General features: G+C 71.1%; 48 protein-coding genes (2 of these 48 cut by a window edge). 28 read left to right on the top strand and 20 right to left on the bottom strand.

Annotated features, from left to right (window positions below; genetic code table 11):
• Nucleotides 1-1,332: the 5' end (the start) of an ATP-binding protein gene (locus tag SRB17_RS07485; protein WP_153536104.1), read on the bottom strand. 1,353 nt of this gene lie to the left of the window's left edge; only the first 1,332 of its 2,685 coding nucleotides appear in the window; the start codon lies at nucleotides 1,330-1,332; its stop codon lies beyond the left edge, outside the window.
• A gap of 197 nt (nucleotides 1,333-1,529) precedes the next feature.
• On the opposite strand from SRB17_RS07485, the gene SRB17_RS07480 reads away from it, so the two are divergent.
• Together SRB17_RS07480 and SRB17_RS07475 are read left to right on the top strand one after the other, a co-directional pair.
• Nucleotides 1,530-1,709 carry a hypothetical protein gene (locus SRB17_RS07480; protein ID WP_153536102.1) on the top strand — a complete coding sequence of 60 codons (180 nt, stop codon included), beginning with the start codon at nucleotides 1,530-1,532 and terminating at the stop codon, nucleotides 1,707-1,709.
• 109 nt (nucleotides 1,710-1,818) lie between these two features.
• Nucleotides 1,819-2,880 carry a DUF2510 domain-containing protein gene (locus SRB17_RS07475; RefSeq protein ID WP_153536100.1) on the top strand — a complete coding sequence of 354 codons (1,062 nt, stop codon included), beginning with the start codon at nucleotides 1,819-1,821 and terminating at the stop codon, nucleotides 2,878-2,880.
• 150 nt (nucleotides 2,881-3,030) lie between these two features.
• On the opposite strand, the gene SRB17_RS07470 is transcribed toward SRB17_RS07475, so the two are convergent.
• Nucleotides 3,031-3,654: a TetR/AcrR family transcriptional regulator gene (locus SRB17_RS07470; protein WP_153536098.1), complete on the bottom strand. Its 624-nt coding sequence runs from the start codon at nucleotides 3,652-3,654 to the stop codon at nucleotides 3,031-3,033.
• Nucleotides 3,655-3,909: 255 nt separating this feature from the next.
• On the opposite strand from SRB17_RS07470, the gene SRB17_RS07465 reads away from it, so the two are divergent.
• Nucleotides 3,910-4,713, top strand: coding sequence for a phosphatase PAP2 family protein (locus SRB17_RS07465; RefSeq protein ID WP_153536096.1), 804 nt, complete (start codon nucleotides 3,910-3,912; stop codon nucleotides 4,711-4,713).
• A complete protein-coding gene (locus tag SRB17_RS07460; protein WP_153536094.1) occupies nucleotides 4,710-5,657 on the top strand; it encodes a hypothetical protein in 948 nt (315 codons plus the stop codon). The genes SRB17_RS07465 and SRB17_RS07460 overlap by 4 nt, the downstream gene beginning before the upstream one ends.
• Nucleotides 5,658-5,758: 101 nt before the next feature.
• Here SRB17_RS07460 and SRB17_RS07455 read toward each other — a convergent pair whose 3' ends face one another.
• Nucleotides 5,759-6,607, bottom strand: a complete 849-nt coding sequence (locus SRB17_RS07455) for a phospholipid scramblase-related protein (RefSeq protein ID WP_323375145.1) — start codon at nucleotides 6,605-6,607, stop codon at nucleotides 5,759-5,761.
• 66 nt (nucleotides 6,608-6,673) lie between these two features.
• The gene (locus tag SRB17_RS07450; protein WP_153536092.1) at nucleotides 6,674-8,722 is read right to left on the bottom strand and encodes a phosphocholine-specific phospholipase C; all 2,049 of its coding nucleotides are present in this window, start codon (nucleotides 8,720-8,722) and stop codon (nucleotides 6,674-6,676) included.
• 244 nt (nucleotides 8,723-8,966) lie between these two features.
• Between SRB17_RS07450 and SRB17_RS07445 the strand changes: the two genes are divergently transcribed.
• The 3 genes from SRB17_RS07445 to SRB17_RS07440 are packed head-to-tail and all read left to right on the top strand — an operon-like array spanning nucleotide 8,967 to nucleotide 11,124.
• The gene (locus SRB17_RS07445) at nucleotides 8,967-10,031 is read left to right on the top strand and encodes an aromatic ring-hydroxylating dioxygenase subunit alpha (RefSeq protein WP_153536090.1); all 1,065 of its coding nucleotides are present in this window, start codon (nucleotides 8,967-8,969) and stop codon (nucleotides 10,029-10,031) included.
• Nucleotides 10,028-10,198 (top strand): hypothetical protein, encoded by a 171-nt coding sequence (locus SRB17_RS46025; RefSeq protein WP_228396063.1) that lies wholly within the window; start codon nucleotides 10,028-10,030, stop codon nucleotides 10,196-10,198. The genes SRB17_RS07445 and SRB17_RS46025 overlap by 4 nt, the downstream gene beginning before the upstream one ends.
• On the top strand, nucleotides 10,195-11,124 hold the full coding sequence (locus tag SRB17_RS07440; RefSeq protein WP_323375144.1) for a PDR/VanB family oxidoreductase: 930 nt from the start codon (nucleotides 10,195-10,197) through the stop codon (nucleotides 11,122-11,124). The genes SRB17_RS46025 and SRB17_RS07440 overlap by 4 nt, the downstream gene beginning before the upstream one ends.
• A gap of 27 nt (nucleotides 11,125-11,151) precedes the next feature.
• Here the strand turns inward: SRB17_RS07440 and SRB17_RS07435 are convergent, their stop codons facing one another.
• The 7 genes from SRB17_RS07435 to SRB17_RS07405 all read right to left on the bottom strand — a co-directional run bounded on the left by SRB17_RS07435 (nucleotide 11,152) and on the right by SRB17_RS07405 (nucleotide 20,191).
• Entirely contained in the window at nucleotides 11,152-13,329 is a 2,178-nt protein-coding gene (locus SRB17_RS07435; protein ID WP_153536086.1) for a discoidin domain-containing protein, read from the bottom strand.
• A gap of 88 nt (nucleotides 13,330-13,417) precedes the next feature.
• Complete coding sequence (locus tag SRB17_RS07430) at nucleotides 13,418-15,025, bottom strand: glycoside hydrolase family 13 protein (RefSeq protein WP_323375143.1); 1,608 nt, start codon at nucleotides 15,023-15,025, stop codon at nucleotides 13,418-13,420.
• Between the two features lie 35 nt (nucleotides 15,026-15,060).
• Nucleotides 15,061-15,936 carry a carbohydrate ABC transporter permease gene (locus tag SRB17_RS07425; RefSeq protein WP_153536084.1) on the bottom strand — a complete coding sequence of 292 codons (876 nt, stop codon included), beginning with the start codon at nucleotides 15,934-15,936 and terminating at the stop codon, nucleotides 15,061-15,063.
• Nucleotides 15,933-16,889: a carbohydrate ABC transporter permease gene (locus SRB17_RS07420; RefSeq protein ID WP_153536082.1), complete on the bottom strand. Its 957-nt coding sequence runs from the start codon at nucleotides 16,887-16,889 to the stop codon at nucleotides 15,933-15,935. Before SRB17_RS07420 ends, SRB17_RS07425 begins: the two co-directional genes overlap by 4 nt.
• Nucleotides 16,890-16,894: 5 nt before the next feature.
• Nucleotides 16,895-18,247, bottom strand: a complete 1,353-nt coding sequence (locus tag SRB17_RS07415) for an ABC transporter substrate-binding protein (protein WP_153536080.1) — start codon at nucleotides 18,245-18,247, stop codon at nucleotides 16,895-16,897.
• Nucleotides 18,248-18,389: 142 nt separating this feature from the next.
• Complete coding sequence (locus tag SRB17_RS07410) at nucleotides 18,390-19,388, bottom strand: LacI family DNA-binding transcriptional regulator (RefSeq protein WP_153536078.1); 999 nt, start codon at nucleotides 19,386-19,388, stop codon at nucleotides 18,390-18,392.
• Between the two features lie 131 nt (nucleotides 19,389-19,519).
• On the bottom strand, nucleotides 19,520-20,191 hold the full coding sequence (locus SRB17_RS07405; RefSeq protein WP_153536076.1) for a hypothetical protein: 672 nt from the start codon (nucleotides 20,189-20,191) through the stop codon (nucleotides 19,520-19,522).
• Between the two features lie 240 nt (nucleotides 20,192-20,431).
• Between SRB17_RS07405 and SRB17_RS07400 the strand changes: the two genes are divergently transcribed.
• The 3 genes from SRB17_RS07400 (at nucleotide 20,432) to SRB17_RS07390 (ending at nucleotide 22,119) form a co-directional block, all read left to right on the top strand.
• Nucleotides 20,432-21,088 carry a helix-turn-helix transcriptional regulator gene (locus tag SRB17_RS07400; protein WP_323375142.1) on the top strand — a complete coding sequence of 219 codons (657 nt, stop codon included), beginning with the start codon at nucleotides 20,432-20,434 and terminating at the stop codon, nucleotides 21,086-21,088.
• Nucleotides 21,089-21,120: 32 nt separating this feature from the next.
• Nucleotides 21,121-21,660, top strand: coding sequence for a toxin-antitoxin system, toxin component (locus SRB17_RS07395; protein ID WP_153537992.1), 540 nt, complete (start codon nucleotides 21,121-21,123; stop codon nucleotides 21,658-21,660).
• Between the two features lie 231 nt (nucleotides 21,661-21,891).
• Nucleotides 21,892-22,119 (top strand): hypothetical protein, encoded by a 228-nt coding sequence (locus tag SRB17_RS07390; RefSeq protein ID WP_153536071.1) that lies wholly within the window; start codon nucleotides 21,892-21,894, stop codon nucleotides 22,117-22,119.
• A gap of 39 nt (nucleotides 22,120-22,158) precedes the next feature.
• On the opposite strand, the gene SRB17_RS07385 is transcribed toward SRB17_RS07390, so the two are convergent.
• Complete coding sequence (locus tag SRB17_RS07385; RefSeq protein WP_323375141.1) at nucleotides 22,159-22,839, bottom strand: 4'-phosphopantetheinyl transferase family protein; 681 nt, start codon at nucleotides 22,837-22,839, stop codon at nucleotides 22,159-22,161.
• The gene (locus SRB17_RS07380) at nucleotides 22,787-23,692 is read right to left on the bottom strand and encodes a metallophosphoesterase (protein ID WP_323375140.1); all 906 of its coding nucleotides are present in this window, start codon (nucleotides 23,690-23,692) and stop codon (nucleotides 22,787-22,789) included. The genes SRB17_RS07385 and SRB17_RS07380 overlap by 53 nt, the downstream gene beginning before the upstream one ends.
• Before the next feature lie 320 nt (nucleotides 23,693-24,012).
• Between SRB17_RS07380 and SRB17_RS07375 the strand changes: the two genes are divergently transcribed.
• Both SRB17_RS07375 and SRB17_RS07370 read left to right on the top strand, forming a co-directional pair.
• Nucleotides 24,013-25,128 carry an ATP-grasp domain-containing protein gene (locus tag SRB17_RS07375; protein WP_153536067.1) on the top strand — a complete coding sequence of 372 codons (1,116 nt, stop codon included), beginning with the start codon at nucleotides 24,013-24,015 and terminating at the stop codon, nucleotides 25,126-25,128.
• Between the two features lie 220 nt (nucleotides 25,129-25,348).
• Nucleotides 25,349-27,034, top strand: coding sequence for a carbohydrate binding domain-containing protein (locus SRB17_RS07370; RefSeq protein WP_323375139.1), 1,686 nt, complete (start codon nucleotides 25,349-25,351; stop codon nucleotides 27,032-27,034).
• Between the two features lie 79 nt (nucleotides 27,035-27,113).
• On the opposite strand, the gene SRB17_RS07365 is transcribed toward SRB17_RS07370, so the two are convergent.
• From SRB17_RS07365 to SRB17_RS07350, 4 genes are read right to left on the bottom strand one after another with little or no spacing between them, the layout of a single operon-like run.
• The gene (locus SRB17_RS07365) at nucleotides 27,114-28,364 is read right to left on the bottom strand and encodes an alpha-L-fucosidase (protein ID WP_153536064.1); all 1,251 of its coding nucleotides are present in this window, start codon (nucleotides 28,362-28,364) and stop codon (nucleotides 27,114-27,116) included.
• A 3-nt stretch (nucleotides 28,365-28,367) separates the two neighbouring features.
• Entirely contained in the window at nucleotides 28,368-31,409 is a 3,042-nt protein-coding gene (locus SRB17_RS07360; RefSeq protein WP_153536062.1) for an alpha-mannosidase, read from the bottom strand.
• A 55-nt stretch (nucleotides 31,410-31,464) separates the two neighbouring features.
• A complete protein-coding gene (locus SRB17_RS07355; protein ID WP_323375138.1) occupies nucleotides 31,465-32,802 on the bottom strand; it encodes a 6-phospho-beta-glucosidase in 1,338 nt (445 codons plus the stop codon).
• The gene (locus SRB17_RS07350) at nucleotides 32,799-33,563 is read right to left on the bottom strand and encodes a DeoR/GlpR family DNA-binding transcription regulator (RefSeq protein WP_323375137.1); all 765 of its coding nucleotides are present in this window, start codon (nucleotides 33,561-33,563) and stop codon (nucleotides 32,799-32,801) included. The genes SRB17_RS07355 and SRB17_RS07350 overlap by 4 nt, the downstream gene beginning before the upstream one ends.
• Nucleotides 33,564-33,690: 127 nt before the next feature.
• Between SRB17_RS07350 and SRB17_RS07345 the strand changes: the two genes are divergently transcribed.
• The 9 genes from SRB17_RS07345 (at nucleotide 33,691) to SRB17_RS07310 (ending at nucleotide 45,250) form a co-directional block, all read left to right on the top strand.
• On the top strand, nucleotides 33,691-34,710 hold the full coding sequence (locus SRB17_RS07345; RefSeq protein WP_323375136.1) for a carbohydrate kinase family protein: 1,020 nt from the start codon (nucleotides 33,691-33,693) through the stop codon (nucleotides 34,708-34,710).
• A 54-nt stretch (nucleotides 34,711-34,764) separates the two neighbouring features.
• Nucleotides 34,765-36,051: an ABC transporter substrate-binding protein gene (locus tag SRB17_RS07340; protein ID WP_323375135.1), complete on the top strand. Its 1,287-nt coding sequence runs from the start codon at nucleotides 34,765-34,767 to the stop codon at nucleotides 36,049-36,051.
• Nucleotides 36,051-37,007, top strand: coding sequence for a carbohydrate ABC transporter permease (locus SRB17_RS07335; protein ID WP_153536054.1), 957 nt, complete (start codon nucleotides 36,051-36,053; stop codon nucleotides 37,005-37,007). Before SRB17_RS07340 ends, SRB17_RS07335 begins: the two co-directional genes overlap by 1 nt.
• 14 nt (nucleotides 37,008-37,021) lie before the next feature.
• The gene (locus SRB17_RS07330; protein ID WP_153536052.1) at nucleotides 37,022-37,858 is read left to right on the top strand and encodes a carbohydrate ABC transporter permease; all 837 of its coding nucleotides are present in this window, start codon (nucleotides 37,022-37,024) and stop codon (nucleotides 37,856-37,858) included.
• The gene (locus SRB17_RS07325) at nucleotides 37,858-40,773 is read left to right on the top strand and encodes a glycoside hydrolase family 2 TIM barrel-domain containing protein (protein ID WP_153536050.1); all 2,916 of its coding nucleotides are present in this window, start codon (nucleotides 37,858-37,860) and stop codon (nucleotides 40,771-40,773) included. Before SRB17_RS07330 ends, SRB17_RS07325 begins: the two co-directional genes overlap by 1 nt.
• Nucleotides 40,774-40,817: 44 nt before the next feature.
• Complete coding sequence (locus SRB17_RS07320) at nucleotides 40,818-42,659, top strand: LamG-like jellyroll fold domain-containing protein (RefSeq protein ID WP_323375134.1); 1,842 nt, start codon at nucleotides 40,818-40,820, stop codon at nucleotides 42,657-42,659.
• Nucleotides 42,660-42,750: 91 nt separating this feature from the next.
• Entirely contained in the window at nucleotides 42,751-43,503 is a 753-nt protein-coding gene (locus SRB17_RS07315) for an IclR family transcriptional regulator (protein ID WP_323375133.1), read from the top strand.
• Nucleotides 43,504-43,562: 59 nt separating this feature from the next.
• Entirely contained in the window at nucleotides 43,563-43,694 is a 132-nt protein-coding gene (locus SRB17_RS47500; RefSeq protein WP_267133415.1) for a hypothetical protein, read from the top strand.
• 155 nt (nucleotides 43,695-43,849) lie between these two features.
• Nucleotides 43,850-45,250 (top strand): glycoside hydrolase family 16 protein, encoded by a 1,401-nt coding sequence (locus SRB17_RS07310; protein WP_153536047.1) that lies wholly within the window; start codon nucleotides 43,850-43,852, stop codon nucleotides 45,248-45,250.
• Nucleotides 45,251-45,435: 185 nt separating this feature from the next.
• Here the strand turns inward: SRB17_RS07310 and SRB17_RS07305 are convergent, their stop codons facing one another.
• Complete coding sequence (locus SRB17_RS07305; RefSeq protein ID WP_153536045.1) at nucleotides 45,436-45,681, bottom strand: hypothetical protein; 246 nt, start codon at nucleotides 45,679-45,681, stop codon at nucleotides 45,436-45,438.
• Between the two features lie 510 nt (nucleotides 45,682-46,191).
• A complete protein-coding gene (locus SRB17_RS07300; protein ID WP_153536043.1) occupies nucleotides 46,192-47,097 on the bottom strand; it encodes a helix-turn-helix domain-containing protein in 906 nt (301 codons plus the stop codon).
• Nucleotides 47,098-47,243: 146 nt separating this feature from the next.
• Between SRB17_RS07300 and tkt the strand changes: the two genes are divergently transcribed.
• From tkt to SRB17_RS07265, 7 genes are read left to right on the top strand one after another with little or no spacing between them, the layout of a single operon-like run.
• Nucleotides 47,244-49,319 carry a transketolase gene (tkt, locus tag SRB17_RS07295; RefSeq protein ID WP_153536041.1) on the top strand — a complete coding sequence of 692 codons (2,076 nt, stop codon included), beginning with the start codon at nucleotides 47,244-47,246 and terminating at the stop codon, nucleotides 49,317-49,319.
• A gap of 31 nt (nucleotides 49,320-49,350) precedes the next feature.
• On the top strand, nucleotides 49,351-50,496 hold the full coding sequence (tal, locus tag SRB17_RS07290; RefSeq protein WP_153536039.1) for a transaldolase: 1,146 nt from the start codon (nucleotides 49,351-49,353) through the stop codon (nucleotides 50,494-50,496).
• A complete protein-coding gene (zwf, locus tag SRB17_RS07285) occupies nucleotides 50,493-52,115 on the top strand; it encodes a glucose-6-phosphate dehydrogenase (RefSeq protein ID WP_194293940.1) in 1,623 nt (540 codons plus the stop codon). Before tal ends, zwf begins: the two co-directional genes overlap by 4 nt.
• Nucleotides 52,112-53,038, top strand: a complete 927-nt coding sequence (opcA, locus tag SRB17_RS07280; RefSeq protein ID WP_153536037.1) for a glucose-6-phosphate dehydrogenase assembly protein OpcA — start codon at nucleotides 52,112-52,114, stop codon at nucleotides 53,036-53,038. Before zwf ends, opcA begins: the two co-directional genes overlap by 4 nt.
• A 1-nt stretch (nucleotide 53,039) precedes the next feature.
• Nucleotides 53,040-54,701, top strand: coding sequence for a glucose-6-phosphate isomerase (pgi, locus tag SRB17_RS07275; RefSeq protein WP_153536034.1), 1,662 nt, complete (start codon nucleotides 53,040-53,042; stop codon nucleotides 54,699-54,701).
• A 1-nt stretch (nucleotide 54,702) separates the two neighbouring features.
• Entirely contained in the window at nucleotides 54,703-55,581 is an 879-nt protein-coding gene (gene gnd / locus SRB17_RS07270) for a phosphogluconate dehydrogenase (NAD(+)-dependent, decarboxylating) (protein ID WP_153536032.1), read from the top strand.
• A gap of 6 nt (nucleotides 55,582-55,587) precedes the next feature.
• Nucleotides 55,588-56,175, top strand: a complete 588-nt coding sequence (locus tag SRB17_RS07265; protein ID WP_323375132.1) for a histidine phosphatase family protein — start codon at nucleotides 55,588-55,590, stop codon at nucleotides 56,173-56,175.
• Between the two features lie 23 nt (nucleotides 56,176-56,198).
• Here SRB17_RS07265 and SRB17_RS07260 read toward each other — a convergent pair whose 3' ends face one another.
• Nucleotides 56,199-57,671, bottom strand: partial view of an ArnT family glycosyltransferase gene (locus tag SRB17_RS07260; protein ID WP_153536030.1) — the 3' portion only. It continues 636 nt past the right edge of the window; the window shows 1,473 of its 2,109 coding nt (coding positions 637-2,109); its start codon lies off the right edge, out of view — the gene reads right to left on this strand; its stop codon occupies nucleotides 56,199-56,201.

Raw genomic sequence — 57,671 nt, 5'->3', positions numbered from 1 at the left:
TGGCTCCCGCAGCGCGCGTTCCAGGCAGGTGCGGGCCGCGTCCGGTGCGCCGACGGCCAGGTGTTCCCGGGCGGCCTCGCGCAGCTGCTCGACGAGTTCCTCGTCGCCGTCCGGGTGCACCTTCAGCAGGTGCCGGGCGGCCTGGGCGGCGCCGCGTCCCAGCTCGGTGATGATCTGGGCGGCGACGCCGTGCATGGCGGTGCACACCCCGGAGGGGATGGAGTTGTAGACGGCGCTGGCGATGAGCGGGTGGACGAACTCCAGCTCTCCGTCGACGCGGTCGCCGCCGTCCGCGGGGTCGGGTTCGGTGAGGATGCGGGCGGAGCAGAGCAGTTCGGCGCAGTGCCCGGCGACGGCCTCGTCCATGGTGGCGAGGCGGGCGACCATGTCGACGGTGATGCCGGTGCCGAGGATGGCGGCGGCCCAGGCGAACTGGGTGGCCTCCAGGCCGAGCCCCTTGAGCCGGTCGACCAGTCCGCCGCCGCGGGCGGCACGGTTGAGGGCGCGCAGTTCGCCGGCCCTCGCCTCGACCGGCTGCAGTTCGCTGTCCTGCACCTTGGCGAGGAGTTCGGTGGTCTCGTAGGGGTTGCCCGCGGTCACGGCCCAGACCTCGCGGCAGAACGCGTCGTCGGCGTACCGGCCGAGGGTGGCGCGGGTGAGTCCGGCGGCGGCCTCCGGGGTGAGCGCCCTGAGGTTGTTGACCGGGCGGCCCGCGGCGGCGGCCACCGCGTCGAGGTGGCGGGCGCTGTCGCCGCTGACCTCGCCGGGGCGGCGGGCGACCACGACGAGGACGGAGAGATCGTCCAGGCGTTCGGCGAACGCGGCGAGCCAGCGCAGGGTCTCGTGGTCGGCCCAGTGCGCGTCGTCGATCAGCAGCACCAGGGGCCACTCGCGGCGGGCGAGCCGGCGTACGGCGGCGACGAGTCCGTCGCACACGTACTGCGGGTCGGCGGTGGCCTCCTGCGGGTCCGCTATCCCGAGGGCGGGTCCGGCGATGTCGTACCAGTCGCCGAGGTACTCGCGGGCCTCCTCGGGCAGTAACGACAGCAGCGCGGGCTGGAGCAACTGCCGTACCACGTTGAACGGGACGGACTTCAGGGTCTCCGCGCCGCGCGCGGACCACACGTTGCAGCCGCGGCGTTCGGCTACGCGGCGTGTCTCGGCCAGCAGCGCGGTCTTGCCGAATCCCGCCTCGCCGCGGATGACCAGCAGACTGCCCGCGGACGACTGGTCGGCGCACAGGAGGTCGAGTGCCTGTACGACGGTGGCGATCTCCGCGTCCCGCTCCCACAGGGAAGCCGAGGCGACCACGGGCGGCCGTCCCTCCGTCATCCCGTTACCTCCCCAGGTCGCCCGAATGACGTACAGACCCTGAGCGTAGCCGTCCGGTCGGATGCGTGGTGGCCGGTCGGGGCAGCTGTTGCCCTGGCGGGTGAAAGTGGGTGCGGGCGGGCGACGCGCACCCGGCCCGATCAGCCGGTCAGCAGCGGACGGCGCGTCAACCATGCCTGGGGCGAGGTCGGTTGTGGGTGCCGACCACGGTGCCGGAGCGTTTCCTCGCTCCGGCGGACGGCGGCACCGCCGGGGCGCTGGGCCACCCGTACGCCTCGTTCGGGCCGGCCTTCTCCTTCCCGGCCGCCCGGCGCGATGCCGCTCGGCGGCGGTACCAGGTGCGGCGGGTGGTGGAGGGGGGCGGAACCGGGCGGTGAGCAGGAGGAGGGGGTGAGAAAAAAAATCCCGGTGCCGAAATGTCCGGTCCGGTCGATTGGCGGCAGATCCTCTCATCACACTTTCACTGTCGCCTCATACGGTGGGGTCATGACGCAGGTGACTCCCCCCGGGTGGTACCCCGACCCCGGGCAGACGAACGACGGTCCGCCCACCGAGCGCTGGTGGGACGGCAAGGCCTGGACGGACCAGACCCGCCCCGCCGGGACGGCCGCCACGTGGGGTCCCCCGACACAGCCGCCGCCGGCCGGCGGCCCGCAGCCGGCGCACCCGGCGGCGCCCGCAGCTCCCCCCGGCTACAGCGCGCAGCCCGGGTATCCGGCGTATCCGGGCTACCCCGCGCTGCCGCCGGCCGGGCCCCGGCGCGGTGTGCGCACGGGCATCGCCGTCGCGGTGGCGACCGCGGTCCTGGCGAGCATCGCGGTCGGCGTGTGGGCCCTGACCACGGACACCGGCGGCGGCAGCGCCGACCGGGCCGGGTCCGGGCAGGGCGCGTCGGGCGGACCCGACGGCGGTCAGGGCGGGCCGGGCGGCGGCTTCGGCGGCCAGGGCGGCTCCGGGGGTTCGGGCGGGTCCGGGGGCTCCTCGCCGTCACCGAACCAGTCCGAGGCACCCAAGATCAAGGGCGGGGGCACGGTGCCGGACCCGGTCAACGGCATCAGCCTGCCGGTGCCGGACGGCTGGACCGGGCAGACGATCAGCGTCGGCGCCCAGGTGACCTCCGACGACTCCTACAAGTGCCCGGGCAACTCCACCCAGACCTGCACCTCGGGCGGCGTCTACTCGGCTCCGGCCCAGGCGCTGAACATCGAGGGCGACACGGCCGAGGAGGTCGCCAAGGCGGACATCGCGGCCAACGCCAAGCAGTCCTACGGCGGCACCACCTACGGCAGCATCACCTCGCACCAGGTGCTGGGCTCCGGGGCGGTGACGGTGGCCGGGCAGAAGGGGTACATGGTGCGCTGGAAGGCGGTCACCAGCAAGGGCGCCGACGGCTATGTCGAGTCGGTCGCGTTCCCCTCCCCCGACGACGCCAAGCAGATCGTGGTGCTGCGCTTCGGCATCGACGTCGGGCACAAGACGTCGGTCATCGACGAGATCCTCAAGGGGATCAAGGTGTCGTCCGGCGGCGGGAACGGCCAGGACGTCTGATCCGTGGCCGCGGGAACGTGATGCGGCCGGGTGGGGTACCTCTCCGCTCAAGAGGAGCCCCACCCGGCCGGGGGTGCGCGCCGCCCCCGTCCCCACGGTGCGGCGCGGGCAGGTCACCGTTCAGTCATCCCGTGAACGGCGGCCTGAGTCTCATGTCACGTCGGTCAGTCCGAGCGCGGGCAGCACGATGGCCTCCACGAAACCGGTGAGATAGTCGCCGTCGGCGTACTGGCCGCAGAGCACCGGCCGGATGCGCAGCACGCCGAACATCATGGCGGGGAGGTAGTCCAGCGCCGGATGGTCCGCCCGGACCTCGCCCCGGGCCACGCCCCGGGCGAGCATCTCCTGCAGCGCCGCGGTCTCCGGAAACACCAGCGCCTCGCGCAGCGCCTGGGCCAGCTCGTGGTCCGCCGTCACCGCGGGCCCGAGCGCCTGCAGCAGCTTGGTGTCCTTGCCGGACCACTCCCCCGCGGTCCGCGCCGCCTGGCGCAGGTCCTCGGCGAGTGATCCGGTGTCGATGCCGGCGAACCGCACCCGGCGGTTGGCGCGCAGCGCGGCGGCGACGAACTGGGGCTTGGTCTTCCACTGCCGGTAGAGCGTGGATTTGCTGCACCGGGTGCTCGCGGCGACGCCCTCCATGGTGACGGACTCGTAACCGCTTTCGCGGATCTGGTCCAGCACGGCGTCGAAGAACTCCCGCTCACGCTCGGCCGTGATCTTGGAGCGGCGCGAGGCGACGACCGTGTCCGGTCCGTCCGCGGCCTGCGACGTCATGCGGTGCTTCCCTTCACTCGTGTCCTGCGCTCGTGCCCTGCGGTCGTTGCCGCATGGCCCGCTGAAGCACGTTCTGAGCCGGGCTCCCGACTCCGTCTCCAGTGTGTCGCACATCAACCGATACGCAAGTGTACCGGTACTCGACCGTATCGGTACACTGACGTATCGGTACGATGACGTATCGATGAGCTTCGCCCGGGGGACGGGGCTCGACCGCACCACCACACGCACCACCGTCAGCGAAGGGGCCGGGGGATGAATGCCCGAACCGAGCCTGCAGAGGCAGCAGCGGAGCCGCCGGACGCGACCGCGCGCCCGGCACTCATACGTGAGCTTCTGCTGGTCGCGGGGCTCTTCCTCGTCTACAAGCTCGGCAGGCAACTGGCCACCGGCCACACCGCGAACGCCTACCGCAACGCCCACCGCGTCTGGGACCTGGAGAGGGCGCTGCACCTCCCCCACGAGAACGCCGTGCAGTCCGCACTGCTGCACGGCGACACCTTCGCCCACCTAGCGAACACCTACTACGCCACCGTCCACTTCCCGGCGACGCTGGCCTTCCTGGTCTGGCTGTACCTCCGGCGGCCGGCGCACTACGTATGGGCCCGCCGGGTGCTCGCGGCCGTCACCACGGCCGCGCTGGTGCTGCCGTTCACGTTCCCGCTGGCCCCGCCGCGGATGCTGACCGGCACCGGTCTGGTGGACACCGCGCGGGTCTACGGCCCGGACGTGTACGGCCCACCGTCCAGCGACCATCTGTCCAACCAGTTCGCGGCGATGCCGTCGCTGCACTTCGGCTGGGCGCTGATGGTGGCGATCGGCCTGATCGCGGCCACCCGGTCCCGGTGGCGCCGGCTGTGGCTGCTGCACCCGCTGATCACCCTGCTGGTGATCGTGGGAACGGCGAACCACTACTGGCTCGACGCGATCGTCGCGACGGCCATGCTCGGCATCGCCCTCGCCGTGATCCACCCGCCGCACCGGACCGCCGGCACGGCGGGACACAACGTCGGCCGGCTCGCGCCGCGCGAGCCCGTCCTGGCGGGAGCGGGCCGATGAGCGCCGCCGCCCTGATCGCCGTCGGCCTCTCCCTCGTCTCGGCCGTCGCCTACGCGCTGGCCGCCGTCGCCCAGGAACGCCTCGCCGCCCGCACCCATGGCACCGGCCTGCTGCGGCTGCTCGGCACCGGCGCCTGGTGGTCGGCGGTCGGTCTGAACGCGGCCGCGGCCCTGCTGCACGTCGTCGCCCTCAAGTACGGCCCGCTCACTCTGGTCCAGCCGCTCGGCGCACTCACCCTGGTCGCGGCCGTACCGCTGGGCGCGCGGGCGGCCGGGCGCCGGGTCAGGGCGATGGAGTGGCGCGGTACGGCGCTGACGCTGCTCGGGCTCGCCGCGCTGCTCGTCACCGCCTCCGGTCCGGCGCCCGCGCGGGTGCTGACTCTGACCGAGGCACTGGCGGTCGCCGGTACGACCGCCGTCGCGATCGGCATGCTGTCCCGGCCCGGCGCCCGGCCCGGCCTCAGGCACGCGACCGCGTCGGGCTTCGCCTCCGGTGTCGCCTCGGCGCTGACCCAGACGGTGACCGTGGCGGCCACGGACCGCACGGGCCCGGTGCTGAGCACGGAGGTCGTCGTGGTGGCCGTGCTCGTCGCCGCGTTCGCCGTCGGCGGGCTGCTGCTGTCGCAGACCGCCTACCGCGGCGGCCTCGGCGCGCCGCTGGCCGTGGTCACCCTCGCCAACCCGGTGGCCGCCGCGGTGATCGGACTCACCCTGCTCGGCCAGGGCCTCCAGGGCGGACCCGCCGGCGTCCTGCTGGCCCTCGCCGGAGCGGGCCTGGCCTCCTGGGGTGTGGTCCTGCTCACCCGGGTCACGCCGGAACCGGCGCTCGCGGGCGACGACCACCCCGTCGCCGCGGTACTGGCCCTGGAGCCGGGCACCGCGACCGCCGAACCGGCCCTGATCCCGCGGCAGCCGGAACAGCCGGGACACCTCACCTCACTCTGATCGACGGCGACGCACTCCGAACTACGACGACACACAGCGGCGGCCGGTGCGCACATCCGCGCACCGGCCGCCGTCACCGTTCTCCCCCGTCCGGGGCGTGCTCAGTTCCAGCCCCGCGAGTTCTGCTTGAGGGCCGTGTCGACGGTCAGGGCCGTCGCCACCACGAGGCTCAGCAGCGGCTCGGGCAGCTGGTAGTGGATCTGCAGGACGTAGTTGTCCGCAGTCGTGAAGAGCGTCTTGGCGAGGCCCTCCCAGGTCTTGGTGATCCGGGCGACCTCGTTGTCCGCGTGGTCGACGATCGCGAAGTTCCACGCCCGCCAGTTCTCCGCCTTGATCGCGCCGACCTGCTGGCCGTTCGCGTTCATCGCGAAGTTGATCTTCCCGATCATGTTCTGCTGGACGATCTCGCCGACCTGCGAGCCGTCCGGACGCGACACGATCACGCGGGACTTGAAGAACTTCGCGGGCCGGGTCAGCAGCAACTGCGGCTGGCCGTAGGCGTCGCGGATCTCCAGCTTGTGGGTCATGAACTGGTCGAGGCTGGAGACGAAGCGCAGGATCTTCTTCAGCGCGCCCTGGCCGACCTCGGTCACGGCGCCGATCTCGCGGCCGTTCTGATCCATGACCTTGTACTCGTTGGTCAGCTCGATCAGCTTTGCCTTCTGGTTCACGACCAGGACCGGCTCGGTGAAGAGGCTGCCGCCGCCGGGGCCGCCGGCCGCGACCCCGGCCTGCTGCTGCACCTGGCGCTGCACCTTGGGGTCGACGGCCTGCGCCTGCGGGGCGCCGTACTGCTGGGGAGCGGCCTGCTGCTGCGGAACCTGACCGGCGGGCTGCTGCGCCGGGTTGGTGTGCTCGGTCCACTGCGTGCCGTCCCAGTAGCGGAGCGTCTGCGGCGCTCCGTGCGGATCCGGGTACCAGCCTGCCGGAGTGTTCGATTGCGTGGTCACCGGGGCACACTACCCTGATATGACCGGTACCTGACCAGCCCGCACGGAGCGGTGTTCATCGCCCGTTCACTCCGCGGCGATCGCCGGGTCGCTGACGCCGGGGCGACCGTTCTCGACATGGCCGGCGAAGGCGCGCAGGAAGGCCGGGTCCGCGTCGCAGGTGACCGTCACGTCGTACCAGCGCTTGCTCGCCGTGAGGTCCACGGTGTGCCTGACGGTCGCACCGGGCCGTACGGTCACCGTCGCCGGGGCGACGCCGTAACCGCTGACGACCTTGAGCTTCACCGTGCCGGAACCCTTGTTGGTGAAGGTGAGTTCCAGGTCGTCGCCCACATGCCGCGCGGTCGCCTCGGGTCCCGCGGCCTTGCCCTTGCCCTTGAAGACGCGCAGGAATCCGTTGGGGCCGTGCACGGCGAGGTCGTGCACACCGCCGGAGTAGGCCGAGTTCCAGGTGTCGGAGAGGGACGTGCCGGCCGTGGTGGTGTAGGTCCAGGGGCCGTCGGTGCGGTTGCCGGAGGTCACCAGGAAGGCGGCGGCCGCGTGCACCCCCGAGGCGAACGTGAGCGTGAAGGTGCCGGTCGCGGTGTCCGCGGAACCGTCGACCACCGGGGCGTACTTCAGCGGGCGCGTGGGCCGGTGGCCGCGCTCCTGCTTGGGCAGGGCGGGGTGGGCGGGCGGCTTGGGCACGTAGTCGGGGTGGCGGTTGTGGTCCGGCGGCTCGTAGGCGGCCGTGGACGGCAGGGCGACCGGCTCGGTGTCCTTGCGGGAGAAGTCGAAGGCACTGGTCAGGTCGCCGACGACGGCACGGCGCCAGGGGGAGATGTTCGGCTCCTGCACACCGAAGCGGCGCTCGATGAACCGGACGATCGAGGTGTGGTCGAAGGTCTCGGAGCAGACGTAACCGCCCTTGCTCCACGGCGAGACGACCAGCATCGGCACGCGCTGGCCGAGCCCGTAGGGGCCGGCGACATGGCTCGCGTCACCCTTGTACAGGTCGAGAGCGGTGTCCACGGTCGACTTGCCCTGGGCGCCGGAGGCCGGCGGGTACGGCGGGATGACGTGGTCGAAGAAGCCGTCGTTCTCGTCGTAGGTGATGAACAGCGCGGTCTTGCCCCACACCTCGGGATTGGAGGTGAGCGCGTCCAGGACCTGGGAGACGTACCAGGCGCCGTAGTTGGCGGGCCAGTTCGGGTGCTCGGTGAAGGCCTCGGGGGCGACGATCCAGGAGACCTGCGGCAGCTTGCCGGCCTTGACGTCGGCCTTGAGCTGGTCGAAGAAGCCCTCGCCCTTGCGTGCGTCGGTGCCGGTGCGGGCCTTGTCGTACAGCGGGTCGCCGGGCTGGGCGTTTCGGTACTGGTTGAAGTACAGCAGGGAGTTGTCGCCGTAGTTGCCGCGGTAGGCGTCGTCGATCCAGCCCCAGCCGCCGTTCGCGTCGAGGCCGTCGCCGACGTCCTGGTAGATCTTCCAGGAGACCCCGGCCTTCTCCAGGCGCTCGGGGTACGTCGTCCAGCCGTAGCCCTTCTCGTCGTTGCCGAGGACCGGGCCGCCGCCCTGGCCGTCGTTGCCGACGTAACCGGTCCACATGTAGTAGCGGTTCGGGTCGGTCGAGCCCATGAACGAGCAGTGGTAGGCGTCGCAGATGGTGAAGGCGTCCGCGAGGGCGTAGTGGAACGGTATGTCCGCGCGGGTCAGGTGCGCCATGGTCGTGGTGCCCTTGGCCGGCACCCATTTGTCGTACTTGCCCCCGTTGAACGCCGCGTGCGTGTCCTGCCAGCCGTGCGGCAGGTCCTGGATGAACGCGAGGCCCAGGTCGTCGGCGTCCGGGTGGAAGGGCAGGATGTCCTTGGTGCCGTCGGACTGCTTCCAGACCGAGCGGCCGTTCTGCGTGACGGAGCGGGGGTCACCGAAGCCGCGGACGCCTCGGAGCGTGCCGAAGTAGTGGTCGAAGGATCGGTTCTCCTGCATGAGGACGACGATGTGCTCGACGTCCCGGACCGTACCGGTGCGATGGTTCGCGGGCAGTGCGGCGGCGCGCTGGATGCTGCTGGAGAGCGCCGTGAACGCCGTGGTGGCGCCCGCGAGTTGGAGGAATCGGCGCCGATTGACTTCGGGCATGGGTCTGCGGGTCCTCTCGTCCTGACGTACGCGATGCCGCCCATGTGACGGAACCTGCGCGGAGCGAGTGTTCCAAGAGCAACAAACGTCAGGGAAGGGTCTGATGGCGCCCGTGTGAAACCCGGTGGTCCGTGCGGTGCCACGACCGTTCACACGAAGGCTTCCGTCAGACGGAAGGCGGCATTGCACACGGCCTGGCGCCTCCCGACGATGTGGCCACCACCCACAGACGGGAGCCGCAGCCATGCCGCACATGACCGCTTTCGCGCGGAATCAGTGGTACGTCGCCGCCTACGGCGAGGAGGTCGGGCGCGAGTTGCTCGGCCGGACGATCCTCGGCGAGCCGCTGGTCCTCTACCGCTCCGAGGAGGACGGCACCCCGGTCGCCCTGCACGACCGGTGCGTCCACCGCCGCTACCCGCTCTCCTCGAGCGGCCTGGACGGCGACCGGATCGTATGCGGTTACCACGGTTTCACCTACGACCGCACCGGCGCCTGTGTGTACGTGCCGGGCCAGAAACGCGTCCCGCGCACCGCGCGCGTCGCCTCCTACCCGGTGGTGGAGCAGGACTCGCTCGTCTGGGTGTGGATCGGCGACCCGGCGCTCGCCGACCCGCAGACGATCCCGCGGGCCCGCCATCTGGACTCCCCCGGCTGGACCACCGTGCGCGGCATGGAGCCGATCGACGCCGACTACGGCCTGCTCGTCGACAACCTCCTGGACCTGTCGCACGAGACGTATCTGCACGGCGGTTACATCGGCACTCCGGAGGTCGCCGAGACCCCCATCACCACCGAGGTGGACGAGGGCGCGGGTGTGGTCCGGGTCAGCCGGCACATGGAGGACGCCGAGTGCCCGTCGTTCTACGCCCGTTCGACCGGCATCGAGGGCCGGATCACCCGCTGGCAGGACATCGAGTACCACGCGCCCTGCCTGTATCTGCTGCACAGCCGGATCGCACCGGTGGGCGTCGTACCGGAGGCGGACGGCAGCGACCCGCACGGCTTCCACACCGAGATCACCTACGCGATCACGCCGTCCGCCGACGGCAAGGTGTACGACTTCTGGGCGGTGTCCCGGGACTGGGCGACCGAGGACGCCGAGGTCACCGAGTTCCTGCGGGCCAACAACCACACCGTCGTGATGCAGGACGTGGACGCGCTGAACCTGCTGCAGCGCACCCTCGGCACCGAACGCACCGGCTACCAGGAGCTGAGCATCAACATCGACACCGGCGGCCTGGCCGCGCGCCGGATCCTGGCCCGGCTGGTCGAGGAGGGCGACAAGCCGGTCGAGGAGGTCCGGTGAGCCCCGGCACCGGCGAGGTCTACCGCATCGACTGGCTGCCGGGCACGGATGTGCTGCACGGCACCTGCCACTGCGGTGCGGAGCACACCGCCGAGGATCCGGTGCTGATGTGGGAGTGGATGCTGGCCCACCCCGAAGGACACGACAGCGAAGAGGCCGTACGGTGACCGAACTCGAACTCGTCGTTTCCGGCCGGGAGTTCGCCGCCGACGGGGTACTGGCCCTGACACTGCGCGATCCGCTGGGCCCTGAGCTGCCCGGCTGGGAGCCCGGCGCGCATGTGGACCTGCTGCTCGGGCCGGGGCTGGAACGGCAGTACTCGCTGTGCGGCGATCCGGCGGACCGGTCCGCGTGGCGCATCGCGGTGCTGCGCGAGCCGGACGGGCGGGGAGGCTCGGCACATGTGCACGAGCAGCTGGGCGAGGGAGAGAAGGTACGGGTACGCGGGCCGCGCAACCACTTCCGGCACGAGCCCGCGCCCCGCTACCGGTTCATCGCGGGCGGCATCGGCATCACCCCGATCCTGCCGATGCTCGCGGCGGCCGAACAGGCGGGCGCCGACTGGACGTTGCTCTACGGCGGACGCACTCGCTCGTCCATGGCGTTCACGGAGGAGCTGGCGCGGTACGGCGACCGGGTCACCCTCGCACCGCAGGACGAGACCGGTCTGCTCGACCTGGGCCCGGCCCTGGACGACCTGCCCGACGGCACCCTGGTGTACTGCTGCGGCCCGGGGCCGCTGCTGGACGCCGTCGAGGAGCGCTGCCCGTCCGCGGTGCTGCGGGTGGAACGCTTCCGGGCGAAGGACCGGCAGGCGGGCGGAGACGAGGAGTTCGAGGTCGTCCTCGCCCGCAGCGGTCGTACGGTCACCGTCCCGCCGGAGGTGTCCGTGCTGGACGCGGTGCGCGCCGCCGGGGTCGAGGTGCTCTACTCCTGCACGGAGGGGACGTGCGGCACGTGTGAGACCGATGTGCTGGAGGGCGCCCCGGAGCACCGGGACTCGGTCCTCAACGAGGAGGAACGGGCCTCGGGTGACACGATGATGATCTGTGTGTCCCGCTGCCGGGGCGCCCGTCTGGTGCTGGATCTGTGACGCGGTCTGAATGACGCGGTTCTGGGATCAGGACGTCAGATACGCCTCCACCTCGCTGAACTGTCCGGCCGGCCAGCCCGTGTTGGCGCTGACGGCGAGGCGGAGGTACCGCAGGTTCGTGGTGCTCGGCAGGGCGACGGTGGCCGTGTTGCCGGTGGCCGGGTCGAAGCGGTAGTCCTGGGAGCCCACGACGGTCGAGTAGGTGGAGCCGTCGGTGCTGCCGAGCACGGTGATGGTCTGGGTGCGGGCGCCCCACGCCGAGGACGGCGGCAGCTTCAGCACCAGGCGGCGTACGGCGTAGGGCGAGCCGAGGTCGACCGTCCACGACTGCGGGAAGGCGTTGTTGGTCGACTCCCAGTAGGAGTTGGCGTCACCGTCGACCGCCTTGCCGGGGGTGTAGACGTCCTGGGAGCCGGTCGCGGTGGCCGGCCGGCCCTTGGCGAGGTTGCGGTTCGGGTCGGGGTCGGGGTTGCCCTGGCCGGGCTGGGGCCAGGTGGAGCAGTCCGACCAGGTGCTGCTCCAGCCGGAGTTGCCGCCGCCGTCGGTGAGCGTGAAGGAGCCGGAGTTCGCCGGGTAGGGGCAGTTGTAGATGCCGGCGGCCCCGACCTGGGTGGCGGTGACGTTCTTGAAGGTGGCCGCGCCCTGTGCCTCGGCCTGTACGACGACCGTGCCGGTGTTCTGCACGGTCGCGCCGGTCACGTTGACGTTCCTCACCGGGTAGCCCTGTCCGCCGCCGGAGACGAACTCGAAGGCGCTGTAGGGGCTGTCGGTGATCGTGGTGTCGGTGATGTTGACCGTCGCGTTGATCGCGCTGTCGTAGGAGTCGACGCGCAGCGCGCCCATCGGGTGGTTCCAGTTGGGGTTCATCGCGCCGGTGCGGACCAGGGTGTTGCCGTCGACGGTGATGGTGCCGGACAGCGGAGAGAAGGGGTCGAGGAACTTCTGGTTGGAGATCGCGATACCGCTGCCGAGGGCGTTGGTGTCGGAGATCAGGTTGTTCTTCACGGAGATGTCGGTGCCGCCGTAGATCGCGATGCCGTTGGCCAGGTTGGGTTGCGAGATCGTGTTGTTCTCGAAGCTGGAGTTCGTGTCCGGCGCGTACAACGACCACATGGCCAGGGCGTCGTCTCCCTGGTTGCGCAGGAAGTTGTCGCGGACGACGACTCCCTTGGCGGTGCCGTTGAGGTTGATGCCGTCGGCGGTGGTGTCGAGGAAGCGGCTGTTCTCCACCACCAGGTTGTCGTTGGTGCCGGTCAGCCACATGCCGCACTTCATGTGCTGGATCCACATGCCGGAGACGGAGGAGTTCGGGCCGAGGGAGCCGTTGACGAAGTTGTCGGGGTTGGAGTCGACGCGCTCGGTGACCTCGCCGATGACCGCGAAGTCCTTGATGTGGACGTTTCCGGAGGAGCTGGACTGGTCGATGAACCGGGAGGCGTGCACCACCGAGTACCAGCTGCCGGCGCCCTGGAGCGTCACGTTCTGCACGCCGTTGAGGGATGAGGTGATCTTGTAGTCGCCCGGCGGGATCCACACCGTGCCGCCCTGGGCGGCGGCGATGGCGTCCCGGAAGGCCTGGGTGGAGTCGCCGTTGCCGCTGGGGTCGGCGCCCTTGGAGACGACGGACACCGAGCCGGCGGGCTGGGTGGCGGGCGCCGCGACCTGCTCGAAGTCGGCGACGTCGACGGTGACCTGGGTGTCGGCCGCCTCGACGGCGACCTTGTCGCCGGGCTGGACGCCCTGGCCCAGCAGCAGCCGGGCGTTGTCGAAGAAGTGGTGCGTCTTGGCGCCGGCGATCCATCCGGTGTCGATGTACGAGTACTTGGAGGTCACCGGGATGGTCCTGGCGAGCTTGGTGCCGTTGACGTACACGTTCAGGGAACCGGACTGGCCGTCCGGGACGCTGTAGGCGACGTTCACGGCGTTGGAGGCGCGCGGCACGGTGAACTCCACCCGCTGCCCGGCCGACAGCCGGACGGCCTGCCGCCCGGAGGCCTCCGAGGCGAGGGTGCCCTGGGTGTAGTCCGGGCCGATCTTCGCTCCGGTGGTCGTCTGCGACTCGGCCTCCACGGAGGTGAAGGGCAGCGCGGCGCCCGAGGCCGCGTGCGCGGCGGGGGCCACGGCGGTGAGCATGCCGGCGGCGAGGGCGACGACCCCGGCGATGGATGGCATGTGCCTGACATATCTGGTGGTGCTGCTGTACATGGGCTGATCCCTTCGTGGTGGGGTTCGTGGGACAGCTGGCGCGGGCGCACCGGACCGGCTGAGCCCGGGTCCGGCGCGCGGGTGCGGCTCAGGCCTGCAGCCAGGCCGCGGTGTCCTGCGGCAGCCGGCCGGCGTCGTCCAGCGGGCCGCTGCTCAGCAGGAGTCGGGAGTGTGCGGGGAGGTCGACGGGTGCGGGCGCGAGGTTGACCACGCACATCGCTTCCTCGGCGCGGGTGAAGGCGAGGACGCCGTCTGGGGCGGGCAGCCAGGTCAGGGGGCCGTCGCCGAAGAGCGGGCGCAGGGCGATGGCCCGGCGGTAGAGGGTGAGCATGGAGTCGGGGTCCCGCTGTTGACGGTCGACGGCATACGAGGCCCAGTCGGCCGGCTGCGGCAGCCAGGGCTCCTGCCGTGAACCGAATCCCGCATACGGCATACCGGCGGCCCACGGCAGCGGCACCCGGCAGCCGTCCCGGCCGGGGTCGGCTCCCTGCGAGCGGAAGTACATCGGATCCTGTATCCGCTCGACGGGGATCTCGGCCTCCGGCAGCCCCAGCTCCTCCCCCTGGTACAGGTACACCGCGCCGGGCAGGGCCAGCGACAGCAGGGCGGCGGCGCGCGCCCTGCGGGTTCCGAGCGCCGGATCGGTCGGGGTGCCGAAGGCTTTGGCGGCGAAGTCGAAACCGGTTTCTCCACGGCCGTACCGGGTGACCGTGCGGGTGACGTCGTGGTTGCAGAGCACCCAGGTGGCCGGGGCGCCGACCGGGGCGTGCTCGGCGAGGGTGGTGTCGATCGAGGCGCGCAGCCGGGCGGGATCCCAGGGGCAGGACAGGAAGGAGAAGTTGAAGGCGGTGTGGAGTTCGTCGGGGCGCAGATAGCGGGCGAAGCGTTCGGCGTCGGGGAGCCAGACCTCGCCGACGAAGACGCCGTCGTACTCGTCCGCCACGCGCCGCCAGGAGCGGTAGATGTCGTGGAGTTCGTCGCGGTCGACGAAGGGGTGCGGGTCGGGGCCGGAGGCGAGGTCGGGCAGGGCCGGGTCCTTGGCGAGGAGGGCGGCGGAGTCGATGCGGACGCCGGCGACGCCCCGCTCGAACCAGAACCGCAGGATGTCCTCGTGCTCCTGGCGGACGGCCGGGTGCGCCCAGTTGAGGTCCGGCTGTTCGGGCGTGAACAGGTGCAGATACCAGTCGCCGTCGGGCAGGCGGGTCCACACCGGTTCGGTGGAGCCGAGGAACTGGGACGGCCAGTCGTTCGGCGGGAGTTCGCCGTGCGGGCCGCGCCCGGGCCGGAAGTGGAACAGTTCACGCTCCGGGCTGCCGGGCCCGGCGGCGAGCGCCGCCCGGAACCAGGGGTGCTGGTCGGAGACGTGGTTGGGCACGATGTCGACGATGGTCCGGATGCCCAGCTCGCGTGCCTCGGCGATGAGTTTCTCCGCCTCGGCGAGGGTGCCGAAGGCCGGGTCGATGGTCCGGTAGTCGGCGACGTCGTAGCCGCCGTCCTTCAGGGGTGACTGGTACCAGGGGGTGAACCACAGGGCTTCCACGCCGAGTTCGGCGAGGTACGCCAGCCGGGCGCGGACGCCCGCGAGGTCCCCGGTGCCGTCGCCGTCGCCGTCCGCGAAACTGCGGACGTAGACCTGGTAGATGACGGCCGAGCGCCACCAGTCGCGGTCCCTTCGGGCAGGGGTGGGCTGTCCCACGGGGGCTTCCCTTTCTGTAAGCGTTTTCGGCGGCGTCAGCCCTTGGTGCTGCCCGCGCTGATCCCGGCGATGATGTGCCGCTGGAACACGAGGAACAGCGCCACCATCGGCACGCTGGCGATCACCATCGCGGCGATGAGCACGGTGAGCTGGATGTTCTGCGACAGCTGGACCAGGGCCACGCTGATCGGCTGCTTGTCGGTGTCGGAGAAGACCATCAGCGGCCACAGGAAGTCCTGCCAGACGGCGACCAGCGCGAAGATCGACACCACGCCGAGCACCGGCCGGGACATGGGCAGCACCACCGACCACAGGATGCGCAGCCTGCCGGCGCCGTCGATCTCGGCGGCCTCCAGCACATCGCGCGGCAACTGGTCGAAGAACCGTTTGAGCAGATAGAGGTTGAAGGCGTTGGCGACGGCCGGCAGCCAGATGGCGAGAGGGTCGTTGAGCAGGCTGGTGTGGAGCAGCGGCAGGTCGGCGACCGTCAGGTACTTCGGTACGACCAGGGCCTGCGCCGGGACCATGAGGGTGGCCAGGATGCCGCCGAGGATCACCTTCCCGAAGGCCGGTCTCAGCTTGGACAGGGCGTAGGCGGCTGCCGTGCAGAACACCAGCTGGAACGCCCAGGCGCCGGCCGCCTGCACCACCGTGTTCCACAGGTGCTGCGGCAGTTGCATCAGGTCCCAGGCGTCGGTGTAGCCGCCGAGGTGCCAGTGCTGCGGGGCGAGCGTCGGCGGGGTCCGGGCCACCTCGTCCGGTGACTTCATCGCGCCGGTCACCATCCAGTAGACCGGGAAGAGGAACGCGAGCGCGAAGAGGACCACGACGGTTGTGAAAACGGTCCAGTAGACGACCTTGCCGCGCGGACGGGCGAGGGTGGCCGGGGAGATCAGGGTGCGCGTGCTCATGCGGTGTCCCCCTCGGTGCGGGTGAGCCGCAGGTACACGGCGGAGAAGGCGCCGAGCAGGACCAGGAGCATGACGCTGAGGGCGCAGGCGCCGCCGAAGTCGTTGTAGAGGAAGGCGTACTTGTAGATCAGGTAGAGAACGGTCACCGTGGCGTTCTCCGGGCCGCCGCCGGTGATCACGAACGGCTCGGTGAACACCTGCATGGTGGCGATGATCTGCAGGAGCATCAGCATCAGGATCACGAACCGGGTCTGCGGGACCGTGACGTGCCGGACGCGCTGGAGCAGGTTCGCGCCGTCCAGTTCGGCGGCCTCGTACAGCTCGCCCGGGACGGACTGCAGGGCGGCGAGGTAGATGAGGACGGTGCCGCCCATGTTCGCCCAGGTCGCCACGATCACCAGGGAGACGAGCGCGGTGTCGGTGCCGTTGGACCAGTTCGAGGTGGGCAGGTGGAGGAAGCGCAGCGTCTCGTTGGCGAGGCCGGCTCCGGGGTCGTAGAACCACTTCCACAGCAGGGCACTGACCACCGGCGGGATCATCACCGGCAGGTAGACCACGGCCCGGAAGAAGGCCTTGGCGTGCCGGAGTTCGTTGAGGACGAGGGCGAGCAGGAAGGGGATCGCGAAGCCGAGGAGCAGGGCCAGCAGGGTGAAGGTGAGCGTGTTGCGCCAGGCCGCGCCGAACTCGGGGTCGTGCAGGACCCGGGTGAAGTTGGCGGTGCCGACCCACTCGGGCTTCGAGCCCGGTGTGTACTTCTGGAAGGCGATGACGACCGCGCGGATCGCCGGGTACCAGGAGAACAGGGCGAAGCAGACGAGGCCGCCGAGGAGGAAGGCGTAGGCGCGGGCCTGGTCGGCGAGGCGGCGCCGCCTCCGGCCCCCTCCCGGAGGCGGCGCCGGGACCGGGTGGACGGCGGCCTTCGTCACGGTCCGCCGTTCGGCCGTCTTCGTCATGGCGGTCAGCTCCGGGCCAGGATGCCGTCGATCTTGCCGGAGGCGTCCTTGAGGAGCTGGTCGATGTCGGCGTCCTTCTCGGTCAGGACGGCGGAGACGGCCGAGTCGAGGACGGAGTAGATCTGCTGCGCGTCCGGCGGCTCGATCTTCATCTGCAGCTGCTGGTTGCCGTCGAGGAAGGCCTGGTAGTTCTCCACCGGGACATTGGCGTTGGCCTTCTTGGCCTGCTGGTCCTTGGCGTCGGCGGCGCCGGTGAACAGGCGCGGCTCGGGCAGTCCGACGGGGGCGTCGTTCTTCTTGGCGCGGGCGTAGTCGCCGAGGAAACCGGTTCCGGGGGTGAGGAACATGTGGTCCAGCCACTTCAGGCCGGCCCGGATCTGGGCGGGCGTGTCGTGCTGGTTGAACATGTAGCCGTCGCCGCCGATGAGCGTGCCCTTACCGCCGGGCATGGGGCCGATGGCGATGTCGTCGTAGTCGGCGCCCTTCTCCTTGACCAGGATCGGGATGTTGTCCGGGGCGGCGAGATACATGCCGAGCCTGCCCGAACCCATCATCTGCTGCACGTCGTTGATGACCAGGAGCTGCTTGCTGCCCATGGAGTCGTCGGTCCACCGCATGTCGTGCAGGTTCTGCAGGACGGCGTGGCCCTCCGGGGTGTCGATGGTGGCCTTCTTGCCGTCGGCGCCGACGACGTCGCCGCCCTGCGAGTACAGCTCGGCGGTGAAGTGCCAGCCGCCCTGGTTCTGGGCGCTGTAGTCGGCGTATCCGACGGTGCCGTTGCCGAGGGCGGCGATCCTCCTGGCGTCGGCGCGGACCTCGTCCCAGGTGGTGGGGGGCTTGTCGGGGTCGAGGCCGGCCTTCCGGAAGAGCTTGCGGTTGTAGATCAGCCCCATGCTGTATCCGGTACGCGGTATGCCGTAGACCTTTCCGTCCACGGTGTAGATGTCGCGCAGCTGCTTCTGGAGTGTGTCGTAGGACTTCAGCTCCTTCAGGTACGGCGTGAGATCGGCCGCCTGGTGGATGTCCACGACGTGCCTGGCGTCGGTGAAGTACGTGTAGAAAACGTCTTCCATCTGACCGCCGGCGAGCTTCGCGTCGAAGGTCTTCGGGTCCTGGCAGGGGAAGGCGTCGTGCGCGACGACGTCGATGTCCGGGTTCTGCTTCTCGAAGGAGGCGAGGTCGTCCTCGAAGAACGTCCGGTCGACCTTGGCGCTCTTGGGCGGCTCGCAGTTGACGGTGATGCGTGTCGTGCCGCCGGCAGCGTCGTCGCCGCCCGAGCCGCAGGCGGTGGCGGCAAGGGCGAGCGAGGAACAGACGCCGATCGCGACGAAGGTACGGCTGAACCCGGTGCTTCTCATCGGTGGACCCCCTGATGGCACTCATGGCAGGAGCGGTGGGCGCCGCACACTCAAGCACCGCCGACATCGGTCCGCAAGATGTCGCGCGAAATCTGTAATTATTTGACAGCAGGTTGGATCTTCTCGATTACAGGGCAGGAACTCAGTCGCGCGGGGCTTGCGCGGTGGATCCGCGCACCACCAGCTCGGGCTCGAACAGCAGCTCCTCGGCGGGTACGGCGGTGCCGCCGATCCGCGCGTTCAGCAGCTCGACGGCCGCGCGGCCCATGGCCTCGATGGGCTGGCGGACGGTGGTGAGCGGGGGCTCGGTGCAGTTCATGAAGGCCGAGTCGTCGTAGCCGACGACCGAGATCCGCCCCGGCACGCCGTACCCCTTGCGACGCGCGGCCCTGACGGCGCCGAGCGCGAGCGGGTCGCTGGCGCAGATGATGCCGGTGACACCCCGGTCGATCAGCCGGGACGCCGCGGCGTGACCGCCCTCGATGGAGAAGATCGCCCGGGCGACGAACTCCTCCGGCAGGTCGCCGGCGATCGCCCGCGCGGCGGCCAGCTTGCGCGCCGAGGGCACATGGTCGCCGGGGCCGAGGACCAGTCCGATGCGCTCGTGGCCGAGGGAGGCGAGGTGCCGCCACGCCTGCTCGACGGCCACGGCGTCGTCGCAGGACACGCCGGGGAAACCGAGGTGTTCGATGGCCGCGTTGACCAGCACGACGGGGATGTTGCGCTCGGCGAGCAGCCGGTAGTGGTCGTGCGGGGCGTCCGCCTGCGCGTACAGGCCGCCGGCGAAGACGACGCCGGAGACCTGCTGCTGCAGCAGCAGTTCGACGTAGTCAGCCTCCGAGACGCCGCCCTTGGTCTGTGTGCACAGCACCGGGGTGAGGCCGAGCTGGGCGAGCGCACCGCCGATGACCTCGGCGAATGCCGGAAAGATGGGGTTCTGCAGCTCCGGCAGGACCAGGCCGACGAGCCGGGCGCGTTCGCCGCGCAGCTGGGTGGGGCGCTCGTAACCGAGGACGTCGAGCGCCGTCAGCACCGCCTGCCGGGTGGCGTCGGAGACCCCGGGTTTTCCGTTGAGCACCCGGCTGACGGTCGCTTCGCTGACGCCGACCTTCTTCGCCACTTCCGCAAGTCGTCGTGTCATGTGCGCAAGCGTAGCGCAATTCATGCAAGTGGCTTGCGTAAGGCGACAGAGCCCGCGCCCCTTCGGGGGCGCCCTGGGTGATCCTTCTTCGACCCGGCGCCGCCGGCGACCTGAACGCCGGCGGTGCCGGGTCAGTTCTCGGGGGTCGGGACGACCGTGAGGTGAGCCGCCGTGTCCCGCGAGCGGCGCGGACGGCGTGCGGGCGCGGTGGGCCGGCGGTGCTCGCGCGGGACCATCGACAGGCGCCGGTAGCCGAGGTCGCGCAGGACCTGAGGCGTCTCCTCGACGATGCGGCACTCGGTGGGGCCGCGCCGCGGGTCGGGGTGGCGCAGCAGCCGGACGGCCCCGTCGAGCCGGGTCGCGCGCTCACCGACGGCACGGATCCAGTGCGGCAGGCCCTGCCGGTAGGCGGCCTCCATGAGCGGGTCCTGGGCGATGTCCCGGCGGATCGCCTGGAGTTCGTGGTCGTGACCGTACGTCTCCAGCGCGGTCCTCAGGTGGGCCAGCATTGGCAGGCACCAGCCCTGCTCGTGCTCGCCGAGGATCTCGCCCGCGTCCGGATGGAACAGGACGAACCGCAGGAAGTTGTCCCCGGGCATGGCGCTCGCGTGCCGGCGGACCCCGCGGAAAAGTGTCGTGAATGCGCCGTTGGCCATCACCACGTCCCAGCGGTGGTCGACCACCAGGGACGGGCAGGCGTGGGACTCCAGCAGTACGGCGTAGTCCTGGAGGTACGCCTGGGTCTCGCAGGTCTCGGGGACGGGCCGCGGTGCCGGCCGCTGCCCTCCTGCCTGATGTGCCATCGGGAGGTCACCCCTCTTGCCTCTGCGGCCTTCACGCGGCCCTGCGATCCTGCGGCCCGAAACAAGCACGTGTCAACTATCGTGGCATTCCGTGCCCGTTGACGGCTGAAATTCGCCACAGTTGTGGCGACACCTGGATGTGAGTTCGAGACACCCGCTACGCTCCGGGAAGTCCACGGCGAACGCTCGTGAGAAGCACGGACGCATCTGCAGCCCTCGAGAGACGTAGGAGTTCTGTCGGTGACGGATGGCTACGAGGATCCGGGCGCCACGGCGACCGCCCAGCTGCCGGCCGTCGTCGCCCGCGTCACCGCGCTCGCCGACCGGCTGGGCGTGCCGCACGCCGAGGTCTTCGACGTCGGGCGGCTCTCCGTGGCCTGCGGGGTCCCGGAGCCGGTGGTCAAGGCCCTGCTCGCCGGCCGGCCCGCCGGTGAACCGGACGTACAGGCACGCTTTCTGCAGCGCCTGGGTCTGCTGCGGCGCACCCGGCTGAAATCCAACGGCCGCAAGTACACCCAGCAGGAGATCGCCGACGGCGCGGGCATGTCCCGGCAGCAGGCCGGCGCCCTCATCAACGGCGACCGGCGGCCGACCATGGAGCACTGCGACGCACTGCAGCGCTTCTTCCGGGTGCACGCCGGCTTCCTGACCGCGGAGGACCCCGAGGCGCTGGCGGGCGCGCTGCAGCGCACCGAGCAGGAGCTGCTGACGAAGCTCGCCGACCGGGAGCGGGCCGCCGCCGGGGCCGACGAGGATCCGCTGGAACGGCTGCTGCTGGACCACGGGGTGCGCGGAATAGCCTGGCGGGCCGCGCAGTTGCCCACCGACCAGCACCGGGACAAGGTCGCGGAGTGGCTCGACATGCTCCTGGAGAGCGTCAAACGGCCCGAGTCGTGAGCCGGGGGAGGACTGTGGGCATCGGCAGGGACATGCGCCGGCTGTGCAACGAGCTGGTGGGCGGTCTTGCGCTGCCCGCGCCGGCGCCGCCCCGGGAGCTGTACGGCGCGTTGTGCGCGGCGATGAGCCGCCGTCGGGGCCGCCCGGTCCACTTCCGTGCGGCGGCGTTCCCGCCGGGCACGGCGAGCGGACTGTGGCTGGATCTGACCGACCGCGATCTCGTCGTCGTGGAGGAACGCACGGCACCCGACCACCAGTTGGTGATCCTCGGCCACGAGCTGTGGCACATGCAGGCCGACCACCGCGGACACCACGTCGACGGCGTCGGGGTCGCCACGCGGCTGCTGCACGACGACACCGACCAGGACGCGCTCCAGGCCACGGTGCAGCGCGTCGCGGCCCGGACCCGTTTCGACCTCGCCGAGGAACGGGACGCCGAGACCTTCGGTCTGCTCCTGGCCAGCAAGTGCCGTACCTGGCTTGCCGGTTCGGCCCTGCGCGGCCCGGTGCACCGCGACGACGTGGCCGGGCGCATCGAGGCCTCCCTGGGGTATCCGGGGCCACAGGGCTGACCGGGAGCCGCGCCGCGCGGCGCCGTCGGACGTGCGGTCTCGCTGTCGTACGCCGGCCGGCGGCCGCCCCGGGCCGGTCGTCACCCCTTCAGGCCGCACGGAAAGGATTCGGCCTCGGCTGAGCGGGCGAACCGGGACGCGGCCGAAGGGCGTTGTCAGTGGCGGGCGGCAAGCTGGAGTGGTGCGCCGCAGGGCGCGCGACCGTGACGCCTACTCGGGGAGAGCCGACCGATGCCCACCGCCGTACTGACCGACCGCGAGCGCACCGCCGTACAGGCCTATCTGCGGCTGCTGCATACGGTGCGCGCCGCCTTCGACGGGCCATCGGACGGCGGCCGGCCCGCCGTGGTGCCGCCCGCCGTGCTGGCCGAGGCGGAACGGGCCCTGGCGCGCGCGGGCCTCGCGGGGAACGAGGAGCAGTTCTTCCGACTGCTGCGCGACTGGTGCCCGCCGACCTGATCGGGCCGGGCCGGGCCGGTGCGGGCGGCTGCCGGGGGTTCAGGGATGCGGGACGACCACGGCGGTGGTGACCACTCCGTCGCGCACGACCCACCTGCCGTCGAAGACCTGGAGCCGGCGGTCGCCGACCCGGGGCCCGGGGACGAGGAGTTCGGCACGCAGCGTGCCGTGCGGCCGGCCGCCGGGGCTCGGGTCGAGGGCGATGTCGGCCTCGGAGAAGTCCAGCCAGGTGCGGGTGAGGGGGAACCACGCCTTGTAGACGGATTCCTTGGCGCTGAACAGGATCCGGTCCCAGTGCACATCGGGCCGCCGGCCGGTGAGCCGGGCGAGCCGCTCGGCCTCGGCGGGCAGGAGGACGGAGTCGCCGACGCCCTCCGGGAGCGGCCCGTGCGGTTCGGCGTCGATGCCGAGGGAGGCCAGATCGCCGGCCCGGGCCAGCGCGGCGGCGCAGTAGCCGTCGCAGTGGGTCATGCTGCCGATCAGGCCGTCCGGCCAGCGCGGTGCGCCCCGCTCGCCGCTGAGGATGGGCTGGGCGGGCACGCCGAGCTTCTCCATGGCGCGCCGGGCGCAGGCTCGTACGGCGGCGAACTCGCGGCGGCGCTTGGCCACGGCCCGTTCGACGAGAGCCGCCTCCCCGGGGTGGCAGGGGGCGTCCCACAGCGGGTCGTCACGGTGTGCCTCCACGGCCACGACCGACTCCGGGAGCAGCTCCTCGATCACCGGCTTCGACCTCCATCGGCAGGATGCGGCGCAGCGTTCCCGGCGGCTCCGGGCGCTTGCGCCATTCGCGGGGATAGCCTACGGAGACCTCCTCGAAGCGGACTCCGTCGTGCCAGGTGGTGCGGGGGATGTGCAGATGGCCGTAGACCATGGTGGCCACGCGGAACCGGCGGTGCCAGTCGGCGGTCAGCAGGGTGCCGCACCACATGGCGAACTCGGGATACCACAGCACCTCGGTGGGATGCCGGTGCAGGGGATAGTGGTTGACCGGTACGACCGGCAGTTCCGCGGGCAGCTCGGCGAGCCTGCGTTCGGTCTCGGCGACCCGCGCCCGGCACCAGTCGTCCCGGGTGGGATAGGGGTCGGGGTGCAGCAGGTACTCGTCGTTGCAGACCACGCCGGTGCCGTGCGCGTAGGCCAGGCCCTCGGCCTTGGTGGCGCAGCCGGGCGGCAGGAACGAGTAGTCGTACAGCAGGAACAGCGGGGCGACGACGACCGGGCCGCCGGGGCCGTGCCACACCGGGTAGGGGTCCTCGGGGGTGACGACGCCCAGCTCGCGGCAGAGTGCGACCAGGTGCTCGTAGCGGGCGACGCCGCGCAGGGTGACCGGATCCTTCGGGTGCGTCCACAGCTCGTGGTTGCCGGGGGCCCAGAGCACCTTGCGGAAACGGCCCGCGAGCTGCTCCAGGGTCCAGCGGATGTCGGCCACCGTCTCGGCGATGTCACCGGCCACGATCAGCCAGTCCTCGTCGCTCGTGGCCCGCATGTCCTGGACGAGTGCGCGGTTCTCCGGGTAGGTGATGTGCAGGTCGCTGATGGCCAGCAGCTGCCCGGCCCCGGCCGCAGACTCCACCCTGCACCCCTTCCGATCATCCTCCGCCGGGACCACGAGATCACATTCCCGGACACCCGGACAAGAGGCTCCCCCGCCGCCGTGTCGCGCGGGCCGGCAGCGGGCCGGCGCCGACCGGACCGACCCCGGCGAGCCTACTGGACGAGTCCCGGAAATCCGTAACATCCGCGTTGCACGCGCGGGCTCTTGAAAGCCGTATGATCGCCCCGACACCGTCACCCCAACGTCCCTTTTCACAGGGGTTCTTTGGTGTCCCTTCCTCTCTCCTGCCCGGGCACGGGCCGCCGAGCCCTGCCCGAAAACCGTGAAAGGCGGCCTGCATGCTCTCTCGCGTACGCGTCTGGCTCAACCGCACGTACGCGGAGAACGTGTTCTTCATGGATCAGCTGCGCAGAAATCCCAGCGATCGCGCCGTGGAGATCCATGCGACGCACGGGGACGCCGACTCCCCCGTCCTGGCCGCCGCCGACACCGCCGAACTGGAGCCGGAGGGCCTGTCCCCGGCCGGCTACGTCGAGTACGCGCTGGACCAGTGCGCCCGGCGCGGCATCGACGTGTTCGTGCCCCGGCTGCACCAGGCCGCGATCGTGCGGCACCGCGCGGAGTTCGCCGCCGCGGGTACGGCGCTGCTGGCGCCGACGCCCGAGGCGGTGGCCGTCTTCGAGGACAAGGCGACCGCGTACGAGGCGGTCCGCTCGGTGGGCGTCCCGGTGCCGCCGTGGTGGCGGGTGCGTACGGCCGACGAACTCCTCGCCGCAGTGGAGGAGTTGGAGGCGGCCGGACACCGGGCGTGCTTCAAGCCGGCTGCCGGTGCGGGCGGGGTCGGCTTCCGGATGATCACCCGCGGCCCGTTCTCGCTGGCCCAGCTCGAGGGGTTCCCGAGCCCGTACGTCCAGCTCGACCTCGTCGTCGAGGCGCTGCGGCGGTCCGGGCAGCCGGTGGACTGGCTGGTGATGCCGCGCCTGGAGCAGCCCGAGGTGTCGGTCGACTGCCTGACCGGGCCCGACAGCCGGCTGCGGCTCGCGGTGGGCCGCACCAAGAACGGCCGCCGCAGGGGGTTCACCCTGGACGAGCGGTGGCTGGAGCCGGCCCGGCTGATCGCGGAGGGCTTCGGGCTGCACCACCTGTCGAACATCCAGTTCCGCATGCTCGGCGACCGGCCGGTGCTGCTGGATGTCAACACGCGGCCCTCCGGGGGCCTGCACCAGCTGTCGCTGTGCGGGGTGAATGTGCCCTGGGCCGCCGTGCAGTTGGCGCTGGGGGAGGATCCCGGGGTGATCGAGCCGCCGTTCCTGGGGCAGGACTACACGGTGGTTACGGGGCCGCGGTCGCTGCTGCCTGTGCCTGCGGCGCTTCCGCGGCAGAGGGAGGCGGAGATCGCCCTTCCGGCGTTGCCTGCCCAGGTGGCTTCGGCGGCTGAGGTCCTGCCGCTTTAGGTCGTACGCCGACTACGGGTCCGTTGTGGCTTGTCGCGCCCGCGCGGCGGAGCCGCACATCCCGTACGGACCCGCGCCCGTCCGGGGCGCGTCTTCGCTCGCCGGTATGGACCAATCCAGCCAAGTCCCTTGACAGCCGCATTGGTCCATACCAAATTCTTCAGCGCACCTCCGCACATCCGTGCACTCCCGAACACCCCATCCCCCGCAGGGAGATCGCGTGCGCAATCCACTCGGACGTCACAGACGTCGGCTTCTCGCTCTGCTCGGTTCCGTCGCCCTCGCGGTCGGCGGGGCCATCGCCCTTCCGGGTACCGCTCAGGCGGCCAACATCCTCAGCAACCCCGGCTTCGAGTCCGGCAGCCTCTCCCCCTGGACCTGCACCGGCAATCTCGGCTCGGTCGTCTCCTCCCCCGTGCACAGCGGCTCGAAGGCACTGCAGGGCGCGGTGACCGACAGCGACAACGCGCAGTGCAGCCAGACGGTCGCCGTGCAGCCGAACACGACGTACTCCCTCAGCGGCTGGGTACGCGGCAGTTATGTGTACCTGGGCGTGAACGGCGGCGCCTCGACCTGGACGACCTCGCCGACGGCGTACAGCCAGCTCAGTGTCTCGTTCACCACCGGTGCCGCACAGACCAGCGCCACCATCTACGTCCACGGCTGGTACGCCCAGGGCACCTACTGGGCCGACGACATCGGCCTGGACGGCCCCGGCGGCGGAGGCGGCGGGGACACGCAGGCGCCGACCGCTCCGACGGGCCTGACCTCGACCGGCAAGACGTCGTCGAGCGTGTCGCTGTCGTGGAACGCCGCCACCGACAATGTGGGCGTAACCGGTTACGACATCTACAGCGGCTCGAACCAGGTGCTGACCGTCTCCGGCACGTCCGCCACGGTCAGCGGGCTGTCGCCCAGCACGTCGTACACCTTCACGGTCAAGGCGCACGACGCGGCCGGGAACGTCTCGGCCGCCTCCAACGCCGTCTCCGTGACCACGAACGCGGGCAGCGGCGGCGGCACCGGGTTCACGCAGGCCGCGCCGTATCTGTACGAGGGCTGGGGCGATCCGCCGAGCCCGACGACGGTGATGAGCGCGACCGGGATCAAATGGTTCACGATGGCGTTCGTGCTGGACTCCGGCGGCTGCACCCCGGCCTGGGACGGCAGCCGGCCGCTCACCGGCGGCGCCGACCAGAGCGCGATCAACGCTGTCCGGTCCGCCGGCGGTGACATCGTCCCGTCCTTCGGCGGCTGGCAGGGCAGCAAGCTCGGCGCCAACTGCTCATCGGCGGCCGCGCTCGCCGGCGCCATCCAGAAGGTGATCGACGCCTACGGTCTGAAGGCCGTCGACATGGACATCGAGAACACGGACGAGTTCGAGAACGAGGCCGTGCAGGCGAAGATCCTCACCGCGCTGAAGACGGTCAAGGCCAACAACCCCGGCCTGAAGACCATCGTCACCTTCGGCACCTCCACCACCGGCCCGACGTACTACGGCAACCGGCTCATCGAGCAGGCCCAGTCGCTGGGTGCCAACATCGACGTCTTCACCATCATGCCGTTCGACTTCGGCGGCGGCTCCGACATGTACGGCAACACCGTGAACGCGGCCGAGGGCCTGAAGGCCAAGCTGAAGTCGACCTTCGGCTGGGACGACGCGACGGCCTATTCGCACATCGGCATCTCCGGCATGAACGGCCTGTCCGACCAGCAGGAGACCACCACTCCGGCCATCTGGACCCAGATCAAGGACTGGGCGAACTCCCACCACATCGCGCGGCTCGCCTTCTGGTCGGTCAACCGTGACCGGCCCTGCCCGGGCGGCGGCGTGGTGAGCAACTGCTCCGGCATCAGCCAGAACGACTGGCAGTTCACCTCGATCACGGCCGGCTTCACCGGCTGATCCCCGCGGTCGAGCGCGTGGGGGTGCCCGGGCCGGGCACCCCCACGCCTTCGCCATCTCCTTGAGACGCCCGGGCCCGTCAGAACCGGCCCGAACCGCGGTACAGCTCCAGTTCCCCGTCGAGTTCCACGGCCAGCACCGTGGCGTACGGGTCGAGGTCCGCCGCGGCCGGCGGGTCGATCCACAGCACGCCGACCGCCTCGTGCAGGCCGCCGATCACCCGGTGGCCGAGCTCGGTGCCGGTGCCGAGCACGGTGACCTTGCGGACCGCCGTCGCCAGGCCCCGGACGCCGATCTCGGCGCGCGGGATGTCGAACAGCGTGAGGTAGAGCGTACGGCGGTCGGCGGAGAGGGTGCTGGGACCGTAGTGGTGCCCGGCGGGCAGGCCGCGGACCGTGCCGTACACCGCCTGCGCGTGCCGGCGGATCCACTCCCCCAGCGCTTCCAGGCGCTCGACCTGCGGCTGCGGGATGGTGCCGTCCTCCATGGGGCCGACGTCGAGGAGCAGGTTGCCGCCCCCGCCGATGGTCTCGGTGAAGTAGCGGACGAGCTGCGACACCGACTTGTGGTTGTGGTCGTGGTGCTGGTAGCCCCACGAGTCGTTGATCGTGAGGCACAGCTCCCAGGGGCCGTCCGGCGGCACGAGGGGAGCGCCCTGTTCGGGGGTGGCGTAGTCGCCCTCGCCGAGCATGCGCGCGTTGAAGACGACCTCGGGCACGTACGACCGTACGATCGCGGCGAGTTCGGGGATGCGCCACTGCTCCTCGCTGCGCTCCCACTCGCCGTCGAACCACATCAGGTCGGGCCGGTAGCGGGAGACCAGCTCGCGGATCTGGCCGTCCCGGTAGGCGAGGAAACGCTCCCAGGCCGCCAGGTCCTCGTCCTCGGCGGCGACCTCGGAGTAGCGGTTGTCCGCCAGCTCCGGCGGACGGCCCGGTTTGCGGGTCGAGGCGTAGTCGGGGTGGTTCCAGTCGGAGTGCGAGTAGTAGAAGCCGACCTTCAGGCCCTTCTCGCGCAGGGCCTCGGCGTAGGGACCGAGGTAGTCCTTGCCGAGGCCGAGGTCGCCGTACCGGGTGTCCCACAGGGCCACCCCGTCGTGATGGCGGCTCGTCAGCACGGCGTACCGGGCCCCGGCGCGGGCGAAGAGGTCCGCCCACGCCTTCGGGTCGTAGTGCGCGCCCGTGAAGCGCTCCAGCTGGGACATGTACCGCTCGTGCGGGACGATGTCGTCGTAGAACGACCAGGACTCCTGGACGCCGTCGACGGCGTAGATGCCCCAGTGGACGAAGATGCCCAGCTTGGCGTCGGTGAACCAGGGTTGCATGGGCATGGGTCAGCCCCTCCGCAGCCGGAGCGTCAGGATCTGGAAGGGCCGCAGCTCGACCGGCACACCACCGTCGTCCGCCCCGGCGTCCGCCAGCGGCCGCTCCAGCAGGTCGGTGACCGATGCGCCCGCGAGCGGGAAGCCGGTCCGCACCACGCCCCGGGCCCGGCCGCCACGCGACTCGTACAGCCGTACCACCACGTCGCCCGACGCGTCGTCGGCGAGCTTCACCGCCTCGACGGTCACGCCCTCCCCGTCCACGGAGACGACCGGCTCGGGTTCGCCGGCCGAGTCCGCCACCCGCAGGGGGAGGTTGAGGGCGTAGCCCTCGGCGACGGCGTCCTCGATGCGCGCGCCGGGGAGCAGGGAGTAGGTGAAGCGGTGCCGGCCCTGGTCGGCCCCGGGGTCCGGGACGCGCGGGGCGCGGACCAGGCTGAGGCTCACCGTGGTCGTCGTGCCCCCGTCCTCGCGGACCGTGCGGGAGACGTCGTGGCCGTAGGTGGAATCGTTGAGGACCGCGACGCCGTAGCCGGGCTCGGCGATGTGCACCCAGCGGTGGCCGGAGACCTCGAAACGGGCGGCCTCCCAGCTGGTGTTGGTGTGCGTGGGGCGCTGGATGTGACCGTAGGCGATCTCCGCGGAGGAGTGCGGGGCCCGGATATCCACCGGGAAGCCGGCCTTGAGGATCTTCTCGGCCTCGTGCCAGTCGATGTCGGTCTCGACGTCGATGCGGGGGCTGCCGGCGCGGAGCGTGATCGTCTGGGTGATCGTGGAGCCCTCGCCGAAGGACCGCGAGACGCGGATCGAGCCGAGCAGCGGATCCGCGTCGACGATCTCGATCCGCGAGGCCTCCAGCAGGTCCGTGTAGCGGTTCTTGTAGTGCTTGTCGATGTCCCAGGCGTCCCAGTAGTTCGGGAGGTCCGTGTGCAGGCGCAGCAGGTTGCCCGGGCCGGCCAGGACCTCGCGGTCGGCGCGCAGGTCGCGCACGGAGGAGAGGGTGCCGTCCTCGGCGACCTCCACGCGGACCAGGCCGTTGTCGAGGACCCGTCCGCCGACCGTCACCGGCTGCGGGGGCTCGGCGCCGGTCAGGGGCGCGCTGCCGCTCCCAGGCACCTCCACGTACGCCGGTGCGCCGGTCGCCGTGCGGATCACCTCGGCGCGGTCGAACGGGCCGGCGTTGAACGCGCGGGTCCCGCCGGCGCCGAGCGCGGCGACCGCCTCGGCCGTCAGCTCCTCCAGCTCCGTCGCGACGCGGGCGTACTCGGCCTCCGCCTCGCGGTGCACCCAGGCGATCGAGGAGCCCGGCAGGATGTCGTGGAACTGGTGCAGCAGCACCGTCTTCCACAGCCGGTCGAGCCGCTCGTACGGGTAGGCGTAGCCCGGCGCGTGCAGCGCGGCCGTCGTCGCCCACAACTCCGCCTCGCGCAGGCGGTGTTCGGAGCGGCGGTTGCCCTGCTTGGTGCGGGCCTGGGAGGTGTACGTGGCCCGGTGCAGCTCCAGGTACAGCTCGCCGACCCACACCGGGGCGTCCGGGTACTCCTCGCGGGCCTTGGCGAAGAAGGCGTCCGGGTGCTCGATGACGACCTTGGGCGAACCCTCCAGGTCCCTCAGGCGCCGTGCCTTCTCCATGATCTCGCGGGTGGGGCCGCCGCCGCCGTCGCCCCAGCCGAAGGGGGCCAGGGAGCGGGTGGCACCGCCCTTCTCGGCGTAGTTGCGCACCGCTCGGGCCATCTCCTCGCCGCTGAAGCAGGCGTTGTAGGTGTCGATGGGCGGGAAGTGCGTGAAGATGCGCGTGCCGTCGATGCCCTCCCACCAGAAGGTGTGGTGGGGGAACGTGTTGGTCTGGTTCCAGGAGATCTTCTGCGTGAGGAACCAGTCGTTGCCCGCGAGCTTGGCCAACTGCGGGTAGGCGGCGCTGTAGCCGAAGGAGTCGGGCAGCCAGACGCCCTTGGTCTCGACGCCGAAGTGCTCGATGAAGAACCGCTTGCCGTGGATCAGCTGGCGGGCGACCGCCTCGCCGCCGGGCAGGTTGCCGTCGGCCTCCACCCACATGCCGCCGACGGGCGCCCACTGGCCCTTCTCGACGGACTTCTTGATCCGCTCCCACACGCGCGGGTAGTTGTCACGCACCCACGCGTACTGCTGGGCCTGCGAGCACGCGAAGACGAACTCCTCGTACTCGTCGGCCAGGGACGTCACGTTCGAGAACGTCCGGGACGTCTTGCGCTTGGTCTCGCGGATGGGCCACAGCCACGCCGAGTCGATGTGCGCGTGGCCGACGCCGGAGATGATGTGCGCGCTGGCGTGGGCGGGCCTGGACAGCACCGGCTGCAGGGCTTCGCGTACGGCGGGGGCCGAACCGGAGATGTCGTCCAGGTCCAGCAGGTCGAGGGCGCGGTCCAGCGCGTGCAGGATCTCGTGCCGGCGCGGCTCGTGCTCGCCGAGCTCCGCCATCAGCTCGCGCAGCACCTGGAGGTCGAGGTCGAGGTGCCAGACCTCCTCGTCGAGGACGGCCAGGTCGGCGCGCCTGAAGGTGTACAGCGGTTTGTCACCGGCGGTCAGGACGTCGCCGAGCGGCGTCGGTGCCGCGAAGTCGTTGGCCAGGATGTCCGGGTTGGAGGCGGCCTCGACCAGGTAGTGCACGGCCTCGCCGCCTTCCGCCGGGTTGGCGACCGCCACGTACTGGTTGCGCGGGTTGACCGCCTTCAACGGGGTCCCGTCGGTGAGATGGACCAGTGCCTCGGCCTGGTTGCCGGGCCAGTCGCCGACGAAGCCGAGGTCGATGACCGCCTCGACGCGCCGGCCGGCCCAGTCGGCGGGCACCTGCCCGCTCATCCGGAACCAGGTCGTGCCCCAGGGCGGCCCCCAGGGGGTGTCCATCGCGAAGGGTTCGTACGTCGCGGCGGCGGCCTCCGCGAAGGGCACCGGCTCGCCCGGCGCCTGCCAGGCCTCGACCGCGAGGGGGGTGGTGGCCGCGTGGACCGCGGGCTTGATGCGCTGGTGGTGGAGGCGCTCGGCGCGCTCCTCGATCCTGCGGCGTTCGTCGTGCATCAGGGGTCTCCAGTGCGGGGGCGCAAGCGGTGGACAGGCACTTTCCGGAGGACGTTCAGGAGAGGTACGCGAGGCCCGGATGGACTTCGGTGTACCGCTCGACCAGCCGACGGGCCACGTTCACGGAGTCGACCAGCGGGTGCAGCGCGAAGGCCTTCACGGCCGTCGTGCGGGAGCCGGACTCGGCCGCGGCGAGGATCTCGCGCTCGACGGCCTTCACGGCGCAGACCAGGCCGGTGGCGTGGCCGGGCAGCGGGCTCGTGGCGACCGGGTGGGCGCCGTTGGCGTCGACCAGGCAGGGCACCTCGATGACGGCGTCCGTGTCCAGGACCGACAGGGTGCGTTGATTGCGGACGTTCAGGATGAGGGTCGCACGCTCGTCGCGGGCGATGGCCCGCATCAGGGCCAGGGCGACCTTCTCGTAGCCGCCGGAGAGATCGTCGGCCGCGCGCTCGCCGGCGCCGGCCGTCTCCCGGTTCTCCGCCATGTACGTCGCCTCGCGCTCGGCGCGGGTACGGTCCCAGGCATCGAGGGCCGACACGTCGGCGCGGACGGCCTCCTCGTAGAAGTGGGCCTGCTGGTCGCGCAGGAAGGCGCCGCGGGTCTGCCCGGCCTCCCGGTAGGCGCGGACGGCCTCGCGGTTGAAGTAGTAGTAGTGCAGGTACTCGTTGGGGATCGCGCCGAGCGACCGGAGCCAGTCGACGCCGAAGAGCTTGCCCTCCTCGAAGGAACCGAGCAGGTCGGGGTCGGCGAGCAGGCGCGGGAGTTCGTCGCGGCCGGCGATCCGCAGTCCGCGGACCCAGCCGAGGTGGTTGAGGCCGACGTAGTCGATCCACGCCTCCTTCGGGTTCGCGCCGAGCACGCGGGCGATACGGCGGCCGAGGCCGACCGGCGAGTCGCAGATGCCGATGACGCGGTCGCCGAGGTGGCGGGACATGGCCTCGGTGACGAGACCGGCCGGGTTGGTGAAGTTGATGACCCAGGCGTCCGGGGCGAGCCGGGCCACGCGGCGCGCGATGTCGACGGCGACCGGCACGGTCCTGAGGCCGTAGGCGATTCCGCCCGCGCCGACCGTCTCCTGGCCGAGCACACCCTCCGCGAGGGCCACGCGCTCGTCGTTCGCCCTGCCCTCCAGGCCGCCGACGCGGATCGCGGAGAAGACGAAGTCGGCGCCGCGCAGCGCCTCGTCGAGGTCGGTCGTGGCGGTCACCCGGGGAGCGTCCGCAACCCCGGCGGCCTGCTCGGCGAGCACGCGGGTCACCGCGGACAGCCGGCCGGCGTCCAGGTCGTGCAGCACGACCTCGGTGACCCGCCCCTCGCCGCGGTCGCCCAGCAGCGCCCCGTACACGAGCGGCACCCGGAATCCGCCGCCGCCCAGAATCGTCAGCCTCACGCCTGCACCTTTCCCGCCAGGACCACCTCGACGCCCGCCTCCTCCAGCGAGGAGCGGGTCACCGGGTCGACCGGCGCGTCCGTCACCACCACGTCCAGGTCCTCGGGACCGCAGACCCTCGCCATGCCCGTACCCGGGAACTTGGCGGAGTCGGCCAGCAGGACGACCTTGTCGCCGGCCTTGATCATGGCCCGCTTCACGGGCACCTCGACGACCGTCGTGTCCATCACCTGCCCGCCCGGACGCACACCGCTGGTGCCGAGGAAGAGCCAGTCCGCGTGCAGCTGACGCAGGTTGTCCTCGGTGAGGAAGCCGACCAGGGAGCGGTACTCGCGGCGGACCATGCCGCCGAGCAGGACCAGCTCGATGCCCTCGTCGTCGGCGAGCTCCTCGTACACCACCAGGTTGCTGGTGATCACGGTGAGGCGGCGGCCGTGCAGCTGGCGGGCGAGCCGGTAGGCGGTGGTGCCGATGTCGAGCAGCACCGACTGGCCGTCGGCGACCATCGCCGCCGCCCGCGCGGCTATCGCGTCCTTCTCGGCCACGCGCACCTCGGCGACCTCGGCGAAGGGCTGGTCGCCCTCGTCGACGACCGCGCCGCCGTGCACACGCGTGAGCAGACCGTCCTCCTCCAGCTTGACCAGGTCGCGCCTGATCGTGGCGGGGCTCACCGCCAGCTGCTCGGAGAGATCGGTCACGGAGGCGGGGCCGCCGGAGCGCAGGGCCCGCAGGATGAGTTGGTGTCGTCGTTCTGCCAGCACGCCATGAACACTACTCGTCATCTTCAATCATTTCCATGCTCACTTCTGCTTAGGGATTGACCAATCTGGCGGAGCGGCGCACGATTCCCGTCATCGAAAATGACGAGATTTGACGAGAGGCGTGCGCGTGGACGACGACAGGCCCGACGTGCTCCTGACCGGGCTGCTGTTCTACGACCTCGTCCTCACGGGGCTCGGCAAGCCGCCGACGCCCGGCGAGGAGATCTGGACGGCCGGCATGGGCTGCGGCCCGGGCGGCATCGCGAACCTCGCGGTGGCCGCGTCCCGCTTCGGACTGCGCACCTCGCTGGCCACGGTCTTCGGGGACGACTTCTACGGCGAATACTGCCGGGACGTCCTGCGCGACCAGGAGGACATCGACCTCTCGCTCTCCCGCACCGCCGAAGGCCGGCCCACCGCCGTCACCGTCGCGCTCGCCCACGGAACCGACCGGGCCCTGGTCACCCACGGCCAGGAGCCGCCGTACTCGCAGGACGCGCTGATGGGCGACCCGCCCGAGGCGCGCACCGCCCTCGTGCACCTCGAGGCCGAGCCCCGCGCGTGGCTCGCCAAGGCCGCCGCGAACGGCACCCGCGTCTACGCCGACGTCGGCTGGGACCCCACCCAGCAGTGGTCCACGGACCTCCTCGACCAGCTCTCCCTGTGCCACGCCTTCCTCCCCAACGAGACCGAGGCGATGGCCTACACCCGCACCGACAGCGCGCGGGCGGCCCTCGGCGCGCTCTCCGAGCTGGTCCCGGTGGCCGTGGTCACCCGGGGCGGCGACGGGGCGACGGCCGTCGACCAGACGACCGGCGAGTACGCGGAGGTCCCGGCCCTCGACGTCGACGTGCTGGACGCCACGGGCGCCGGGGACGTGTTCGGCGCGAGCTTCGTCGCGGCCTCGCTCGGCGGCTGGCCGCTGCACGAACGGCTGCGGTTCGCGGTCCTCGCGGCCGGGCTGTCCGTCCAGCGGCACGGCGGGGCGCTCGCCGCCCCCGGCTGGTACGGCGTGGACCGCTGGTGGCGCTCGCTGGCCGACCCGGAGCTGAGGAAGGCATACGGCTTCCTGGCGGACCGGCTGCCGGCTGACGTCGGCCCGCCGGTCCGCCATGCCCCCGTGACCCCGCCCGCACGGCACCACTGACCACCCCTCGTTCGCATGCGAAGTCCCGTAAAGATCCGAAAGGCGGTGGGAGCTGTGCGGCTCTCACGAAGAGGCCTGCTGCGCGCGGGCCTGGCCGGTACGGCCGCCACGGCACTCGGCGGCCTGACCTCCGGCTGTGCCGTACCGACCGGCTCCACCGGCCGGAACATGGTCCTGTGGTACTGGGACGGCGGCCTCGGCGACACGGTCGTCAAGAACGCCAAGGCCCGCTACGGCTCCACGGTCGACCTGGAGGCCGTCAAGATCGGCGGCTACTACCGGTCCAAGCTGATCACCACCATGGCGGGCCGCGCCCACATCCCCGACATCGCGGGCCTCAAGGGCGAGGACATGGCGTCCTACCTGCCCAACGCCGACCAGTTCGTGGACCTCAGGACGCTGGGAGCGGACAAGTACAAGAGCCAGTACCTGCCCTGGAAGTGGGAGCAGGGCATCGCCGACGACGGCACGATGGTCGGCTTCCCCATCGACTGCGGTCCGGTCGCGCACTACTACCAGTACCAGGTCTTCCGGAAGGCCGGGCTGCCGTACGAACCCGACGACGTCACCCGGGAGCTGAACACCTGGGAGAAGTACTTCGCGGCGGGCGAGCAGCTCAAGAAGCGTATTCCGGGGACCTGTCTGCTCACCGACATCCTCGGTGTCTTCACCAACGTGGTGCAGCAGGGCAGCAAGCGGTACGTCGACAAGGACCGCAACTTCATCGGCGACCAGCAGCATGTGCGCGACGCCTGGGCGCTGGCGGTGGAGGCCGAACGGCGCAAGATCGTCTCCGATCTCGTCAGCGGCACGCCGGACCAACTGTCGGCCATCGAGGACGGCAAGCTGCCGAGCAACCTCAACGCCTCCTGGTCGATGTACGACCTCAAGAGCGGTGTGCCGAAGACCAAGGGCAAGTGGCGGGTGGCGCAGATGCCGGTGCGGCCCTCCAACAGCGGTGGCTCGTTCCTGTCGATCACCAAGGCGTGCCGGGATCCCGAGCAGGCGTTCCGGATCATCACCTGGATCCTCGACGCCGCGAACCAGGCCCAGGGGTACGTCGACGCGGGTCTCTTCCCCTCCACCCCCGCCTCGTACCAGCTGAAGCAACTGCGCGAGCCCGACCCCTTCTTCGGCGGCCAGGTGACGACGGACGTCTTCGGGCCCGCCGCCGAGAAGATCGTGGTCGCGTACAACAGCCCCTACGACGTGGCGCTGTCGGCGCCCCTCCTCGACGAGATCAAGAACGTCGGCGTCCTCGGCAAGGACCCGAACAAGGCCTGGAGTGACGCCATGAGCAAGTGCCGGCGCATCGCGAAGCACCTGGGGGTGAACTACTGATGGCCACCGCACTGGAAAAGCCCCCGCTGACCGTGGAGCGGCCGCGGACCGCGCAGCCCAGGAGGGGCTTCAGGAAGTACTGGCACCTCTACGCCGCCATCTCCCCGTTCTATCTGCTGTTCCTCGCCTTCGGCCTGATCCCGGTCGGCTTCTCGCTCTATGTCTCCTTCCACCGCTGGGACGGCCTCGGCCCGATGGAGTGGGCGGGGCTGTCGCAGTACCAGTACCTGCTGGGCGACGGCGACTTCTGGCAGTCGGTCGGGAACACGATCGTCATCTGGGCGCTGGCCACCTTCCCTATGATCTTCCTGGCGATGGTGACGGCCGTGATGCTCCATTCGGCGGTCCGTTTCAAGAACGTCTACCGCTTCGCCTACTTCCTGCCGAACGTCACCTCGACCGTGGCGATCGCGATCATCTTCGGGTCGGTGTTCTCCACCAACTTCGGCCTGATGAACGCCGCGTTGCAGGCCGTGGGACTCGATCAGGTGGCGTGGCTGAACACCCCATGGGGCATCAAGGTCGCCATCGCCACGCTGATGACCTGGCAGTGGACCGGCTACAACGCGATCATCTTCCTCGCCGGCCTGCAGACCATCCCCGGCGAGCTGTACGAGGCAGCCCGCATGGACGGCGCCGGACCCGTCCAGACCTTCTTCCGGATCACGCTGCCGATGATGCGGCCGGTCGTGCTGTTCGTGCTCGTCGTCTCCACGGTGACCGGCCTGCAGAGCTTCTCCGAACCGCAGGTGCTGCTGCAGACGGCCGCCAACGACTCGACGTACTCGGGCGGTCCGGGCCACGCCGGCCGGACGATGGTCCTCTACTTCTTCCAACAGACCTTCGACAACAATGACTTCGGCTACGGCGCCGCCGTGGCGTGGGGCATCTTCCTCGTCGTCATCCTCTTCTCGATCATCAACTGGCGTCTGGTGCGGCGCCGGGGCGAAGACTAGGGAGGCCGCTCACCATGGCATCCATCAAGGGAACCCGGAGCAGGGGAATCGCCCTGCACGCCGTACTGGTCATCGGTCTGCTGCTGTCGGCCTTCCCCTTCTACTGGGCCGTCATCATGTCGACGCACACGACGAGCGAGATCTTCTCGTACCCGCCGAAGCTGCTGCCCAGCTCGCACTTCCTCGAGAACGCCCGCCACCTCTTCGAGAGCGTCGACTTCTTCGGCTCGATGCTCAACTCGCTGCTGGTGGCCGGCTCGGTGACCTTCCTGGTCCTGTTCTTCGACTCGCTCGCGGCCTTCGTCTTCGCCAAGTTCGAGTTCCCGGGCCGGGGGCTGCTCTTCGCGCTGCTGATGGCCATCTTCATGGTCCCGGCGCAGCTCGCGGCCATCCCCCAGTTCGTGATCATGGCGAAGATCGGCTGGGTCGGCTCGATGACCGCGCTGATCGTGCCGGCGGCGGCCAACGCGTTCGGCATCTTCTGGATGCGCCAGTACATGCGGGGCGCGATCCACGACGAACTCCTCGACGCCTCCCGCATCGACGGCGCGAACTTCCTGCGCCAGTACTGGCACGTGGCCCTCCCGGTCGTCAGGCCCGGTCTGGCCTTCCTCGGCATCTTCACCTTCATGGGCACCTGGAACGACTACGCCTGGCCCCTGATCGTCCTCACCAACCCGGACAACGTCACCCTCCAGGTCGCGCTGTCCCAGCTCAACGGCACCCACGGCACCACCGACTACGGCATGGTCATGACCGGTGCCCTGCTCGCCCTCATCCCCCTGCTGATCGTCTTCGCGGTCGGCGCCAAGCAGATCATCGGCGACCTCGGCAAGGGGGCCATCCGCTGATGGACGCCCTGCTCGCGCTCCGCCCCTGGGAGGCGCCCGAGGTGACCTCCTGGGGGCGGCTGCCGATGAACGCCGTCGACCGGCGCTCCGGCGCACTCTCCCTGGACGGCGACTGGCGCTTCCAGCTGCTGCCCGCCCCGGACGCACCGGTCGGCGCTGCCTGGTCCTCGGCGTACGTCCCCGGCGCCTGGACCCTGCAGGACACCGACGACCTGCCCCAGTACACCAACGTCCGCATGCCGTTCCCCGACGTCCCGCCCGGCTCCCCCGCCGCCAACCCGACGGGTGTGTACGAGCGCGAGGTGGACGTCCCCGCCGGCTGGGCCGGACGCCGGATCGTGCTGCAGGTCGGGGCCGCCGAGAGCGTGCTGCTCGTGCACGTCGACGGGCAGCCCGTCGGCATCTCCAAGGACTCCCACCTGGCGGCCGAGTTCGACCTGACGCGGGCTCTGCGCCCCGGCCGGCGGGCCACCGTACGGCTGACCGTCGTCAAGTGGTCGGACGCCTCGCACATAGAGGACCAGGACCAGTGGTGGCACGGGGGCGTCACGCGGTCGGTGCTGCTGTACGCGACCGATCCGCTGCATCTGGCCGACGTGACCGTGCGGGCCGGGTACGACGGCGAGCTGTGCATCGACTGCCACGTGCGCGACGCACGCGGCACGCTGCCCGACGGGTGGTACGTCAGCGCCGACCTGGAGGGCCGGCTCCTCGCACAGGACACCGAGTTCGACCGGCTCAACGCCGAGGACGACCGCGTCTCCGACTTCCTCGGCGAGGCCCGCATCCGGACCACCGTGCCCGACGTGCGCACCTGGACCGCCGAGACGCCCGAGCTGTACGGCCTCACCGTCCGCCTGCACCGCCCGGACGGAACGGTCGCCGACACCTCGCAGCACCGCATCGGCTTCCGCGACGTCGAGATCGTCGGCCGGGACCTCCTCGTCAACGGCGAGCGCGTCTACATCCGGGGCGTCAACCGGCACGACTTCCACCCGCTGACCGGCCGCACGGTCTCGTACGACGACATGCGCGCGGACCTGGTCCTGCTCAAGCGCTTCGGCTTCAACGCGATCCGCACCTCCCACTACCCGGGCGACCCGGCCCTCTACGACCTCGCCGACGAGCTCGGCTTCTACGTCGTCGACGAGGCCGACGTCGAGTCCCACGACCACGCCCACGAGATCGCCGACGACCCGCGCCATCTGAACGCCTTCGTGGACCGGGTCTCGCGGATGGTACTGCGCGACAGGAACCACCCCTCGATCATCATCTGGTCGCTGGGCAACGAGTCCGACTACGGCGCGAACCACGACGCGGCCGCGGGCTGGCTGCGCCGCCACGACCCGACCCGGCCCATCCAGTACGAGGGGGCCGCCAAGCTCGACTGGGCCGCGACCGACGACGCCTCCGACATCGCCTGCCCCATGTACGCGCCGATCGAGGACTGCGTCGCCCACGCCCTGTCGGGCCGGCAGACCAGGCCCCTCATCCAGTGCGAGTACTCGCACGCGATGGGCAACAGCAACGGCACGCTGGCGGACCATTGGGCGGCCATCGAGTCCACGCCAGGTCTTCAGGGCGGGTTCATCTGGGAGTTCTGGGACCACGGAATTCTGCAACGCGTGAGCGACGGCAGACCCGCCGGGCGCGCGGGCGCCGGGCTGTACGACAACGGTGTCACCGCACCCGGCCACCGCTGGGCCTACGGCGGCGACTTCGGTGAGACGATCCACGACGGCGCGTTCGTCGCCGACGGGGTCGTCTTCCCCGACCGCACCCCGAAGCCGGCGATGTTCGAGCACCGGGAGATCGCGGCGCCGGTGCGCATCGAGTGCTTCAAGCACGAAGGCATCGTCCTCGGCAACCACCAGCACTTCCGCGGCCTGGACTGGCTGGCCGGCGCGTGGGAGCTGGTGCTGGCCGACGGTACGAGGCTGACCGCGCCCGCGGACCTGCCCGACCTGTGTCCCGGCCAGACGGCCGCGGTGCCGCTGCCCTTCGCGGTGCCGCGCGACGGCGGTGAGGCCTGGCTGACGCTGCGGGTGACCGTGGCCGAGGACCAGCCCTGGGCGCCGCGCGGCACCGAGGTGTGCGTGCCGCAGGTGCGGCTGCGCGGGCCCGCCGTGGTGGCGGACCTGCCGGTGGAGGGGCGTGTCGAGGTCGACGGCGAGGGCCTGCTCGTGCACCCGCTGCTGACGGCCGCCCCGACGCTGTCGCTGTGGCGGGCGCCCACCGACAACGACGAGCTGGGCGGCATGGCGCTGCGCTGGCGGACCTGGGGACTCGACGCGCTGGTCCGCAAAGTCGTGTCGGTACGGCAGGACGGTGGCCGGGTGACCGTGGACGCCGAGTACGCCGGCACGGTCGGGGTCGTACGACACCGGCAGGTGTTCACGGCCGTCGAGGGCGGCGTCCGGGTCGACGAGGAGGCCGAGCTGCCGCAGGAGTTCGACGACGTGGCACGGGTCGGATCGGTGTTCGAGACGGTCGCCGGACTCGATCGGCTGGAGTGGTTCGGACAGGGGCCCTGGGAGTCGTATCCCGACCGCCGCGCGGGCGCGCCCGTCGGCCATCACTCCCTCCCCGTCGACGCCTTGTTCACCCCCTATCTGCGGCCGCAGGAGAGCGGCGGCCGGCACGGTGTACGGCGGTTCACGCTGTCGGCGCCGGACGCGACCGGTCTCGCGGTCGAGCTGGACGAGCCTCGGCAGGTCTCGGTCACCCGCCATCGCGCCGAGGACCTGACGGCCGCGGCGCACCATGACGAGCTGGTGCCGCGTTCCGGGTGCGTGGTGCACATCGACGCGGCGCACCGAGGGCTGGGCACGGCGTCGTGCGGCCCGGACACCTTCCCCGAGTACCGCGTCCAGGCGGGCGTCCACCGCTGGAGCTGGACCCTGCGCATTCCGTAACCCCCCGCGCCTTTCCCCGTCACGTCACCCCTCACGGAGCACACGTGTGTACGTCGCATGACCACAGCCAGGGCGAGGCCGCGCAGGCCGGTGCCGGAAGACGCGGTTTCCTCAGGGCCACCGCGCTGCTGGGTGCCGCCGCCACCGCCTCGGTCGCACTGCCGGCCGTCGCCGAAGCGGCCTCGGGAAGCGATTGGCGGCCCGATACGGAGAGCCGCCGCTTCACCCTCGCGGTGATGCCCGACACCCAGTACCTCTTCGACGGGCCGAACATCGATCCGGCGCCGATCGAGGCGTCGCTGCGCTATCTGCTGGAGCACGGCAGGGAAGAGAACATCGTCTTCCTGTCCCACCTCGGCGACCTCACGCAGAACGGCGCCAAGGAGGAGTTCGCCGCGATCGGCGAGGCGTTCGGGCTGCTCGACCGTCGGGGCGTCGGCTACAGCGTCCTGGCCGGTAACCACGACATCCGGTCGTCGACGGACGACCAGCGCGGCCCGACGCCGTACCTGGACGCCTTCGGACCGCGGCGGTTCACGGGCAAGCCGACGTTCGGGGGCGCCTCCGCGGACGGCTACAACACCTACCACCTGTTCAAGGCCGCCGGCCGCGAGTGGCTGGTGCTGGCGCTGGACTGGCGGCTGTCGGCGAAGGGGTACGCCTGGGCGAAGGACGTACTGGCGCGGCACCCGAGGACGCCGGTCGTTCTCACCACGCACGAGCTCGTCGTAGCGGACGACCAGTTGTCCGACCACGGACAGCAGCTGTGGGACCAACTGATCGCCGACCACGACCAGATCTTCCTCACCCTCAACGGCCACTACTGGCCCGCCGGCCGGGCGACCCGCAAGAACGCGGCCGGCAACGAGGTGCATCTGCACCTGACGAACTACCAGAACCGCTACTTCGGCGGCGCGGCGATGATCCGCCTCTACCACTTCGACCTGGACCGGAACGTCATCGACGTGGAAACGGTCTCGCCGTGGATCCTCGGCCGGGCCAAGAAGGGCCTCAACGAGCTGGAGCGGCAGGAGATGGAGCTCAGCGGCGACGCCGACCGCTTCTCCGTCGAGATCGACTTCGCGGCCCGGTTCTCCGGCTTCGACCCGGTGCCGGCCCGCCCGGCGCGGCCCGCCTCGCAGATGCTGGTGCGGGGCACGGTCGCGTACTGGCGCTTCGAGTCGCCGGTGGCCGGCACGGTCCGCGACCTGTCCGGCCACGGCAACGATCTCACCGTGGTCTCGGTGGGCGGCGGCACGCTCGGCTGGTCGGCCGACCACCACCCCGACCAGCCCGGCCACGGCAGCCTGGAGTTCCAGGGCTACAAGTCGCCGCTGAAGGGCGCGTATCTGAAGACGGTCGACGGCGCCCCGCTCGGCTCGGCGACGTTCGAGACGGGCTACACCATCGAGGCGTTCTACCGCCTGCCCGCCGACTGGGACCCCGACCACAACGCCTGGTCCGGGGTCGTCTGCCGGACCGGCACGGGCGGCGCCGCCGGCAAGACGGCCGACGACCCCGACGAACCGCTGGCCACGCTGTCGCTGTCCAACGACCGGGAGCCGCAGTGGGCGATGCGCCCGCTCAATCAGCAGGGCATCGCCACCAACTGGGGCCAGGAGACGCCGCTGGAGACCTGGTGGCACCTCGCCGTCGTCAACGACGGACAGCACACGACCCTGTACGTCGAGGGCTGTCCCGTCGTCCGCAACCCGAAGGCCGCCGCGGTGGGCATCACCTCCGTCGGTCTGCCCTGGCTGCTCGGCGGCTACACGTACGCCGACACGATCGACCAGATCCTGCACGGACGGCTCGGCGACGTCCGGATCGTCTCCCGAGCGCTGCCGGTCACCTCCTTCATGACCCAGCCGGCCACCCGGCGCTGAAGCGCCGGGCTCGCACAACGGACATCCCTCTCGCGGAGCGGGGTCGGTTACGATCCCGGGCGGGACGTACGGCGACAGGGTGAGGTGTCACGTGAGCGAGCGGTCTGCGGCCGAACGGCTGCTGGCGGTGCTCGCCGCGTTCGATCACGACCACCCCGCCCTGTCCCTGACCGACATCAGCCGCCGGGCCGGCCTCAGCCTGACCACCGCGCACCGGCTGACGGGCGCCCTGACCGCGTGGGGCGCGCTGGAGCGCGACGCGTCCGGTGTGTACCACGTGGGGCTGCGGCTGTGGGAGGTGGCCGCGCTCGCGCCGCGCGGCCTGGCCCTGAGGCAGCTGGCACTGCCGTACCTGGAGGACCTGTACGAGGCGACGCACGAGAACGTGCAGTTGGCGGTGCGGGACGGGACGGAGGTCGTCTACATCGAGTGGCTGTCGGGCCGTTCCGCGGTGGGCGTGCACATCCGGGTCGGGGCGCGCTGGCCGCTGCACGCCACCGGCGTCGGGCTCGCCCTCCTCGCCCATGCCGACCCGGACCTGCAGGAGGAGTACTGCGCCGGGCCGCTGTCCGGCTTCACGCCGTACACGATCACCGATCCGGTGCGGCTGCGCCGTACGCTCGCCGAAGTGCGCCGTTCCGGTGTGGCGGTGAGTGAGCGTCAGGTGACGGAGGACGCGCTGTCGGTGGCGGCGGGGGTGCGCGGCCCGGGCGGGGACGTGGTGGCGGCGGTGTCGGTGGTGGTGCCCCGGGCCGGCGCCCAGGTGCCCGCGCTGGCTCCGGCGGTACGGCTGGCGGCCCGGGGGATCTCCCGGGCGCTGGGCTGGCGGCCGGTGCGGCCCTAGCGGCGACCCGGCATGCGCTGCTCGGCGAACCGGTCCGCGGTGGGGAAGCAGCGCTCGACGTGGTGATCGTGAGGAACTCCGGCGAGAGGACCGTCGATCCGGCCAACGGGCTCAACGGACGGAATCTGTCCTGGGCGGACTGGAAGGCGGGCAGCGCGGTCTGCGCGGGTACGGGAGGCTTCACCCCCTGAACTCCCCTGCGAAACAAGGACTTTCTTTGTTTCATGTCTTGACGGCCGCAGGGGTGGGGAGCACATTGGCGACACCTTGAGAGCGCTCTCAACCCAACGTGGGAGCGCTCTCACGGCACCCCCGCACACCCCCCGTACCCATCGAGAGGCCCCCCATGAGCGATTCCTCCGGCATACCCAGACCCCGCCCCCTGCGGCGCGCGCTGGTCGCCGCCGTCGCCACCCTCGGCCTGGCGGTGGCGGTCGCCACGGCCGCCACCGCACCCGCCGGCGCCACCGCCCCCACCCCTCCCTCGGGCTGGAGCCAGGTCTTCCTGGACGACTTCAACGGCGCGGCGGGCTCCGGTGTCAACACGTCCGACTGGCAGTACGACACCGGGACCTCGTACCCGGGCGGTGCCGCGAACTGGGGCACCGGCGAGGTCGAGTCGATGACCTCCAGCACGAACAACGTGGCACTGGACGGCAACGGTGACCTGCTCATCACCCCCCGCCGCGACGCCTCCGGCAACTGGACCTCCGGCCGGATCGAGACCACCCGGACCGACTTCCAGCCCCCGGCCGGCGGCAAGCTCCGCGTGGAGGCCCGCCTCCAGATGCCCAACGTCACCGGGAACGCGGCCGCCGGCTACTGGCCCGCCTTCTGGATGCTGGGCGCGCCTTTCCGCGGCAACTACCAGAACTGGCCGAGCGTCGGCGAGCTGGACATCATGGAGAACGTCCAGGGCCTGAACAAGACCTGGGCCACCATGCACTGCGGCACCAACCCGGGCGGCCCGTGCAACGAGACCTCGGGCCTCGGCAACTCCACGGCGTGCCCCAACACCACCTGTCAGTCGGGCTTCCACACCTACACCATGGAGTGGGACCGTTCGGTGAGCCCGGAGGCGATCCGCTTCTACGTCGACGGCGTCAACTACCAGACGGTCACGGCCAACCAGATGGACGCGACCACCTGGGCCAACGCCACGAACCACGGCTTCTTCGTCATCCTGAACGTGGCGATGGGCGGCGGCTTCCCCGGGGCCTTCGGCGGCGGCCCGACCAGCGCCACGGAGCCCGGCCACCCGATGGTCGTCGACTATGTGCAGGTCCTGCAGTCCTCGGGCAGCGGCGGCGGCACCACTCCCCCGCCGCCCGGCAACCGCGACGCCTACAGCGCCATCCAGGCCGAGTCCTACGACAGCCAGTCCGGCATCAGCACCGAGACCACCACGGACTCCGGTGGCGGCCAGGACATCGGCTGGATCGCGAACGGCGACTGGGCCCTCTACAAGGGCGTGAACTTCGGGTCCACGGCGGCCACCCAGTTCAGCGCACGGGTGGCGAGCGGCGCGGCCGACGGCGTCAGCGGACTGGTCGAGGTACGCCTGGACAGCCGCAGCAACGCCCCCATCGGCAGCTTCGCCGTCGGCAACACCGGCGGCTGGCAGTCCTGGCGAACCATCCCGGCCAACATCGGCTCGGTCACCGGCACGCATGACGTGTATCTGACCTTCACCAGCGGCCAGCCGGCCGACTACGTGAACGTCAACTGGTTCGACTTCGGGCACTGAGCAACTCGCCGCCCCGGCCGGAGCGGTGGGCGCGGGCGCTCCGTTGCGGTCGGCAGGGCGGTCGGGGACAGGGATACTGCCCTGTCCCCGACCGCCCTGGGATGGGTGGATGGACGTCCTTCGTTGTGCGGTTGTGGGGTTGTGCGGTGCGCGGTCGGCGGACAGTAACTGCCGCCGCCTGTCCGTCAGTTACAGAAGTTGAGCAGGTCGAGAAGACCGTTGCCGCACTGGAAGTGCTCCCCGCCCTCGCCACCGCCGCCGTGGCCGTAGGCTGGGGAGGCCTTGGCGGCGGCGTGCGTGGCGGGCGTCGCGGCCACGGCGGATGTGGCGGTTGCCACCCCCGCCGCGCAAGCGATGCCCACGGCGGCCATCACCGCGAATACTCGCGGCATCCGGGAAACGGTCTTCTTGGGGTGAGGTGCAGTGTTCATGCACTCACCATGCACACCCTTGCGAACAGTTGCCCGCCGAGCGCATCCGAGCGGGTGAGCCACCATCAGGTGGCGGACCGGAATGCGGTTCCGGGCATACGCCCACCTCGACCGACCGCGACACGTCCCGTGCCGCCGAGGGAGCTGTGCGGAGTCTCAACCCGCCGTCGTACTGGCCTTGTTGGTCTCATGCCCTGCCGCACCCGACCCGCCCCGTGCCCGGTGGCTCACCAGGCTCGCCGTCACCCGTGAGAGTGACCGCCGCCGCAATCTGCCGCCGCGAAGCCGACCCCGGGTGCGTCCTGATGGACGGCACTCTCGCGGAGCAGGACGGCCGCCTTGGGGGAACCGACCCGCGCATCGGCATGCCGGGGTCGCCGCCATGAGATCGATGTGCCGCTGCACGGGTGGCGCAACTCCGGCCCGGTGACACGGTGTTGGTCTCCGGCGCGGGCGGGGCGAGGGGTCCGCTCGCCGGGCGGTGCCGTGGCTCGGCGACTCCTGAGCCCGTCAGCGCAGTTCCGCGCGGAACGCGACCGGTGTCTGGCCGGTGTGCAGATGGAAGAACTTGGTGAAGTTGGCCGCGTCGGGGAAGCCCACGGCCGCCCCGACCCGGCCGATGGGCAGGTCGGTGTGGGCGAGGAGCCGCTTGGCCTCCAGGACGACGCGCTTGTCGATGAAGCCCTTGGGGGTCTCACCGGTGGCGGCACGGACGGCGCGCACGAGGGTGCGACGGGAGTAGCCGAGGGCGTCGGCGTAGGCGCTGACGCTGTGATTGGTGGCGAAGCCCTGCTCGACGGCGTCCCGGAATCGGGTGAAGGTACTGTCCGTGTGCTGCCGGCCGGCCTCGGCGGAGCTGGCCGCGAGGTGCGCGAGGCGCAGCAGGAACGCGGTGAGGGTGTGTCTCAGGACGGCGGTGTGCAGGCTGAGCGGGAGCGTGGCGGTGTCCTCGTACTCCCGCCGCAGCTGGTCCAGGGACGCCTGGAGCGCGGCGAGCCGGTCCGGGCCGGGGTGCAGCAGGGGCGGCAGGTCGTAGCGGTACAGGCCGGTGGCCTCGACGGTGGCCCGCGGCAGAAAGCCGGGCTGCATGGTCAGGACGGTTCCGCGGTACACGGCCTCGCGAGAGAAGCGGTGGACCTGTCCGGGGCGGATCCAGAGCAGGTCGCCGGCGCCGGCCTCGTACTCGGCGAAGTCGATCATGTGCCGTACGGGGCCGTCGGTGAAGAGCATGACGACGTGGAAGTCGATGCGGTGGACGCGGTGCAGGGGGGCGTCGGCGTGCCAGGTGTGGTCGGTTCCCATGGGACCGATCTGCATGCCGACGCCGCCGACGGCCAGCTCGGCCGGGAAGGGGAAGGTCTTGATGCCCTCACCGTCGGCACGTGATCCCTCGCCTTGGGGCGTTCTGTCAGTCATGTCCTCTTCGTGCCGTCCCTGTCGCGTGATCACTGTCCCAGATTCACCACAGGCTGACACACCCCGACCTTTCCTCGAAAAAGTCAGACTTTTAAGTTTGAACGCGTCAGGCCAGCAATCCCGCACTGAACGAGGACTTCTTGAAGATGACCACGCAGACATCCGATGGCTTCGAGTGGACCGACCTGGACCGGCGTGCCGTGGACACCGCCCGTCTTCTGGCGGCCGACGCGGTCCAGAAGGTGGGGAACGGGCACCCGGGCACGGCGATGAGCCTGGCACCTGCCGCGTATACGATCTTTCAGAAGGTGATGCGTCACGATCCCGCCGACCCCGAGTGGACCGGCCGGGACCGTTTCGTTCTGTCCCCCGGCCACACCTCGCTGACCCTGTACACGCAGCTCTTCCTCTCCGGGTACGAGCTGGAACTGGACGATCTGAAGGCGTTCCGGACCCACGGGTCCAAGACGCCGGGTCACCCCGAGTACGGCCACACCGCCGGCGTCGAGACCACCACCGGCCCGCTCGGCCAGGGTGTCGCCAACGCGGTCGGCATGGCGATGGCGGCCCGCTACGAGCGCGGCCTGTTCGACCCCGAGGCCCCTGCGGGCAGCTCCCCGTTCGACCACACGATCTGGGCGATCGTCTCCGACGGTGACCTGGAGGAGGGCGTCTCCGCCGAGGCCTCCTCCCTCGCCGGCCACCAGAAGCTCGGCAACCTGGTCTTCCTCTACGACGACAACCACATCTCCATCGAGGGCGACACCGCGACCGCCTTCTCCGAGGACGTGCTGAAGCGGTACGAGGCCTACGGCTGGCACACCCAGCGCGTCGAGCCCACCGCCGACGGCGACATCGACGTCCCCGCCCTGTACACGGCGCTGAAGGCCGCGCAGGCCGAGACCGGACGGCCCTCGATCATCGCGATGCGCACGATCATCGCCTGGCCGGCCCCGACCGCGCAGAACACCGAGGCCTCCCACGGCTCCGCGCTCGGTGAGCAGGAGATCGCCGCCACCAAGCGCGTCCTCGGCTTCGACCCGGAGCAGGCCTTCCAGGTCGAGGACGACGTCCTGAAGCACACCCGGCGGGCCCTGGACCGGGGTGCCGAGGCGCACGCCGCCTGGGACAAGCGGATCGCCGAGTGGCGGGCCACCGCCCCGGAGCGGGCCGCCCTCTTCGACCGGATCGCCAAGGGCGAGCTGCCCGAGGGCTGGGAGCAGAAGGTCCCGGTCTTCGAGGAGGGCAAGTCGGTCGCGACCCGCGCCGCCTCCGGCAGGGTGCTGCAGGCGCTCGGCCCGGTGATCCCCGAGCTGTGGGGCGGCTCCGCCGACCTGGCCGGCTCCAACAACACCACGATCGACAAGACCAGCTCCTTCCTGCCGCAGGGCAACCCGCTGCCCGAGGCCGACCCGTACGGCCGTACCGTCCACTTCGGCATCCGCGAGTTCTCCATGGCCGCGGAGATGAACGGCATCGCCCTGCACGGCAACACCCGGATCTACGGCGGCACCTTCCTGGTGTTCTCCGACTACATGCGCAACGCCGTCCGCATGTCGGCGCTGATGCAGCTGCCGGTGACGTACGTCTGGACGCACGACTCCATCGGCCTCGGCGAGGACGGCCCCACGCACCAGCCGGTCGAGCACCTGGCCTCGCTGCGCGCGATCCCGGGCCTGAACGTCGTCCGCCCGGCCGACGCCAACGAGACCGCGATCGCCTGGGCCGAGATCCTGAAGAGGCACGCCGTGAACCCCGCCCCGCACGGGCTCGCGCTCACCCGCCAGGGCGTGCCGGTGTACGCGCCGAACGAGGACGCGGCCAAGGGCGGCTATGTGCTGCGCGAGTCCTCGACCCAGGTCCCGGAGGTGATCATCATCGCGACGGGCTCCGAGGTGCAGCTGGCCGTGGCCGCCCGGGAGCGGCTGGAGGCCGAGGGGACCGGCACGCGGGTGGTGTCGATGCCGTCCGTGGAGTGGTTCGAGGAGCAGTCGCGCGAGTACCGCGAGCGGGTGCTGCCGCCGGCCGTGAAGGCCAGGGTCGCCGTCGAGGCCGGCATCGGTCTGACGTGGCACCGGTTCGTGGGTGACGCAGGTCGGATTGTCTCCCTCGAACACTTCGGTGCCTCCGCCGATGCGACCACACTGTTCGCCGAGTTCGGCTTCACCCCTGAGAACGTCGCCGCCGCTGCCCGCGAGTCGCTCGCCGCGGCGCGCGCCTGACACCGACGCCCGATTCCGACCCGAAGGAAGAATGATCACTGTGACCGAAGCAATCGCGACCCCGGGAGCCCTCAAGCGCCTCGCCGACGAGGGCGTGTCGATCTGGCTCGACGACCTGTCGCGCAAGCGGATCACGTCGGGCAGCCTCGCCGAGCTGGTGGCGAGCGGGAGCGCCGTCGGTGTCACGACGAACCCCTCGATCTTCCAGGCCGCCATCGGCTCCGGCGAGGGCTACGAGGAGCAGCTCACCGACCTCGCCGTGCGCGGTGTGACGGTGGACGAGGCGGTGCGGATGATGACGACGGCCGACGTGCGCGACGCCGCCGACGTCCTGCGTGAGGTGTACGACGCCACGGACGGCCGGGACGGCCGCGTCTCCATCGAGGTCGACCCGCGTCTGGCGCACGACACCGCGGCCACTGTCGCCGAGGCCAAGCAGCTCTTCTGGCTGGTCGACCGCCCCAACGTGATGATCAAGATCCCGGCGACCGAGGCGGGCCTGCCGGCCATCACCGAGGTCATCGGCCTCGGCATCAGCGTCAACGTGACCCTGATCTTCTCCCTGGAGCGCTACCGTGAGGTCATGGCCGCCTACCTGGCCGGCCTGGAGAAGGCCCAGCAGCGCGGCATCGACCTCTCCACGATCCACTCGGTGGCGTCCTTCTTCGTCTCCCGCGTGGACACCGAGATCGACAAGCGGCTGACCGCCCTCGGCACCGACGAGGCCCTCGCCCTCAAGGGCCGCGCGGCCCTCGCCAACGCCCGGCTCGCCTACGAGGCCTACGAGGAGGTCTTCGCCTCCGCGCGCTGGGTCGCGCTCGCCGCTGCCAAGGCCACCAGGCAGCGCCCGCTGTGGGCATCCACCGGGGTGAAGGACCCCGCCTACAAGGACACCCTGTACGTGGACGAGCTGGTCGCGCCGGGCACCGTCAACACCATGCCCGAGGCCACCCTGAACGCCGTCGCCGACCACGGCGAGATCACCGGCGACACGGTGACCGGCGGCTACGCCCAGGCGCGCGCCGACCTGGCCGCCGTCGAGCGGCTCGGCATCTCCTACGACGAGGTCGTCCAGCAGCTGGAGGACGAGGGCGTCGCCAAGTTCGCGGCGGCCTGGCAGGAACTGCTGGACGCCGTGACGATGTCCCTGAAGAGCAAGGGAGTTGACGCCCGATGACCGAGAACGCCCCCGCCGCCGAGGCGCCCGCGCCGAAGACGGCCGCGCACGAGGCGCCCGAACCCGAGGCGGTACGGGTCCCGGTGGCCCCGGCCGCCGACTGGGAGAACCCGCTGCGGGACACCCGCGACCGCCGGCTGCCCCGGATCGCCGGCCCGTCCGGGCTGGTCATCTTCGGTGTGACCGGTGACCTGTCCCGCAAGAAGCTGATGCCGGCGGTGTACGACCTCGCCAACCGCGGTCTGCTGCCGCCGGGCTTCTCCCTCGTCGGGTTCGCCCGCCGCGAGTGGGAGGACCAGGACTTCGCGCAGCTCGTGCACGACGCCGTGAAGGAGCACGCCCGCACCCCGTTCCGCGAGGAGGTGTGGCAGCAGCTCGCCGAGGGCATGCGGTTCATCCCCGGCGACTTCGACGACGACACCGCCTTCAAGCAGCTGAAGGACGCCGTGGAGGAGCTGGACTCCTCCCGCGGCACCGGCGGCAACTTCGCGTTCTACCTCTCTGTGCCGCCGAAGTTCTTCCCCAAGGTCGTGCAGCAGCTGAAGAAGCACGGCCTGGCGAACCCGCCCAAGGGTTCCTGGCGGCGCGCGGTCATCGAGAAGCCGTTCGGCCACGACCTGGCCAGCGCCCGCGAGCTGAACGCGATCGTGCACGACGTGTTCGAACCGGACCAGGTGTTCCGCATCGACCACTACCTCGGCAAGGAGACCGTCCAGAACATCCTGGCGCTGCGCTTCGCCAACCAGATGTACGAGCCGATCTGGAACCGCAGTTACGTCGACCACGTGCAGATCACGATGGCCGAGGACATCGGCATCGGCGGCCGGGCCGGCTACTACGACGGCATCGGCGCGGCCCGTGACGTCATCCAGAACCACCTGCTGCAGCTGATGGCGCTCACCGCCATGGAGGAGCCGATCGCGTTCGACGCGGAGGCGCTGCTCACCGAGAAGCTGAAGGTGCTGAAGTCGGTGCGGCTGCCGGAGGACCTCGGCGCTCACGCCGTGCGCGGCCAGTACGCGGCCGCCTGGCAGGGCGGCGAGAAGGTCGTCGGCTACCTCGAGGAGGAGGGCATCGACCCGAAGTCGAAGACCGACACCTTCGCCGCGATCAAGCTGGGCATCGACAACCGCCGCTGGGCGGGCATCCCCTTCTACCTGCGCACCGGCAAGCGGCTCGGCCGCCGGGTCACGGAGATCGCGGTGGTCTTCAAGCGGGCCCCGCACTCCCCCTTCGACTCCACGGCCACCGAGGAACTCGGGCAGAACGCGATCGTCATCCGCGTCCAGCCGGACGAGGGCATGACCGTGCGGTTCGGCTCCAAGGTGCCGGGCACCTCGATGGAGATCCGGGACGTGTCGATGGACTTCGCCTACGGCGAGTCGTTCACCGAGTCGAGCCCGGAGGCGTACGAGCGGCTCATCCTGGACGTGCTGCTCGGTGACGCGAATTTGTTCCCCCGTCATCAAGAGGTGGAAGAGTCCTGGAAGATCCTCGACCCGATCGAGGAGTACTGGGCGGCGCACGGGCGGCCGGCGCAGTACGCGTCGGGCAGCTGGGGACCGAGGGAAGCGGACGAGATGCTCGCACGAGACGGACGGAGCTGGCGCAGGCCATGAAGATCGACCTGACCGACACCACGGCAAGCAAGATCAACAAGGCGCTGGTGCAGGGCCGCCGCGCCATCGGCACCCCGGCCGTGGGCATGGTCCTGACGATGGTCATCGTCACGGACGAGGAGAACGCCTACGACTCGATCAAGGCCGCCGAGGACGCCTCGCACGAGCACCCCATGCGGACCCTGGTCGTCATCAAGCGGCATGTCCGCACCCTGCGCGACCGCACCCACTCGCGCCTCGACGCCGAGGTCCGGGTCGGCTCCGAGGCCGGCACCGGGGAGACGGTCGTGCTGCGCACCTACGGCGAGGTGTCCGACCACGCCGACTCGGTCGTGCTGCCGCTGCTGCTGCCGGACGCGCCCGTCGTCGTGTGGTGGCCGGTGGACGCCCCCGACGCCCCGTCCGAGGACCCGCTCGGCGCGCTCGCGCAGCGCAGGATCACCGACCTGTACGCGTTCGAGCGGCCGATGCAGGTCCTGGACACCCGCGCCCGCAACTACGCGCCCGGCGACACCGACCTCGCCTGGACCCGGCTCACGCTGTGGCGGTCGATGCTGGCCGCCGCCCTGGACCAGGCGCGCGTGCCGATCACGTCGGCGGCCGTCGAGGCCGAGGCGGACAATCCCAGCGCCGAACTCCTGGCCCGCTGGCTGGAGGCCCGCCTGAAGGTGTCCGTGGAGCGCGTGGTCACCGCCGGCCCGGTCGTCACCGCCGTACGGCTGGGCACCCAGAACGGAGAGGTCCGCATCGACCGCCCCGAGGGCCCCCTCGCCACGCTGAGCCTGCCCGGCCAGCCGCCGCGCACCCTGGCCCTGAAGGTCCGCCCCACCTCCGAACTCATCGCCGAGGAACTGCGCCGCCTCGACGCCGACGAGATGTACGCCATCGCCCTCAAGGGCGAGGCCGCCAAGGAGAACGCCTGAGATGGCAGAGTCCGAGTTTGTGAAGCTCACCAACCGGCCCCAGTGGACGGCCCTCGCCGACCACCGCGCCGAGGGGCAGCCGCACCTGCGCGAGCTGTTCGCGGCGGACCCCGGCCGCGCCGAGCGGTATGTCGTACGGGTCGGCGACCTGTACATCGACTACAGCAAGCACCTGATCACCGACGCGACCCTGGCGCTGCTCCAGGAACTCGCCACCGCCACGGGCGTGTTCGCGCTGCGCGACGCCATGTTCCGCGGCGAGAGGATCAACGTCACCGAGCGGCGGGCCGTGCTGCACACCGCGCTGCGCGCCCCGCGGGACGCGGTGATCGAGGTGGACGGCGAGAACGTCGTCCCGAAGGTGCACGGCGTCCTCGACCAGATGGCCGACTTCGCCCGCAAGGTCCGCTCGGGCGAGTGGACCGGCCACACCGGCAGGCGCATCAGGAACGTCGTCAACATCGGCATCGGCGGCTCCGACCTCGGCCCGGCGATGGCCTACGAGGTACTGCGCCCGTACACCGCACGGGAGTTGACGTTCCGGTTCGTGTCGAACGTGGACGGCGCCGACCTGCACGAGGCCACCCGTGACCTGGACCCGGCGGAGACCCTGTTCATCGTCGCGTCCAAGACGTTCACCACGATCGAGACGATCACCAACGCGACCTCGGCGCGCTCCTGGCTGCTCAAGGCCTTCGACGGCGACGAGAAGGCCGTCGCCCGGCATTTCGTGGCACTGTCGACCAACGCCGAGAAGGTCACCGAGTTCGGCATCGACCCGGACAACATGTTCGAGTTCTGGGACTGGGTCGGCGGCCGGTACTCGTACGACTCCGCGATCGGCCTGTCCCTGATGATCGCCATCGGCCCCGAGCGGTTCCGGGAGATGCTCGACGGCTTCCGGCTGGTCGACGACCACTTCCGCACCGCCCCCGCCGAGGCCAACGCGCCTTTGCTGCTGGGCCTGTTGGGCATCTGGTACGGCAACTTCCACGACGCCCAGTCGCACGCCGTGCTGCCGTACAGCCACTACCTGTCGAGGTTCACCGCCTACCTCCAGCAGCTGGACATGGAGTCCAACGGCAAGTCGGTGCAGCGGGACGGCCGACCGGTGGAGTGGCAGACCGGGCCGGTGGTGTGGGGTACCCCGGGCACCAACGGGCAGCACGCGTACTACCAGTTGATCCACCAGGGCACCAAGCTGATCCCGGCGGACTTCATCGGCTTCGCCCGTCCCGTGGGCGAGCTCAGCGAAGAACTCAAGGCGCAGCACGACCTGTTGATGGCCAACTTCTTCGCCCAGACCCAGGCGCTCGCCTTCGGCAAGAGTGCCGAGGAGGTCCGCGCGGAGGGCGTGCCGGAGGAACAGGTCACGCACCGCACCTTCCGGGGCGACCATCCCACCACCACGATCCTCGCCCGCGAGCTGACCCCGTCCGTGCTCGGCCAGCTGATCGCCCTCTACGAGCACAAGGTGTTCGTACAGGGCGCGGTGTGGAACATCGACTCCTTCGACCAGTGGGGCGTGGAGCTGGGCAAGGTCCTCGCCCAGCGGGTCGAGCCCGCCCTCAGCGAGGGCGCAGAGGTCCCCGGTCTCGACCCGTCCACCACGGCCCTCGTCGCCGCCTACCGCACGCTCAAGAACGCATCGGAAGTGAACTGACATGCAGCTCGGTCTCATCGGTCTCGGCAAGATGGGCGGCAACATGCGCGAGCGGATCCGCCGCGCCGGCCACACCGTCATCGGCTACGACCGCAATCCCGAGGTCTCCGACGCCAAGTCCCTCGCCGAACTGGTCGAGAAGCTGGACGCGCCCCGCCGTGTGTGGGTGATGGTCCCGGCCGGCACCGCCACACAGACCGTCGTCGACGAACTGGGCGACCTGCTGGAGCCCGGCGACACGGTGATCGACGGCGGCAACTCCCGCTGGACGGACGACGAGAGGCACGCAGCCGCCCTCGGCATCAAGGGCATCGGCTTCGTCGACGCCGGTGTCTCCGGCGGAGTGTGGGGCCTGGAGAACGGCTACGCCCTCATGGTCGGCGGCGACGCACAGCACGTGGAGCCGCTGAAGCCGATCTTCGAGGCGCTCAAGCCGGAGGGCCCGTACGGCTATGTCCACGCGGGCCGGGTCGGCGCCGGGCACTTCTCCAAGATGGTCCACAACGGCATCGAGTACGCCATGATGCAGGCCTACGCCGAGGGCTGGGAGCTGCTGGAGAAGGTCCACTCGGTGGAGAACGTCCGCGAGGTGTTCCGCTCCTGGCAGGAAGGCACCGTCATCCGCTCCTGGCTGCTGGACCTCGCGGTCAACGCCCTCGACGAGGACGAGCACCTGGAGAAGCTGCGCGGCTACGCGGAGGACTCCGGCGAGGGCCGCTGGACGGTGGAGGCGGCCATCGACAACGCGGTCCCGCTGCCCGCGATCACCGCCTCGCTCTTCGCCCGCTTCGCCTCCCGGCAGGACGACTCGCCGCAGATGAAGATGATCGCGGCGCTGCGCAACCAGTTCGGCGGCCACGCTGTCGAGAAGAAGGACTGACCCGCCGTGGGGGACCTCCTGCTGGTCCGCCACGGTGAGACGGAGTGGAGCAGGTCGGGACAGCACACCAGCTGGACCGACCTGCCCCTGACCGGGCGCGGCGAGGAACAGGCCAAGTCCCTCGCTCCGCTGCTCACCGACCGGACCTACGCCCTCGCGCTGTCCAGCCCGCTGGACCGCGCGCTGCGCACCGCCGAGCTGGCGGGCCTGACCGGGGTCGTGCCCGATCCCGGTCTGCACGAGTGGGACTACGGCGGCTACGAGGGCATCACCACGGTCGACATCCACCGCACCCGCCCCGGCTGGGACCTGTGGACCGACGGCGTGCCGCCCGGCCCCGAGGGTCACCCGGGCGAGTCACCGGAGGAGATCGGGGCCCGCGCCGACCGGGTGCTGGCCCGTGTGTCCCCGGCCCTCGCGGAGGGGGACGTGATCCTCGTCGCCCACGCCCACTTCCTGCGCGTGCTCACCGCCCGCCGGCTGGGTCTGCCGCCCGCCGAGGGCCGGCTGTTCCAGCTGGCCACCGCCACGGTCGGCCGGCTGTCCACCGAACACGGGCGGCCCGTGATCGCCGAGTGGAACAGACGGCCGTAACGGCCCTTCGGCCGCGGCCCGGTTCACCTGCGGTGGGCCGGGCCGCAGTCGTACAGCAGCCGGGTCCGGTCGCCGGGGTCGTAGGCGGCCGGCGGGACGCGTGTGCAGTGGGCGGTGGTCCAGCGCAACAGCGTCCCCACCGGGGTGCGTGCCCCGCGGGAGCGGCGGGACAGCACGACGTAACGCAGCCGCCCGGTGTCCAGCATCCGGCGGAACTCGGCCCGCGCCGGATACGGGACGCTTCCGGTGAAGCCGCCCATCGGCAGCACGGACGCGTCGGCGGCGATGACGTACGGCGCGGCGCTCTGCCAGTCGGGTACGGCGGCCAGGTAGCGGGCGCCGTCGCGGTGCGCGGTCAAGTAGGCGAGCAGCCGCCGGTGCCGGGGCCCGAGGGTGGTCGACGCGGTGCCGGCTCGGGTGCTGGTCGGGCCGACCCGACCGAAGGCGCCGGGCTGGTTGTAGCGCAGGGACAGCGCGGACGCCGTCCACACGGCGGGGACCAGCAGGACGGCGGCGAGGGCGGCGGCGAGCGCGGCCTGCGGCGGGATACGGCGGGCGGTCTCGCCGGAGCGCCGGCGCAGGGCCGCGAGCAGCACCGCCAGCAGCCCGAGGGCGGCCGCGCAGGGCACCGACCAGGGCTGGAAGCGCGGGTACCACAGCGTCAGGGCCGCGCACCACACGAGGTTGACGGCGATGACGGCCGCGAGCACACGGGAACGGCGGCCAGGGGCGACGCCGGCCGCGGGAGGCGTACGGGAGCCGCCCGCCTCGCCGACGGCGGCCGTGGGAGACACACGAGAGCCGCCGGCCCCGACGACACCCGGTCCCGAAGACGCGCGCGAGCCGCCGGCCCGGACGACGGCGGCTGCGGCGAGGGCGGCCACGGGCACCGCGACGACGCCCATGTAGTAGGTGTGGCCGGTGACGCTGCCGAAGCTGAAGACCGCGAAGAACGTCACGAGCCACACGCCCCACAGCACATGTCCGGCGAGCAGCCGGTCGGTGCGCGCCGCCCGGCGCCGCCGCAGCGCCAGCAGCCCGCCGACCAGACCGAGCGCGGCCAGCGGGTACAGCCAGCCGGTCTGGGTGGCGAGGCCGGGGCTGAACATCTTCCCCACGCCGTCGCCCATCCCCGGTCCCAGATGTGCGCCCGCGCGGACCGCTCGGCTCGTCACGATGCTGCCGGTGCCGGCCGCGTCCACGCCGACGGCATGGAAACGGGTCAGGAAGTTGTAGCCGACGACCAGGGCGAACGGCGAGTCGTCGGTGGTGCCGTCGAGGTACGGGCGGGCGCCCGCCGGGGTGAGCGCCGCCACCAGCATCCACGACACCGACACCGCCACGGTCACCGCCCCGGCCAGCACCACATGGCGGACACGGCGGCGCAGTACGGCGGGCGCGGCGACGAGGTAGGCCGCGGCCAGCGCGGGCAGCACCGCCCACGCCTCCAGCATCTTGCACTGGAAGGCGAGACCCACCCAGACTCCGGCGAGCAG

The organism is Streptomyces sp. RB17, assembly GCF_009604455.1.
GTDB lineage: Bacteria > Actinomycetota > Actinomycetes > Streptomycetales > Streptomycetaceae > Streptomyces.
This window is presented reverse-complemented; position numbering and strand designations above follow the sequence as displayed.

Coding starts and splice junctions, on each gene's coding strand:
- SRB17_RS07465 (WP_153536096.1), top strand. CDS start 3,910: ATGAATGCCCGAACCGAGCCTGCAGAGGCAGCAGCGGAGCCGCCGGAC.
- SRB17_RS07410 (WP_153536078.1), bottom strand. CDS start 19,388: ATGACACGACGACTTGCGGAAGTGGCGAAGAAGGTCGGCGTCAGCGAA.
- SRB17_RS07300 (WP_153536043.1), bottom strand. CDS start 47,097: ATGACTGACAGAACGCCCCAAGGCGAGGGATCACGTGCCGACGGTGAG.
- SRB17_RS07470 (WP_153536098.1), bottom strand. CDS start 3,654: ATGACGTCGCAGGCCGCGGACGGACCGGACACGGTCGTCGCCTCGCGC.
- SRB17_RS07395 (WP_153537992.1), top strand. CDS start 21,121: ATGCGCCGGCTGTGCAACGAGCTGGTGGGCGGTCTTGCGCTGCCCGCG.
- SRB17_RS07375 (WP_153536067.1), top strand. CDS start 24,013: ATGCTCTCTCGCGTACGCGTCTGGCTCAACCGCACGTACGCGGAGAAC.
- SRB17_RS07390 (WP_153536071.1), top strand. CDS start 21,892: ATGCCCACCGCCGTACTGACCGACCGCGAGCGCACCGCCGTACAGGCC.
- SRB17_RS07435 (WP_153536086.1), bottom strand. CDS start 13,329: ATGTACAGCAGCACCACCAGATATGTCAGGCACATGCCATCCATCGCC.
- opcA (WP_153536037.1), top strand. CDS start 52,112: ATGAAGATCGACCTGACCGACACCACGGCAAGCAAGATCAACAAGGCG.
- zwf (WP_194293940.1), top strand. CDS start 50,493: ATGACCGAGAACGCCCCCGCCGCCGAGGCGCCCGCGCCGAAGACGGCC.
- SRB17_RS07305 (WP_153536045.1), bottom strand. CDS start 45,681: ATGAACACTGCACCTCACCCCAAGAAGACCGTTTCCCGGATGCCGCGA.
- SRB17_RS07325 (WP_153536050.1), top strand. CDS start 37,858: ATGGACGCCCTGCTCGCGCTCCGCCCCTGGGAGGCGCCCGAGGTGACC.
- SRB17_RS07425 (WP_153536084.1), bottom strand. CDS start 15,936: ATGAGCACGCGCACCCTGATCTCCCCGGCCACCCTCGCCCGTCCGCGC.
- SRB17_RS07415 (WP_153536080.1), bottom strand. CDS start 18,247: ATGAGAAGCACCGGGTTCAGCCGTACCTTCGTCGCGATCGGCGTCTGT.
- SRB17_RS07445 (WP_153536090.1), top strand. CDS start 8,967: ATGCCGCACATGACCGCTTTCGCGCGGAATCAGTGGTACGTCGCCGCC.
- pgi (WP_153536034.1), top strand. CDS start 53,040: ATGGCAGAGTCCGAGTTTGTGAAGCTCACCAACCGGCCCCAGTGGACG.
- SRB17_RS07450 (WP_153536092.1), bottom strand. CDS start 8,722: ATGCCCGAAGTCAATCGGCGCCGATTCCTCCAACTCGCGGGCGCCACC.
- SRB17_RS07405 (WP_153536076.1), bottom strand. CDS start 20,191: ATGGCACATCAGGCAGGAGGGCAGCGGCCGGCACCGCGGCCCGTCCCC.
- SRB17_RS07330 (WP_153536052.1), top strand. CDS start 37,022: ATGGCATCCATCAAGGGAACCCGGAGCAGGGGAATCGCCCTGCACGCC.
- tkt (WP_153536041.1), top strand. CDS start 47,244: ATGACCACGCAGACATCCGATGGCTTCGAGTGGACCGACCTGGACCGG.
- SRB17_RS07420 (WP_153536082.1), bottom strand. CDS start 16,889: ATGACGAAGACGGCCGAACGGCGGACCGTGACGAAGGCCGCCGTCCAC.
- tal (WP_153536039.1), top strand. CDS start 49,351: ATGATCACTGTGACCGAAGCAATCGCGACCCCGGGAGCCCTCAAGCGC.
- SRB17_RS07365 (WP_153536064.1), bottom strand. CDS start 28,364: ATGCCCATGCAACCCTGGTTCACCGACGCCAAGCTGGGCATCTTCGTC.
- SRB17_RS07360 (WP_153536062.1), bottom strand. CDS start 31,409: ATGCACGACGAACGCCGCAGGATCGAGGAGCGCGCCGAGCGCCTCCAC.
- SRB17_RS07335 (WP_153536054.1), top strand. CDS start 36,051: ATGGCCACCGCACTGGAAAAGCCCCCGCTGACCGTGGAGCGGCCGCGG.
- SRB17_RS07475 (WP_153536100.1), top strand. CDS start 1,819: ATGACGCAGGTGACTCCCCCCGGGTGGTACCCCGACCCCGGGCAGACG.
- SRB17_RS07310 (WP_153536047.1), top strand. CDS start 43,850: ATGAGCGATTCCTCCGGCATACCCAGACCCCGCCCCCTGCGGCGCGCG.
- SRB17_RS07460 (WP_153536094.1), top strand. CDS start 4,710: ATGAGCGCCGCCGCCCTGATCGCCGTCGGCCTCTCCCTCGTCTCGGCC.
- gnd (WP_153536032.1), top strand. CDS start 54,703: ATGCAGCTCGGTCTCATCGGTCTCGGCAAGATGGGCGGCAACATGCGC.